51 protein-coding genes and 2 pseudogenes (1 of these 53 only partly in view) are annotated in these 57,252 nt (G+C 58.3%); 33 read left to right on the top strand and 20 right to left on the bottom strand.

Annotated elements, in window-relative coordinates; all coding sequences use genetic code 11:
* The 3 genes and pseudogenes from NHU87_RS16705 to NHU87_RS16695 form a co-directional block, all read left to right on the top strand.
* Positions 1-89 carry the 3' end of an ABC transporter ATP-binding protein gene (locus tag NHU87_RS16705; RefSeq protein ID WP_123719264.1) on the top strand. It extends 1,072 nt beyond the left edge of the window, so 89 of the gene's 1,161 nt are visible here — the last part of the coding sequence; its start codon lies beyond the left edge, outside the window; its stop codon occupies positions 87-89.
* Between the two features lie 219 nt (positions 90-308).
* Positions 309-1,655 carry a carbohydrate porin gene (locus tag NHU87_RS16700; protein ID WP_253550836.1) on the top strand — a complete coding sequence of 449 codons (1,347 nt, stop codon included), beginning with the start codon at positions 309-311 and terminating at the stop codon, positions 1,653-1,655.
* Between the two features lie 216 nt (positions 1,656-1,871).
* Positions 1,872-2,725, top strand: a pseudogene (locus NHU87_RS16695) (D-hexose-6-phosphate mutarotase).
* 117 nt (positions 2,726-2,842) lie between these two features.
* Here the strand turns inward: NHU87_RS16695 and NHU87_RS16690 are convergent.
* Complete coding sequence (locus NHU87_RS16690; RefSeq protein WP_173667542.1) at positions 2,843-3,703, bottom strand: MurR/RpiR family transcriptional regulator; 861 nt, start codon at positions 3,701-3,703, stop codon at positions 2,843-2,845.
* A gap of 228 nt (positions 3,704-3,931) precedes the next feature.
* On the opposite strand from NHU87_RS16690, the gene zwf reads away from it, so the two are divergent.
* From zwf to NHU87_RS16670, 4 genes are all read left to right on the top strand, one after another.
* Positions 3,932-5,401 carry a glucose-6-phosphate dehydrogenase gene (gene zwf / locus NHU87_RS16685; protein WP_253550834.1) on the top strand — a complete coding sequence of 490 codons (1,470 nt, stop codon included), beginning with the start codon at positions 3,932-3,934 and terminating at the stop codon, positions 5,399-5,401.
* Positions 5,388-6,101, top strand: coding sequence for a 6-phosphogluconolactonase (gene pgl / locus NHU87_RS16680; RefSeq protein WP_253550832.1), 714 nt, complete (start codon positions 5,388-5,390; stop codon positions 6,099-6,101). The genes zwf and pgl overlap by 14 nt, the downstream gene beginning before the upstream one ends.
* Before the next feature lie 17 nt (positions 6,102-6,118).
* Positions 6,119-6,784, top strand: coding sequence for a bifunctional 4-hydroxy-2-oxoglutarate aldolase/2-dehydro-3-deoxy-phosphogluconate aldolase (locus NHU87_RS16675; protein WP_008072964.1), 666 nt, complete (start codon positions 6,119-6,121; stop codon positions 6,782-6,784).
* Between the two features lie 313 nt (positions 6,785-7,097).
* Positions 7,098-7,823, top strand: a complete 726-nt coding sequence (locus tag NHU87_RS16670) for an intradiol ring-cleavage dioxygenase (RefSeq protein WP_253550817.1) — start codon at positions 7,098-7,100, stop codon at positions 7,821-7,823.
* 2 nt (positions 7,824-7,825) lie between these two features.
* Here the strand turns inward: NHU87_RS16670 and NHU87_RS16665 are convergent, their stop codons facing one another.
* Positions 7,826-9,007, bottom strand: a complete 1,182-nt coding sequence (locus NHU87_RS16665) for an aminotransferase class V-fold PLP-dependent enzyme (protein WP_253550814.1) — start codon at positions 9,005-9,007, stop codon at positions 7,826-7,828.
* Between the two features lie 25 nt (positions 9,008-9,032).
* A complete protein-coding gene (locus tag NHU87_RS16660; protein ID WP_007949456.1) occupies positions 9,033-9,269 on the bottom strand; it encodes a DUF3820 family protein in 237 nt (78 codons plus the stop codon).
* Between the two features lie 204 nt (positions 9,270-9,473).
* On the opposite strand from NHU87_RS16660, the gene NHU87_RS16655 reads away from it, so the two are divergent.
* The 4 genes from NHU87_RS16655 to NHU87_RS16640 all read left to right on the top strand — a co-directional run bounded on the left by NHU87_RS16655 (position 9,474) and on the right by NHU87_RS16640 (position 13,155).
* Positions 9,474-9,941: a ferritin-like domain-containing protein gene (locus NHU87_RS16655; protein WP_253550811.1), complete on the top strand. Its 468-nt coding sequence runs from the start codon at positions 9,474-9,476 to the stop codon at positions 9,939-9,941.
* A 157-nt stretch (positions 9,942-10,098) separates the two neighbouring features.
* Positions 10,099-12,087 carry an FUSC family protein gene (locus NHU87_RS16650; protein ID WP_253550798.1) on the top strand — a complete coding sequence of 663 codons (1,989 nt, stop codon included), beginning with the start codon at positions 10,099-10,101 and terminating at the stop codon, positions 12,085-12,087.
* Positions 12,074-12,280 (top strand): DUF1656 domain-containing protein, encoded by a 207-nt coding sequence (locus tag NHU87_RS16645; RefSeq protein WP_253550795.1) that lies wholly within the window; start codon positions 12,074-12,076, stop codon positions 12,278-12,280. The genes NHU87_RS16650 and NHU87_RS16645 overlap by 14 nt, the downstream gene beginning before the upstream one ends.
* Before the next feature lie 11 nt (positions 12,281-12,291).
* Positions 12,292-13,155, top strand: a complete 864-nt coding sequence (locus NHU87_RS16640; RefSeq protein WP_253550792.1) for an efflux RND transporter periplasmic adaptor subunit — start codon at positions 12,292-12,294, stop codon at positions 13,153-13,155.
* Positions 13,156-13,277: 122 nt separating this feature from the next.
* On the opposite strand, the gene NHU87_RS16635 is transcribed toward NHU87_RS16640, so the two are convergent.
* Together NHU87_RS16635 and NHU87_RS16630 are read right to left on the bottom strand one after the other, a co-directional pair.
* On the bottom strand, positions 13,278-13,748 hold the full coding sequence (locus NHU87_RS16635; RefSeq protein ID WP_007934748.1) for a MaoC family dehydratase: 471 nt from the start codon (positions 13,746-13,748) through the stop codon (positions 13,278-13,280).
* A gap of 43 nt (positions 13,749-13,791) precedes the next feature.
* Positions 13,792-14,736 (bottom strand): alpha/beta hydrolase, encoded by a 945-nt coding sequence (locus tag NHU87_RS16630; RefSeq protein WP_253550789.1) that lies wholly within the window; start codon positions 14,734-14,736, stop codon positions 13,792-13,794.
* 255 nt (positions 14,737-14,991) lie between these two features.
* On the opposite strand from NHU87_RS16630, the gene fadD2 reads away from it, so the two are divergent.
* Both fadD2 and fadD1 read left to right on the top strand, forming a co-directional pair.
* A complete protein-coding gene (gene fadD2, locus NHU87_RS16625) occupies positions 14,992-16,680 on the top strand; it encodes a long-chain-fatty-acid--CoA ligase FadD2 (RefSeq protein ID WP_253550786.1) in 1,689 nt (562 codons plus the stop codon).
* A gap of 370 nt (positions 16,681-17,050) precedes the next feature.
* Entirely contained in the window at positions 17,051-18,751 is a 1,701-nt protein-coding gene (fadD1, locus tag NHU87_RS16620) for a long-chain-fatty-acid--CoA ligase FadD1 (RefSeq protein ID WP_253550783.1), read from the top strand.
* A gap of 154 nt (positions 18,752-18,905) precedes the next feature.
* Here fadD1 and NHU87_RS16615 read toward each other — a convergent pair whose 3' ends face one another.
* Positions 18,906-19,283, bottom strand: a complete 378-nt coding sequence (locus NHU87_RS16615) for a hypothetical protein (RefSeq protein ID WP_253550765.1) — start codon at positions 19,281-19,283, stop codon at positions 18,906-18,908.
* Between the two features lie 202 nt (positions 19,284-19,485).
* Between NHU87_RS16615 and NHU87_RS16610 the strand changes: the two genes are divergently transcribed.
* The 3 genes from NHU87_RS16610 to def all read left to right on the top strand — a co-directional run bounded on the left by NHU87_RS16610 (position 19,486) and on the right by def (position 21,347).
* Positions 19,486-19,677: a CsbD family protein gene (locus NHU87_RS16610; RefSeq protein WP_253550762.1), complete on the top strand. Its 192-nt coding sequence runs from the start codon at positions 19,486-19,488 to the stop codon at positions 19,675-19,677.
* Positions 19,678-19,851: 174 nt separating this feature from the next.
* Complete coding sequence (locus tag NHU87_RS16605; RefSeq protein ID WP_253550759.1) at positions 19,852-20,811, top strand: YihY/virulence factor BrkB family protein; 960 nt, start codon at positions 19,852-19,854, stop codon at positions 20,809-20,811.
* The gene (gene def, locus NHU87_RS16600) at positions 20,808-21,347 is read left to right on the top strand and encodes a peptide deformylase (protein WP_253550757.1); all 540 of its coding nucleotides are present in this window, start codon (positions 20,808-20,810) and stop codon (positions 21,345-21,347) included. Before NHU87_RS16605 ends, def begins: the two co-directional genes overlap by 4 nt.
* A 137-nt stretch (positions 21,348-21,484) precedes the next feature.
* Here def and NHU87_RS16595 read toward each other — a convergent pair whose 3' ends face one another.
* Complete coding sequence (locus NHU87_RS16595; RefSeq protein WP_253550754.1) at positions 21,485-21,901, bottom strand: GNAT family N-acetyltransferase; 417 nt, start codon at positions 21,899-21,901, stop codon at positions 21,485-21,487.
* A 299-nt stretch (positions 21,902-22,200) separates the two neighbouring features.
* A complete protein-coding gene (locus NHU87_RS16590) occupies positions 22,201-25,110 on the bottom strand; it encodes a hypothetical protein (RefSeq protein ID WP_253550751.1) in 2,910 nt (969 codons plus the stop codon).
* A 198-nt stretch (positions 25,111-25,308) separates the two neighbouring features.
* Here NHU87_RS16590 and NHU87_RS16585 point away from each other — a divergent pair, with 198 nt between their 5' ends.
* From NHU87_RS16585 to NHU87_RS16570, 4 genes are all read left to right on the top strand, one after another.
* Complete coding sequence (locus NHU87_RS16585; RefSeq protein WP_253550747.1) at positions 25,309-26,250, top strand: fatty acid desaturase; 942 nt, start codon at positions 25,309-25,311, stop codon at positions 26,248-26,250.
* A gap of 117 nt (positions 26,251-26,367) precedes the next feature.
* Positions 26,368-27,159: a phosphate/phosphite/phosphonate ABC transporter substrate-binding protein gene (locus NHU87_RS16580; protein ID WP_253550744.1), complete on the top strand. Its 792-nt coding sequence runs from the start codon at positions 26,368-26,370 to the stop codon at positions 27,157-27,159.
* Between the two features lie 239 nt (positions 27,160-27,398).
* Positions 27,399-27,977 (top strand): sigma-70 family RNA polymerase sigma factor, encoded by a 579-nt coding sequence (locus NHU87_RS16575; RefSeq protein WP_253550741.1) that lies wholly within the window; start codon positions 27,399-27,401, stop codon positions 27,975-27,977.
* Positions 27,974-28,987 (top strand): ABC transporter substrate-binding protein, encoded by a 1,014-nt coding sequence (locus NHU87_RS16570; protein ID WP_253550737.1) that lies wholly within the window; start codon positions 27,974-27,976, stop codon positions 28,985-28,987. Before NHU87_RS16575 ends, NHU87_RS16570 begins: the two co-directional genes overlap by 4 nt.
* Positions 28,988-29,417: 430 nt before the next feature.
* Here NHU87_RS16570 and NHU87_RS16565 read toward each other — a convergent pair whose 3' ends face one another.
* Positions 29,418-29,777 carry a hypothetical protein gene (locus NHU87_RS16565; protein WP_253550734.1) on the bottom strand — a complete coding sequence of 120 codons (360 nt, stop codon included), beginning with the start codon at positions 29,775-29,777 and terminating at the stop codon, positions 29,418-29,420.
* A 599-nt stretch (positions 29,778-30,376) separates the two neighbouring features.
* Between NHU87_RS16565 and NHU87_RS28640 the strand changes: the two are divergent.
* Positions 30,377-31,147 (top strand): annotated as a pseudogene (locus NHU87_RS28640) (PAS domain-containing protein); the annotation flags it as partial.
* A 9-nt stretch (positions 31,148-31,156) separates the two neighbouring features.
* On the top strand, positions 31,157-31,696 hold the full coding sequence (locus tag NHU87_RS28635) for a methyl-accepting chemotaxis protein (protein ID WP_253551030.1): 540 nt from the start codon (positions 31,157-31,159) through the stop codon (positions 31,694-31,696).
* Between the two features lie 93 nt (positions 31,697-31,789).
* Here the strand turns inward: NHU87_RS28635 and NHU87_RS16550 are convergent, their stop codons facing one another.
* The 4 genes from NHU87_RS16550 to NHU87_RS16535 all read right to left on the bottom strand — a co-directional run bounded on the left by NHU87_RS16550 (position 31,790) and on the right by NHU87_RS16535 (position 35,100).
* A complete protein-coding gene (locus NHU87_RS16550) occupies positions 31,790-32,179 on the bottom strand; it encodes a hypothetical protein (protein WP_253550731.1) in 390 nt (129 codons plus the stop codon).
* 403 nt (positions 32,180-32,582) lie between these two features.
* Positions 32,583-33,326 carry an NAD-dependent epimerase/dehydratase family protein gene (locus NHU87_RS16545; RefSeq protein ID WP_253550728.1) on the bottom strand — a complete coding sequence of 248 codons (744 nt, stop codon included), beginning with the start codon at positions 33,324-33,326 and terminating at the stop codon, positions 32,583-32,585.
* A gap of 42 nt (positions 33,327-33,368) precedes the next feature.
* Positions 33,369-34,001 (bottom strand): glutathione S-transferase family protein, encoded by a 633-nt coding sequence (locus NHU87_RS16540; protein WP_253550725.1) that lies wholly within the window; start codon positions 33,999-34,001, stop codon positions 33,369-33,371.
* Between the two features lie 67 nt (positions 34,002-34,068).
* On the bottom strand, positions 34,069-35,100 hold the full coding sequence (locus tag NHU87_RS16535; protein ID WP_253550722.1) for a LacI family DNA-binding transcriptional regulator: 1,032 nt from the start codon (positions 35,098-35,100) through the stop codon (positions 34,069-34,071).
* A 215-nt stretch (positions 35,101-35,315) separates the two neighbouring features.
* On the opposite strand from NHU87_RS16535, the gene NHU87_RS16530 reads away from it, so the two are divergent.
* Positions 35,316-35,849 (top strand): gluconokinase, encoded by a 534-nt coding sequence (locus NHU87_RS16530; RefSeq protein WP_253550719.1) that lies wholly within the window; start codon positions 35,316-35,318, stop codon positions 35,847-35,849.
* An 82-nt stretch (positions 35,850-35,931) separates the two neighbouring features.
* Positions 35,932-37,284, top strand: coding sequence for a GntP family permease (locus NHU87_RS16525; RefSeq protein WP_253550716.1), 1,353 nt, complete (start codon positions 35,932-35,934; stop codon positions 37,282-37,284).
* Between the two features lie 204 nt (positions 37,285-37,488).
* On the opposite strand, the gene alaC is transcribed toward NHU87_RS16525, so the two are convergent.
* Positions 37,489-38,706, bottom strand: a complete 1,218-nt coding sequence (alaC, locus tag NHU87_RS16520; protein ID WP_253550713.1) for an alanine transaminase — start codon at positions 38,704-38,706, stop codon at positions 37,489-37,491.
* 138 nt (positions 38,707-38,844) lie between these two features.
* Between alaC and NHU87_RS16515 the strand changes: the two genes are divergently transcribed.
* The 3 genes from NHU87_RS16515 to NHU87_RS16505 all read left to right on the top strand — a co-directional run bounded on the left by NHU87_RS16515 (position 38,845) and on the right by NHU87_RS16505 (position 40,647).
* Positions 38,845-39,507 (top strand): LysE family translocator, encoded by a 663-nt coding sequence (locus NHU87_RS16515; protein WP_253550710.1) that lies wholly within the window; start codon positions 38,845-38,847, stop codon positions 39,505-39,507.
* 67 nt (positions 39,508-39,574) lie between these two features.
* Entirely contained in the window at positions 39,575-40,060 is a 486-nt protein-coding gene (locus NHU87_RS16510) for a GyrI-like domain-containing protein (RefSeq protein WP_253550707.1), read from the top strand.
* 98 nt (positions 40,061-40,158) lie between these two features.
* On the top strand, positions 40,159-40,647 hold the full coding sequence (locus tag NHU87_RS16505) for a GNAT family N-acetyltransferase (RefSeq protein WP_253550703.1): 489 nt from the start codon (positions 40,159-40,161) through the stop codon (positions 40,645-40,647).
* Between the two features lie 47 nt (positions 40,648-40,694).
* Here the strand turns inward: NHU87_RS16505 and NHU87_RS16500 are convergent, their stop codons facing one another.
* The 4 genes from NHU87_RS16500 to NHU87_RS16485 form a co-directional block, all read right to left on the bottom strand.
* On the bottom strand, positions 40,695-42,527 hold the full coding sequence (locus NHU87_RS16500; RefSeq protein ID WP_253550700.1) for an ABC transporter ATP-binding protein: 1,833 nt from the start codon (positions 42,525-42,527) through the stop codon (positions 40,695-40,697).
* Positions 42,528-42,620: 93 nt separating this feature from the next.
* Complete coding sequence (locus NHU87_RS16495) at positions 42,621-43,178, bottom strand: peptidylprolyl isomerase (protein WP_253550697.1); 558 nt, start codon at positions 43,176-43,178, stop codon at positions 42,621-42,623.
* Positions 43,179-43,181: 3 nt separating this feature from the next.
* On the bottom strand, positions 43,182-43,985 hold the full coding sequence (locus NHU87_RS16490; protein WP_253550693.1) for an alpha/beta fold hydrolase: 804 nt from the start codon (positions 43,983-43,985) through the stop codon (positions 43,182-43,184).
* Positions 43,986-43,999: 14 nt separating this feature from the next.
* Positions 44,000-44,923, bottom strand: coding sequence for a LysR family transcriptional regulator (locus NHU87_RS16485; protein ID WP_030131889.1), 924 nt, complete (start codon positions 44,921-44,923; stop codon positions 44,000-44,002).
* A gap of 49 nt (positions 44,924-44,972) precedes the next feature.
* Between NHU87_RS16485 and NHU87_RS16480 the strand changes: the two genes are divergently transcribed.
* The 3 genes from NHU87_RS16480 (at position 44,973) to NHU87_RS16470 (ending at position 47,260) form a co-directional block, all read left to right on the top strand.
* The gene (locus NHU87_RS16480; protein WP_253550690.1) at positions 44,973-45,302 is read left to right on the top strand and encodes a 3-phosphoglycerate kinase; all 330 of its coding nucleotides are present in this window, start codon (positions 44,973-44,975) and stop codon (positions 45,300-45,302) included.
* Between the two features lie 151 nt (positions 45,303-45,453).
* Positions 45,454-46,053, top strand: a complete 600-nt coding sequence (locus NHU87_RS16475; RefSeq protein ID WP_253550687.1) for an FMN-dependent NADH-azoreductase — start codon at positions 45,454-45,456, stop codon at positions 46,051-46,053.
* Between the two features lie 337 nt (positions 46,054-46,390).
* On the top strand, positions 46,391-47,260 hold the full coding sequence (locus NHU87_RS16470) for a carboxylate/amino acid/amine transporter (protein WP_253550684.1): 870 nt from the start codon (positions 46,391-46,393) through the stop codon (positions 47,258-47,260).
* Between the two features lie 101 nt (positions 47,261-47,361).
* Here NHU87_RS16470 and NHU87_RS16465 read toward each other — a convergent pair whose 3' ends face one another.
* Positions 47,362-48,660 carry a mechanosensitive ion channel family protein gene (locus NHU87_RS16465; RefSeq protein WP_253550681.1) on the bottom strand — a complete coding sequence of 433 codons (1,299 nt, stop codon included), beginning with the start codon at positions 48,658-48,660 and terminating at the stop codon, positions 47,362-47,364.
* Between the two features lie 193 nt (positions 48,661-48,853).
* Between NHU87_RS16465 and NHU87_RS16460 the strand changes: the two genes are divergently transcribed.
* A complete protein-coding gene (locus NHU87_RS16460; RefSeq protein WP_253550680.1) occupies positions 48,854-50,200 on the top strand; it encodes a DEAD/DEAH box helicase in 1,347 nt (448 codons plus the stop codon).
* A gap of 166 nt (positions 50,201-50,366) precedes the next feature.
* Here NHU87_RS16460 and NHU87_RS16455 read toward each other — a convergent pair whose 3' ends face one another.
* Entirely contained in the window at positions 50,367-50,642 is a 276-nt protein-coding gene (locus tag NHU87_RS16455; RefSeq protein WP_253550677.1) for a hypothetical protein, read from the bottom strand.
* Between the two features lie 294 nt (positions 50,643-50,936).
* Here NHU87_RS16455 and NHU87_RS16450 point away from each other — a divergent pair, with 294 nt between their 5' ends.
* The gene (locus NHU87_RS16450) at positions 50,937-52,643 is read left to right on the top strand and encodes a ShlB/FhaC/HecB family hemolysin secretion/activation protein (RefSeq protein WP_253550674.1); all 1,707 of its coding nucleotides are present in this window, start codon (positions 50,937-50,939) and stop codon (positions 52,641-52,643) included.
* 25 nt (positions 52,644-52,668) lie between these two features.
* On the top strand, positions 52,669-57,252 hold a 4,584-nt coding region (locus tag NHU87_RS16445), incomplete at its 3' end, for a two-partner secretion domain-containing protein (protein WP_253550671.1).

The raw sequence follows: 57,252 nt of genomic DNA, 5'->3' as shown, positions 1-57,252 counted from the left end.
ACGCCAAGACTGGTGAACGCCTGGGGGTGGCCGGCCTGCCGAAAGCTGAAGCTCATAGTGCCAACGTCGCCCAATTCAAAGGCCGCTGAAGATCAAAAAATGTGGGAGCTGGCTTGTCGGATCGCCGCACCGCTGCGATGGCATCAACTCGGTTCGACATTAAACCGAGTCGCCTGCATCGCAGGCAAGCCAGCTCCCACACAAGCCGCTTCCACAGGGGGATTCGCGGCAGATGGGGACATCCGCCGCAACCGTTGTAAACCGCGTTAGATAAAAACAGTTAATAACAATAAAACGAGGATGTAGGGATGAAGAAGAACAACAACGCTCAGCTTATCTGCCAGTTGTCAGCGATTGCGGCAATGATGCTGGCCGGTAGCGCACACGCGGCTGACGCGTTCAGTGCCGACTCGCAGTGGATGACCGGGGATTGGGGTGGCGCAAGGACCAGGCTGATCGAACAAGGCATCGACATCAAGGCCGACTACGTCGGTGAAATGGGCGCCAATCTGCATGGCGGCTACAACGACGACAAGACGGCGCGTTACGCCGACCAGTTTGGCCTGGGCGTGGCGCTGGACCTGGAAAAACTGTGGGGCTGGGATAATACCCAGGCCAAGATTCAGCTCACCAACCGTAACGGTGAGAACATCTCCAATGATCGCGTCGGCGACCCGCGTGCCGGCACTTTGAGTTCCTCCCAGGAAGTCTACGGCCGTGGCCATATGGTCCGTCTGACCCAATTGTGGATCCAGCATCAATTCCTCGACAATAAACTGGACATCAAGGCCGGTTACTTTGGTGAAGGTGAAGACTTCAACACCTTCCCTTGCGAGTTCCAGAACCTGGCGTTCTGCGGTTCCCAAGTGGGTAACTGGGCGACCAACATCTGGTACAACTGGCCGGTCATGCAGGCGGCAATTCGCGTGAAGTACAACATCACGCCTGAATTCTATGCGCAGATCGGCGCGTACAACCAGAACCCGTCGCAACTGGAACACGGTAACGGCTTCAAGCTCAGCGGCAGTGGTACCGAGGGTACCGTCTTGCCGGTCGAACTGGTCTGGTCACCGAAGGTCAACAACCTGCCGGGCGAATACCGTGTGGGTTACTACAAGAGTACAGCCAAGGCCGATGACGTTCGTGAAGACGAAGACGGCAATGATGCGGCAACCAGCGGCAACGCCTATCGCAGCCACAGCAGCAAGTCCGGCTACTGGTTCGTGGCGCAGCAACAACTCACCACCCACAACGGGGACGCTTCGCGCGGTCTGAACATCGCGGCCAACGCCACTTTCCACGACAAGGACACCAACATCGTCGACAACTATCAGTCGCTGATGTTTGTGTACAAGGGCCCATTCGACGCACGTCCAAAAGATGACGTCGGGATCGGTTTTGCCCGTATCCATGTCAACGAGGACGTGAAGAAGAACGCCGAGTTGGTCAACGCCGCCAATGGTGTCAGCGACTACAACGATCCGCTGTTCTCGCCGTTGCGGTCCACCGAGTACAACTACGAGATCAACTACGGCTTCCACGTTACCAACTGGCTGACCGTACGTCCTAACCTGCAATACATCACTCACCCGGGCGGTGTGGATGAAGTCGACAATGCTCTGGTGGCTGGTCTGAAAATTCAGTCGGTGTTCTAACGCTGTTGCGATAAGCTCCTCTCTATGTGCGCATTTTTGCGGACGGCCATGGCTGTCCGCTTTTTTTTGGGGGGCCGCATACCCCTTGGACAGATCGTTCCCACGCTCTGCGTGGTAACGCCGCTCATCGTATGTGACGCAGAGCGTCACGGGATGCATTCCCACGCAGAGCGTGGGAACGATCAGGTAGAAAAATGATTTTCAGGACCGTGGCACATGCTTGAGCATCCGCTACAACGCTTCTTCAAATCCTTGCGCGAACGTCCGGTGTTTGCGTGGGAGCGCTATCAGATGCGCGATGTGCTGGTGATCGACCATCCGCTGTGTCAGGCGGTGTTCAGTCGGCAGGGCGCGCAGTTGCTGCACTTTCAGCCCAAGGGTCAGAAACCCTGGTTGTGGTGCGCGGCGAAGTGGCCGCATGTCGGTGCGATTCGCGGCGGTGTGCCGGTGTGCTGGCCGTGGTATGGCCGTCATCCGAGCGAAAACGCCTGGCCGTCCCATGGCTGGGCGCGTTTGCTCGACTGGAAACTGCTCGACAGCAGCAGTGATGACGATGGCGTGCACCTGCACTGGCAGTTACAGCTGTGCGACTGGCAAGTGGACTTGCACGCACACCTGGGCGAACGCATGGATTTGCACCTGAGCACCGAGCATCAGACGACATGCCGTGCCAGTTGAGCCAGGCGTTGCACGCCTATTGGCGTATTGGTGACGTGGGTGAGGTAGCGCTGTCTGGGCTCGACGGCGCGCAAGGTTACGACCAGTTAAGCCGCCAGGTTTGCCAGCAGGAAGGCGAGTTGCGGGTCGACGGCGGTTGTCAGCGAGTGTTCCAGCATGACGGCGAATTGCAGCTCAAGGATCACGCCTGGCAGCGGCAACTGTGCATCGATACCGGTGACCATGCAGACACGGTGGTCTGGCATCCAGGCTCGCGGCCGTTGCTGGGCGTGAGCTGGAACGAGGTTTTAGAGTTCGTCTGTGTGGAAGCGGCTAGCGGCGGCACCGATAGCCTGTGCCTGGCGCCGGGAGAGCGGGCGCATTTGAGTTTGCAGGCGCGGGTTGGGGCGTGAAAAAGATTAAAAGATCAAAAGATCGCAGCCTCGCTTCGCTCGACAGCTCCTACAGGTTTACGCCGATCCCTTGTAGGAGCTGTCGAGCGAAGCGAGGCTGCGATCTTTTAAGGTGGATTAATTAAACTCATCCCCAATCGGATACCGACTGGCATTCAGGCTTTCCTTGATCTTGCGCAAATGCGGCTGGAAATCCACACCCCGGCGCAGGGTCATGCCGGTGGCGAGCACATCGAGCACGGTCAGCTGAATGATCCGTGACGTCATCGGCATATAGATGTCGGTGTCTTCCGGCAGCGGAATGTTCAGGCTCAACGTACTGGCCTTGGCCAGCGGCGAACCCTCGGCCGTCAGGCCCAGCACCGAAGCGCCGTTTTCCCGGGCAATGCGCGCCACTTCCACCAGTTCGCGGGTGCGGCCGGTGTAGGAAATGATCACGAACAACTCGCCGGTGTGGGCCACCGAGGCGATCATGCGTTGCATCAGCACGTCGGCATGGGCGGTGACCGCCAGGTTGAAGCGGAAGAACTTGTGCTGCGCATCCAGCGCCACCGGGGCCGAGGCGCCGAGGCCGAAGAAGTGGATCTGCCGGGCCTGGATCAACAGGTCGACGGCACGGCTGATCAGGTTCGGGTCAAGCGCCTGCAACGCACTGTCCAACGAGGCGATGGCACTGCCGAAAATCTTCTTCGTATACGCTTCCGGATTGTCATCGGCTTCAACCGCGCGGCTGACATACGCCGCGCCACTGGCCAGGCTTTGGGCCAACTGAAGTTTGAGTTCTGGATAACCGCTGACGCCGAACGAGCGGCAGAAACGGTTGACCGTCGGCTCGCTGACCTTTGAGGCCTGGGCGAGGGCGGCGATGCTGAACCGGGTGGCCTGCTCTGGGTTGAGCAGGATCACTTCGGCGACTTTGCGTTCCGCCTTGTTCAGGTCTTCAAGGCGATTCTGGATCTGTTCCAGTAAATTTCGCACGCGGTCCATTACATGTTCCTTAGGTCAGCAGCGCAAATAAGCGTTCGGCTAATGCAAATTGGGCCTTTGATACGGCCCATAACGGTGGCCTATCCTACTGATGGCTCCGACCGACCACCACTCGGAATCTGTATTTTGCGAAAATGTTGTGGTTATTACTACATTTTCCCTTGAGTGATGCCTTGAAAAAAGGTATTTGTAGCTTAACTTGATAAAAGAACAAACATCATGCCTTCGATTACGGTTGAACCTTGCACCTTTGCCTTGTTCGGCGCACTCGGCGATCTGGCCCTGCGCAAGCTGTTTCCTGCCCTTTATCAACTCGATGGTGCTGGCCTGCTTCATGAGGATACGCGCGTTATCGCGCTGGCCCGTGAGCCCGGCAGCGAGCAGCAACACCTGGCATTCATCGCCACTGAGCTGCGCCGCTACGTGGGCGCCAAAGAGCTGGATGAAGCGGTGGTCGAGCGTTTCCTGGCCCGTTTGAGCTACCTGCACGTCGACTTCCTCAAGGCTGACGATTACGTCGCCCTGGCCGAGCAGGCTGGCAGTGCCCAGCGGGTGATTGCCTACTTCGCCACCCCGGCGGCGGTTTATGGCGCTATTTGCGAGAACCTGTCGAAGGTCGGCCTGACCGAAAACACCCGCGTGGTGCTGGAAAAACCCATCGGTTCGGACCTGGAATCCTCGCGCAAGGTCAACGACGCCGTGGCGCAGTTCTTCCCGGAGAACCGCACTTACCGCATCGACCACTACCTGGGCAAAGAGACCGTACAAAACCTGATCGCCCTGCGTTTCGCCAACAGCCTGTTCGAAACCCAGTGGAACCAGAATTACATCTCCCACGTGGAAATCACCGTGGCCGAGAAGGTCGGGATCGAAGGCCGTTGGGGCTATTTCGACAAGGCCGGGCAACTGCGGGACATGATCCAGAATCACCTGCTGCAACTGCTCTGCCTGATCGCCATGGACCCGCCGGCCGACCTGTCCGCCGACAGCATCCGCGACGAGAAAGTCAAAGTCCTCAAGGCGCTGGCACCGATCAGCCCGGAAGGCCTGACCACTCAAGTGGTGCGCGGCCAGTACATCGCCGGCCACAGCGAAGGCAAATCGGTACCCGGGTATCTGGAGGAGCCTAATTCCAACACCCAGAGCGACACCGAAACCTTCGTCGCCCTGCGTGCCGACATTCGCAACTGGCGCTGGGCCGGCGTGCCGTTTTACCTGCGGACCGGCAAGCGCATGCCGCAGAAGCTGTCGCAGATCGTCATCCACTTCAAGGAACCGTCGCACTACATCTTCGCCCCCGAGCAGCGCTTGCAGATCAGCAACAAACTGATCATCCGCCTGCAACCGGACGAAGGCATTTCCTTGCGCGTGATGACCAAGGAACAAGGCCTGGACAAGGGCATGCAGCTGCGCAGCGGTCCGTTGCAGCTGAATTTTTCCGACACCTATCGCAGCGCGCGGATTCCCGACGCCTACGAGCGGTTGTTACTGGAAGTGATGCGCGGCAATCAGAATTTGTTTGTCCGTAAAGATGAAATCGAAGCCGCGTGGAAGTGGTGTGACCAGTTGATCGCCGGGTGGAAAAAATCCGGTGATGCGCCCAAGCCGTACGCGGCCGGGTCGTGGGGGCCGATGAGCTCCATTGCACTGATTACGCGGGACGGGAGGTCGTGGTATGGCGATATCTGAATTGAAACTGCCTCAGGGCGTCAGCGCTCATGAGTTCAAAAGCCCGGTGCTGCTGGCCGAAGGCCTGGCGCTGAATGTGGCCAAGCAACTGAGTGATGCGATCGACGCGCGCGGCACCGCGACCTTGGTGGTTTCCGGTGGACGCAGCCCGGTGGCGTTTTTCCAGCACCTGGCCAAGCAGACGCTGGACTGGTCCAAGGTTGTCGTCACCCTGGCCGACGAGCGCTGGGTGCCGGTGGAACATGCCGACAGCAATGCCGGTCTGCTCAAGCGTTACCTGTTGCAAGGCCCGGCGGCCAAGGCTCAGTTTCTGAGCCTGTACAGCGCCACCGCCAACCTGGAACAGGCCGCCGAGCAGGCTGATCGCTTGCTCGCCGAATTGCCGCCGATCGACGTGCTGGTGCTGGGCATGGGTGACGACGGTCATACCGCGTCACTGTTCCCCAACAGCCCGAACCTGGCCGATGCCTTGAAAGTCGACGGTACCCGTCGCTGCTGGCCGATGCTGGCGCCGACCGTGCCTCATCAACGCCTGACCATGAGTCGCGCTCTGCTGGCGTCGGCGAAGCACACCGTTCTATCGATTTCCGGTCAGTCCAAGCTGACCACCCTGAATGCCGCACTGGCCGGTGACGATGTCGCCGCCATGCCGATTCGGGCGTTTCTGCAACCTACGTTAGAGATTTACTGGTGCCCATGAACCAAGGATCAGCCGCTATGACAAACACATCCCCGACCGTTTCCATGGCGGACAAAGTTGCCCTGATCGACAGCCTCTGCGCCAAGGCGCGGATCCTGCCAGTGATCACCATCGCTCGTGAGCAGGACGTACTGCCGTTGGCCGACGCCCTGGCGGCCGGTGGCCTGACGGCGCTGGAAGTGACCCTGCGTTCGCAGTTCGGCCTCAAGGCGATCCAGATCCTGCGCGAGCAGCGTCCGGAACTGGTGACCGGTGCCGGCACCGTGCTTGATCGCAGCATGCTGGCCGCTGCCGAAGCGGCCGGTTCGCAATTCATCGTCACGCCGGGTATCACCCGTGACCTGCTTGAAGCCAGTGTCGGTAGTCCGATCCCGCTGTTGCCGGGCATCAGCAACGCTTCCGGCATCATGGAAGGCTATAGCCTGGGTTATCGCCGCTTCAAGCTGTTCCCGGCGGAAGTCAGCGGCGGCGTCGCAGCCATCAAGGCCCTGGGCGGCCCGTTCGGCGAAGTAAAATTCTGCCCGACCGGTGGCGTCAGCCCGGCCAACATCAAGAGCTACATGGCGCTGAAAAACGTGATGTGCGTAGGCGGTAGCTGGATGCTTGACCCCGAGTGGATCAAGAACGGCGACTGGGCCCGCATCCAGGAGTGCACCGCCGAGGCGTTGGCGCTGCTGGACTGATTAACCGGATTTACCAAACACTTCGTTGTGTGTTCTACGGCTTTACGGTGCACTTGGTCGGTGCACCGTTTTTTTTGCCTGAAATAAACCCCTTATGACTGCCACTCAGCCAAACGCCGTTTTTTTGCACAAATAGAACCTGTAGGAGCGAGGCTTGCCCGCGAAGGCGGTCTTCCAGCTACATCAATACTGAATGTACCGACGCCTTCGCGAGCAAGCTTCGCTCCTACAGGACATCATGCGATACATAGTTACCGCATCTCGTCGCTCGTCCAGCGTTAACCTGCGTTCATCTTATGGAAGAGAGAACGTCATGGACGACAACACTGCAATTACATTCCCGCGACCGGCTTGCCAACTGTCACCCGAACAGATCGCCGGCCCGTATTTTCGAAACCCGAAACTGATCAGACGAAACATCAGCGAAGGCATGGATGGCATCCCCTTGGTGCTGCGGCTGACGATCGTCGATGCGATGACCGGTCAACCGGTCACCGGGGCGGTGGTCGATATCTGGCATTGCAACGCGCGCGGGGCGTATTCGGGCTGGGGCAAGGTCGACCCGGACAAGGAAGTCGACGTCGGTGATATCGGGTCGATCCCGCGCACCGATGACGATACCTACCTGCGCGGCGGGCAATTTACCGATCACCAGGGCGTGGTGCGATTTACCACCATCTACCCGGGTTTTTATGCCGGCCGCGCCCTGCATATTCATGTGGCGGTACGGATCACGGCCGGCAACAACTACCTGGAAGAGCGCCATGTCGCCTGGGTCGGCCAGCTGTACTTTCCCGAGGTGGCCTCGCGGTCAGTACTTAAAGCCCGCGAGTACCGTGGGCGTGGCATCTGCGCACTGAACAACGAGCAGGATGAGTTCTATCAGGGCATGGGCGGTGCAGCCTCGACCTTGAACGTCCACCCCATCGGTCGAGACTCGAGCGAAGACGGCTTTTTCGGCCACATGACCATCGGTGTCGACACGTTTGCGTTGTCATCGCAAATCAAGCCCGAAGACTTCGACAAATACACCGTGTGACGTCAGCGCAATTCAGTCAGCGCCCGGGCCAGCAAATCCATGTCGGCGGCGGTGGTGGTGAACCCTGGCGTAATGCGGATGCACGGGCCACACGCCGCACCGCTGCGCGCCACGGTAAACAGGTTGTAGTCGTTGAGCAGTCGCTCGACCATCGCCTGCTGATCGGCATGCCGGGTAAAGCGCATCGAGGTGATGCCGCAATACAGGCGCGGGTCATCCGGGGTCATGACTTCGATCCCCGGTAACCCCCGAACGGCATTGACCCAGCGGTTGCGCAGGTAATTGAGCCGCATGCCCTTGGCGACGGAACCGCCCATGGCGCGATGTTCTTCGAACACCAGCGGCAGGGTCAGCAGGGCCGGAATATTGGGCGTGCTGTAGGGCGTGCGGGCGCGAATGTCGGTGCTCGGGAAATGCATCTCGCCCATGTCCGGATCGATATCGGCCAGGCGCTCGGGCGCGATGTAAATGAAGCCCAGAGTCAGCGGCGCACCGATCCATTTGTGCAGGTTGTAGCCGGCAAAGGCGATGCCCAGCTCATCGAGGTTGAACTCGATCTGGCCGAGGGCATGGGCGCCGTCGAGAATCACGTCGATGCCGTGTTCTTTGGCGGCGGCGGCAATTGCCTGCACCGGCATGACCAGCCCGGTGCGGTGGGTGACGTGGGTCAGGGCCATCAACTTCAGACGCGGATAACGCACGAACGCTTCGCGGTAAGTGGTCAGTAAACTGTCGAAACTGGCGGGGTGGCGGTGTTCGATCTCGATCACTTCCACGCCTCGAGCGCACGCCAGCCAACGCATCGCGCCCTTGACCGTGTCGTATTCCAGATCGCCTATCAGCACCTGATCGCCCGGTTCCAGGCGGTTGTAGTTGCGGATCAGCGATTGAAGGCCGTCCGAGGCGTTGCGGGTGAGGGCGACGGCTTCGGCGGGGGCACCGATCAACTCGGCCAGTTGCGCGCGAATGTCGACGCTTTCGCCCTGTTCGAAGCGCTGGCGCACATGCACCGAGTTGCCGCGGTTAATGAGCTCGATGTTGCGCTGATACTCCTCGACCACGGTGCGTGACATGCGCCCGAAGTAACCATTCTCCAGGTTCAGGGGGCCGGGTTCGACCGCATAGCGGTCGGCAAAGGTCAGCCAAAAGGCTTCATCGCGGGAACGGCGGGTGTTATCGGGCATGAGCAACTCGATGAGATAGGGCGGGTCAGTGGCGAGGGGCGGGTTTGCCGTGTTTGGCGCGCAGCGGTTCGAGCAGCTCCGACAAACCGTTGTGGTCAATTTCCTGCATCAAGGCCAGCAAGCCGCCCAGTTCACCGTGGGGGAAACCTTCGCGAGCGAACCAGTTCAGGTACTGGCCGGGCAGGTCAGCGATGATGCGGCCCTTGTATTTGCCGAAGGGCATTTCGCGGGTAATCAGCAGTTCGAGCTTTTCGGGATTCATCATCAGTCGTCTTCATTCAAAGCAGTCTGGAAAATACAGGCATTCTGCATGCAGGCCAAATGACAGATCATGCAAAAAAGCGGATACCGATTTTCGCGTTAAAAGCCAACTAATTGAAATATAAGTAAAAAACCGTCAATTCAAAGCTGGCATGCAGGGTGCAACTACTTATTGCATCTTTCATCAACCGCAAGGAATTGAAAAATGACTGACATCAATAAAGAAGCGATCTCTGTACTCAACGACCTGATTGAAACCTGTAAAGACGGTCAGGAAGGGTTCAAGACTTGCGCTGAAGACCTCAAAAATCCAGAAATCAAAACCCTGTTCATTCAGCGGTCCGCCGACTGCGCCTCTGCCGCTGCCGAGCTGCAGGCCACCGTGCGGTCTTTGGGCGGTGATCCGGAAACCTCCACCAGCGTCAGTGGCGATCTGCATCGTCGCTGGGTCGACGTGAAGTCGATGTTCACCGGCAAGGATGACGAGGCGGTACTGAACGAAGCCGAACGCGGTGAAGACCACGCGAAGAAGGCTTACAAGGACGCACTGGAAAAAATTAACAAGAACAACCTGGTGAGCATTCGTGACATCGTTGAACGCCAGTATCACGGCGTGCAACGCAACCACGATCAGGTTAAAGCCCTGCGTAACCAGGCTCGCGCACGCTCATAAGCGTTCGTTATCCGTCAAAAACGCCAGCCAGTCTGGCGTTTTTTTGTATTCGGGATTTAACGCTGGACGGGATATAGATAGCTAGCTAATAATTTGTTCTTCAAATCATTTCGCCCGACCCGGCTATCGTTAAACCGTCCTTTCAAGAGTGCCTTACGTGCCCATTATTTTGCAGGCCTTGTTCGCGCCTGACCGCCGCGCCTTACAGTTCGCGATCAAGACTTTGATCGGCGGCGGCCTGGCGCTGTGGCTGGCGTTGCGCTGGGGGCTGGAGCAACCGTCGTGGGCGTTGATGACGGCGTTTATCGTCGCCCAACCGTTGTCCGGGATGGTGGTGCAGAAGGGTTTGGCACGGCTGTTGGGTACGTTGGTCGGGACGATCATGTCGGTGGTGTTCATGGGCCTGTTCGCTCAGACGCCCTGGCTGTTTTTGCTGGCATTGGCGTTGTGGCTCGGGCTGTGTACGGCGAGCTCGACCTTACTGCGCAGTACCTGGTCCTATTCCTTTGTGTTGGCCGGTTACACGGTGGCGATCATCGCATTGCCGGCCATTACCCATCCGCTGACGGTGTTCGATCAAGCTGTGGCTCGCTGCACGGAAATCTGCCTGGGCATTCTCTGCGCCACCGCCGCCAGTGCGTTGCTCTGGCCGTTGCGGGTTGAAAGACAACTGGCGGATCAAGCCCGGGCAGCCTGGCAAAGCGGCATGAATGCCGCGCGTGCGACCCTGGCTGGTGATGGTCAGGCGCGTAAAGGTTTGCTGGAAATCCTCGGGAAAATCGTCGCGGTCGATGCCCAGCGCGAACATGCCTGGTTTGAAGGCAGTCTCGGTCGGCAGCGGGCGCGTGCCATCAGCGGTTTGAGTCAGAAGCTGTTGATGCTGTTGCGCATCGCCCGTTCGGTGCGCCGCCAATGGAATCAGTTGGAGCAGCAGGAAGCCGAGCAACTGATGCCATGGATGACCGAGGTTCAAGAAGCGCTTGGCGCTTGTGATACCGCCCAATTGCAAGCATTGCGCCCGAGGTTGCTCGACGCCTCTCACGATGCACACATCAGTTCGGCGCAAAGTTACTGCCTGGCCCGTTTCACCTTGTTGCTCGATACCGCCATGGCGGCCTGTGCCGCATTGAAAGCGGTGCAGGAGGGGCGTGAAACGGTCGATCCGCCGAGAACCCTGACGCCGCATCGCGACCTGTCATTGGCGCTGGTCTTTGGCGCGCGCAGTGCGCTGGCGTTTCTGGTGGTATCGGGTTTCTGGCTAGCGACGGCATGGCCTGCGGCGTCGGGCGCTCTGGTGCTGACGTGTGTGGTGTGCAGTCTGTTTGCCAGCCGCGAGAATGGGGCGCAAATCGGCATGAGTTTTCTGCGCGGCATACTGCTGGCGATTCCGTCGGCGTTTATTGTCGGGCAGATTCTGCTGCCGCAATGGAGCGGGTTTGCGCTGCTGTGCATGGGCATGGGCGTGCCGCTGTTTCTCGGGGCGCTGGGCATGGCCAAACCGCAGATCGGCGCGACGGCTACTTCGTTTTGTCTGCACTTTATTGTGCTGGTTTCGCCGCTGAACATGATGAAGTTCGATGTCGCGAATTTCTTCAACAGCGCTCAGGCCATGCTGATCGGTGTCGGCGCCGCCGTGCTGGCGTTTCACTTGCTGATTCTGCGTAACCCGACGTGGCATGGCCGCCGGTTGCTGGCGGCGACCCTTGCCGATCTGGTGCGCCTGACCCGACGCAATCTGCGCGGCGCCGAAAGCTGGTTCGGTGGGCGTATGGCCGACCGTTTGCTGCAATTGGCGCGGCATTATCCCGAGTTGCCGGAGCCGGCGCGCAGCCGCTGGGATGATGGCTTGCTCGGCCTGGACATCGGCGATGAGCTGCTGCATTTACGCTTGAGCCTGGCGGTGGCGCAGGTGCCGGTCAAAGAGCCCCAGCGACGTTATCTCGAACAACTGGAAAAAGTCCTCGAGCAAGGCCCGGCCGGCCATCGCGCCGAGGCGCTGGCGCAACCGAGTGAGGCGTTATTGAAAACCTTGTACGCATTGCCGCCCAGCGATGCGGTGAAACTCGCCCAAGGCGCGGTGCTGCAATTGCAAAGCAGTTGGCGTGCCTGGTGTCACCAACAGGAGCAAAGCCATGGGCTTGCGTGAGTGGTCGATGGGTGGCGTGCTGCTCAGCCCGTTTCTGATTGATGTGCTGCTGGCGTTGCTGGTCACCGGAGCGTTGCGCATGGTATTGCGCCTGACCCCGGTTGGTCGCTGGATCTGGCACGAAGCATTGTTTGATTGCGCCTTGTACGTCTGTGTATTGACCCTGATCACCGTCGTCCTTGGGCCTTTATAAAGGAGTTGAATATGCGTACACCCGTACGTGTCGCGATAACCCTGAGCCTGACGGCGCTGGCGATTTTTGCCGGTTTCCATCTATGGCAGTACTACATGTTGACGCCCTGGACTCGCGACGCTCGGATCCGCGCCGACGTGGTGGTCATCGCCCCGGACGTTTCTGGCTGGGTGCGTGAGCTCAAGGCTTTCGATAACCAACAGGTCAAGGCTGGCGATGTGTTGCTGAGCATCGACCGTGATCGTTTCGAAGCCGCGCTGGAGAAAGCTCAAGCGGTGGTGCAGACCCGTCAGCAGCAACTCAGTTTGCGTGAACACGAAGCCAGCCGCCGCGCCAGTCTCGGGCCGCAGGCGATCAGCGCCGAACTGCGCGAGAACGCGCAAATCAATGCCGGCATCGCCCGGGGCGAACTGCGCGAAGCTCAGGCTGAAGCCAAGGTCGCGCAACTCAACCTGACCCGCAGCGAGGTGCATGCGCCGCGCAGCGGCCACGTCACCAACTTGCGTTTGGCCCAGGGTAATTACGTGAATGCCGGGCAACCGGTGATGGCGTTGATCGACGATTCGACCTTTTACGTGCAGGCGTACTTCGAGGAAACCAAACTGCCGCGAATTCGCGTCGGCGATCCGGTCAAGGTCTGGCTCATGAGCGCCGGGGAGGCGTTGCAGGGGCACGTCGAAAGCATCAGCCGCGGGATTACCGACCGCAATACCACGCCCGATGGGCAATTGCTGGCCGAGGTGGAACCGACGTTTAACTGGGTGCGCCTGGCGCAGCGGATTCCGGTGCGGATCAAGCTCGACAAGTTGCCTGAAGGGATCAGTTTGAGCGCGGGGATGACGGCGAGTGTGCAGGTGCAGGAGGGAGGTCATTGATCGTTCCCACGCTCCGCGTGGGAATGCCGCCCAGGACGCTCTGCGTCTTGCCGTTGGTGACGCGGAGCGTCACTGGATGCATTCCCACGCGGAGCGTGGGAACGATCGTGCGGGCTTGCAAATCAGCCGATGCTGATAGCCGGCAATGTCGGCAGCGTCACGGTCTGTTGCTTGCGCGGTGCCAGAATTTCCGCCTCGCCATCCACCACCAGCTCATCGCGCTGGTTGAACACCCGAGTGGCGATGCGCACACGAAACTTTGGCAGTTTCTCGAGAATCTCCAGGCGCACGGTCAGCGTGTCGCCAATCTTCACCGGCTTCTGAAAGCTCATCGTCTGACCGATATAAATAGTCCCCGGCCCAGGCAACTCGCAAGCCACCGCCGCGCTGATCAACGCGCCGCTGAACATGCCGTGGGCGATACGCTCCTTGAACATGCTGGCGGCGGCGAATTCGGCGTCCAGATGCACCGGGTTGTGGTCACCGGACATCGCGGCGAACAGCTGGATGTCGCGTTCTTCGACAGTTTTGCTGTAGCTGGCGGTCTGGCCGATTTCGAGGGCTTCGTAAGGGGTATTGGTAACCTGGGTCATCTGTCTCGATTCCTGTGACGAATTAGAAAAATCCACAAAAAAACTATTCGGTTCTGGGTGGCCGGCGAGCGCTCAAGGCTTGGGCGATCCAGTTCAGCACGTCGGCCGTCACTTCGTCGCGGTTGCTCTCATTGAACAGTTCATGCCGGGCCTGCGGGTAAATAGTCAGCTGCAGGCTCTGGCAGCCAGCGTCGCGCAACGCGTGGGCCAGATCTTTCAGACGTTTGCCTTCGCTCACCGGATCACATTCGCCGCCAATCACCAGCAGCGGCAGGCCCGGATCGATCTGGGCGAGATTGGACGCTTTGCTGATTTGCTGCAAGCCGCCGAGCAAATCGATCCACAGTTGATTGGTGCAGCGAAAGCCGCAGAGCGGGTCATTGGCGTATTTGTCGACTTCGGCCGGGTCGCGGCTCAGCCAGTCGAACGGCGTGCGTACCGGTTTGAATTTCTTGTTGAATGAACCGAACGACAGCCATTCGATCAGCGCACTGCGCCCCTTGGGCCCTTGGCGCAGGCGTTCGAGGCGAGCAATCTGTCGCGCTGCGCGATAGAGGGCTATAGGCTGGAAGTTAGAGCCGCTGAGAATCGCCCCGTGCAGGCTGGCGCTGTGGTGCAGCAAATAAGCCTGGGCGATGTAGCTGCCCATGCTGTGGCCGAGCAACACGATTGGTACGCCGGGATGCTGTTGGCCGATCTGTTGGTTGAGGCTGGCCAGGTCGCCGACGACTTTGCACCAGCCATCGTCATCGGCGAAATGGCCCAACGTACCGTTTTCGGCAGTTTTGCCATGTCCACGCAGGTCCGGCGCATAAACACCATAATCCTGATCACAGCAGGCTTGCGCCAGACGGACATAGCGACCGCTGTGTTCCGCCATGCCGTGGGCCAGCAGGATCACCGCCTTGAGCGGCGCGGCCGGCAACCACTGGTTGACGAAGAGGCGGCTGCGGTCACTCGCGGTCAGCCAGAAAGTGTCGTGGATCATGGCGATTCCTTTGCATTGGGCTGCGATGGGGAAACAGCCCCGCTGCATTGTATAGCGCATCCAACGCATGCCGTCTGATCAGGCCACGCCGGGGCAGCAAGATTCACGCGATCAATGACGACCGTGCGCATATTTGCCTGATTCACCATAGCTGCTAGTGTCCGGGAAGCACCGTTTTTCGCTTTCCGCTTTTTGAGAAGAGAGAAAAGACAGAAAAGCGGCCCCGGATAGGTTCAGGTAAAGAGGACAAGAATAATGCAACCTGATTTCTGGAATGACAAACGCCCGGCCGGCGTGCCCCTGGATATTGACCTTGGGGCCTATAAGTCGGTGATCGAGGTGTTCGAGCGTTCCTGCAAGAAATTTGCTGACCGCCCGGCGTTCAGCAACATGGGCGTGACCCTGACCTACGCCGAACTGGAACGCTACAGCGCAGCGTTCGCCGGTTATCTGCAAGCCCACACCGACCTGGTGCCGGGAGATCGCATCGCGGTGCAGATGCCCAACATCCTGCATTACCCGATTGCCGTGTTCGGTGCCTTGCGCGCCGGGCTGATCGTGGTCAACACCAACCCGCTGTACACCGCGCGGGAAATGCGTCATCAGTTCAAGGACTCCGGTGCCCGGGCGCTGGTCTACCTGAACGTATTCGGACAGAAGGTCCAGGAAGTGCTGCCCGACACCGACATCCAGTACCTGATCGAAGCGAAGATGGGCGACCTGATGCCTGCCGCCAAGGGCTGGCTGGTCAATACCATGGTCGCCAAGGTCAAGAAAATGGTCCCGGACTATTCATTGCCGCAGGCCATTCCCTTCAAGAGCGCGTTGCGTCTGGGCCGAGGTTTGGGCATCAAACCGCTGAACGTCGGCCTTGATGACATCGCTGTGTTGCAATACACCGGCGGCACCACCGGGCTGGCCAAGGGCGCGATGCTGACCCACGGCAACCTGGTGGCGAACATGCAGCAGGCGCGCGCGTGTCTGGGGCAATTCGGCGCTGACGGTCAGCCGCTGCTGCGCGAAGGCCAGGAAGTGATGATCGCGCCGCTGCCGCTGTACCACATCTATGCCTTCACGGCGAACTGCATGTGCATGATGGTGACCGGCAACCACAACGTGCTGATCACCAATCCACGGGACATTGGCGCCTTCATCAAGGAACTGAAGAACTGGCGGTTTTCGGCGCTGCTGGGGCTCAACACGCTGTTCGTCGCACTGATGGACCATCCCGACTTCAAGACCCTGGATTTCTCCAGCCTCAAACTCACCAACTCCGGCGGCACCGCGCTGGTCAAGGCTACGGCCGAGCGTTGGAATCAGCTCACCGGCTGCCGGATCACCGAGGGTTATGGCCTGACCGAAACCTCGCCGGTGGCTTGCACCAACCCCTACGGCGACAAGTCGCGCATCGGCACGGTCGGCCTGCCGGTGCCGGGCACGACGCTCAAGATCATCAACGATGAGGGCGTCGAGCTGCCGCTGGGCGAGCGTGGCGAACTGTGCATCAAAGGCCCGCAGATCATGAAGGGCTACTGGCAGAATCCCGAAGCCACCGCCGAAGTACTGGACGCCGACGGCTGGTTCAAGTCGGGTGACATCGCGGTGATCGACCCGGACGGTTTCGTGCGCATCGTCGATCGCAAGAAAGACATGATCATTGTTTCGGGTTTCAACGTGTACCCGAACGAGATCGAAGACGTGGTGATGGCTCACCCGAAAGTCGCCAACTGCGCGGTGATCGGCGTGCCGGACGAGCGTTCGGGAGAGGCGGTGAAGTTGTTTGTGGTGGCCCGTGAATCCGGGGTCAGCCTTGAAGAGCTGAAGGCCTACTGCAAAGAAAACTTCACGGCGTACAAAGTACCCAAGCACATCGTCTTGCGTGAGTCGTTGCCGATGACGCCGGTGGGCAAGATTCTGCGGCGGGAGTTGCGCGATATCGCCTGATCGTTGGATGGCCGCGCTTCGCGCGATCGCGGGCAAGCCTCGCTCCTACAGGTTCAGTGGTCTGAACGACACGAACCCTGTAGGAGCGAGGCTTGCCCGCGAAGCTTTTAAGAGCTGAAACCCCGGTTTCAGGGGCTTCCAAGGCTCTATAGAATTTTTGCTCTAAAAGTGACTATTGAATATTCAAGAGTCATAAACGTGACCGTTGAGACCAATTTTGGCTCTAGTAGCCCCTTGGCAAAGCTGCTACTCTCGGCGCGCTTTGTGACTTCTCGGCCTTGAAAAAAGCCAGACTCACCAATAATCAAACACCAATAATAATCGCATCAAATGCGGTATTTGAATTCGCGTTGCTGAGGAGTGGGCTTCCATGATCGAAGACTTTTGGAAGGATAAGTACCCAGCTGGAATTGCTGCCGAGATCAATCCAGACGAGTATCCGAATATTCAGGCAGTGTTGAAGCAGTCCTGCCAACGCTTCGCTGACAAACCGGCATTCAGCAACCTGGGCAAGACAATCACCTACGGTGAGCTGTACGAATTGTCCGGTGCCTTTGCTGCTTACCTGCAACAGCATACCGATTTGCAACCCGGCGATCGAATCGCCGTGCAACTGCCCAACGTGTTGCAGTACCCGGTCGCCGTCTTCGGCGCCATCCGCGCCGGGCTGATCGTGGTCAATACCAACCCGTTGTACACCGCGCGGGAAATGGAACACCAATTCAACGACTCCGGTGCCAAAGCCTTGGTCTGCCTGGCCAACATGGCGCATCTGGCCGAAACCGTCGTGCCGAAAACCGGCGTCAAGCACGTGATCGTCACCGAAGTGGCCGACCTGCTGCCGCCGCTCAAGCGCCTGCTGATCAACAGCGTCATCAAGTACGTGAAGAAAATGGTCCCGGCGTATCACTTGCCCAAGGCCATCAAATTCAATGACGTGCTGAGCAAGGGCCATGGCCAGCCAGTGGTTGAAGCCAACCCGGCCAGCAGCGACGTTGCCGTGCTGCAATACACCGGCGGCACCACCGGCGTGGCCAAGGGCGCGATGCTGACCCACCGCAATCTGGTGGCGAACATGCTGCAATGCAAGGCGCTGATGGGCTCCAACCTCAACGAAGGTTGCGAGATCCTGATCACCCCGCTGCCGCTGTACCACATCTATGCGTTCACCTTTCATTGCATGGCGATGATGCTGATCGGCAACCACAACATCCTGATCAGCAACCCGCGCGACCTGCCGGCGATGGTCAAGGAACTGTCGAAGTGGAAGTTCAGCGGTTTCGTCGGCCTGAACACGCTGTTCGTCGCGTTGTGCAACAACGAAGCGTTCCGCAAGCTGGATTTCTCCAGCCTGAAAATCACCCTGTCCGGCGGCATGGCCTTGCAACTGGCCGCGGCCGAGCGCTGGAAAGCGGTCACCGGTTGCCCGATCTGTGAAGGTTACGGCATGACCGAAACCAGCCCGGTGGCCACGGTGAACCCGAGCCAGAACATCCAGATTGGCACCATCGGTATTCCGGTGCCATCGACCTTGTGCAAAATCATCGACGATGCCGGCGTTGAACAGCCGTTGGGCGCCATCGGTGAACTGTGTGTGAAAGGTCCGCAAGTCATGAAGGGCTACTGGCAGCGTCAGGACGCCACCGATGAAATACTCGACAGCGAAGGCTGGTTGAAGACCGGTGACGTCGCGCTGATCCAGCCTGATGGTTACATGCGTATTGTCGATCGCAAGAAAGACATGATTCTGGTCTCCGGTTTCAACGTGTACCCCAACGAGCTGGAAGATGTGCTGGCGACTCTGCCGGGCGTGCTGCAATGCGCGGCCATCGGTGTACCGGACGAGAAGTCGGGGGAGGCGATCAAGATCTTCATCGTCGCCAAACCGGGCGTGACCCTGACCAAGGAACAGGTGATGGAGCACATGCGCGCCAACGTCACCGGCTACAAGGTACCCAAAGCCGTGGAGTTCCGCGACGCACTGCCGACCACCAACGTCGGCAAGATCCTGCGCCGCGAACTGCGCGACGAAGAGCTGAAGAAACTGGGCGTGAAGAAAGTCAGCGCCTAGTCAAACAAAAGCCCCGCAGTGCGGGGCTTTTTGTTGCCTGACTGATCGTTCCCACGCTCTGCGTGGGAATGCCGCCACGGACGCTCCGCGTCCGATGCTGGGACGCAGAGCGTCCGCGGGCTGCGTTACCACGCAGAGCGTGGGAACGATCAACTTACAGGCGGAACTGCGCGAAATCGACGTTGGTCCCCGCCGGGCGCATGTCCTGCAGGTAGGAGTCCTTGTCGGCGCTAAGTTCCAGGCTCAATGCTGCCTTGCGCTTGCCCTGGTTGCGCACCACCAGGCCTTCGAGTTTCTCGCGCAGGAACACCGTCGGCACTTTCAAGTGCAGCAATTCGTCGGTATCCGGGGTGTGCATCAGCAAGTGAATCCATTCGTACTGACCAATGGCCAGGCGTGCGACCGGGATATCGAACCAGAAAATGTTGCGGTTGCGGTTCAATTCGGTGAAATGGCAGTTGTTGACGCCAAGCACAGCACCGCCAAGTTCCTGGTTTCTGCGGGCAATGGCCTGCTTTTTATCGAGTTTCATAACATTCCTACGGGATTGGATCTTCAGCGCCATGAGCCTGAATACGTTGCGCATTCTCCGGGCAAAGCCTGAAAACATAAAGCCTAACCTGCCTGGAACGATGAAATGTTCTGCAGCAAAATAAATGAAACTCCGCGCGAAAGCCCCCGGTCAATCCTTGTGTAACCACTTTCCCCGTTGAAATGTTCACAGGAGAAATACCATGGGCAGCACTGGCGATAAAGTTAAAGGCATGGCAAACGAAGCGGCCGGCAACGTCAAGCAAGGCGTCGGCAAGGCCACCGATAATGACAGACTGCGCGCTGAAGGCGTGGTGCAGGAGAAGAAAGGCGAAGCCCAGCAGAAGGTTGGCAAAGCCAAGGACGCCATTAAAAAAGGTGTCGACAAGGCTTGATTGAGCCTTTGACGAGTGCAAGAAGACGGCCATCCCACGGATGGCCGTTTTTATATCGGGTAGATGGGATATACCCTTAGATTGTTTCAAAGTCGCCAAGTAGGCTACTTTGTTGTAGAAAACGGCCCCTGAGTCGCCATGACTTCAACCTTTTTGCGGCGAAAGGAGACGCTAATGTTTTTTCCAACCATGAAAGGTTTGCCCCTGCATCGGGTGATGATGCGTACGGTCACCGAGTTTGTCGACGACGAGATGTCGACCTATGCCTCGGCGCTGGCCTATCAAATGCTGTTCTCGTTGTTCCCTTTCATCCTGTTCCTGATCGCCCTGATCGGTTTTCTGCATTTGCCGGACTTCTTCTCCTGGTTGCGCCTGCAATCAGAACTGGTTCTGCCGCCGCAGGCGCTGGAGCAAGTGAACCCGGTGATCGACCAGCTTCAGCAGTCCAAGGGGGGATTGCTCTCGGTAGGTATCGTGATTGCCCTGTGGACCGCGTCCGCCGGCGTGCGGTTGATGATGAGCGCGATGAACGCCGCATACGACGTGGTCGAAGGCCGTCCGGCCTGGAAACGTTTTCCGCTGTCGATTTTCTACACCATCGGCATCGCCGGCATGTTGCTAATCGCCGCCGCGCTAATGGTGCTCGGGCCTCAGGTGATGGGATGGATTGCCTCGCAAGTGGGCCTCGAAGATTTTATCGTGACCGTCTGGACCATCATCCGCTGGCCGGTGATCGTGATTTTGCTGATGATGGCGGTGGCGCTGATTTACTACGTCATGCCCGACGTCAAACAAGAGTTTCGCTTCATCACTCCGGGTGCGGTGATGTCCGTGGTGGTCTGGATCATCGCTTCGCTGGGCTTTGCTTATTACGTTAAAACCTTCGCCAACTACAACGCCATGTATGGCAGTATCGGCGCGATCATCGTGTTACTGCTGTACTTCTATATTTCCGCTGCGGTGATGTTGCTCGGCGCAGAAATGAACGCGGTGATCGAGCACATGTCGCGCGAAGGCAAAGACCCTGGCGAGAAGGTCCCTGGCGAGCATGGCCCCGGCCATGAAGAAAAACAGCACGTTTCGGGACTGGGGCGCGACCACTCAAAGCCGACCACTGACGAAGCCATAAAATGATCCGTGAAATTCTGAAAATGGGCGACGAGCGCCTGCTGCGCATTGCCCCACCGGTGCCGGCAGAAATGTTCGACAGCCCTGAGTTGTGGCAACTGATCGACGACATGTTCCAGACCATGGAAAGCGTCGGCGGAGTTGGCCTGGCCGCGCCGCAGATCGGTGTCGACCTGCAATTGGTGATCTTTGGTTTCGAACACAGCGAACGCTATCCGGACGCCGAAGCGGTGCCGCAGACCATTCTGATCAATCCGTTGATCACGGCATTAAGCCCGACCCTCGAAGAAGGTTTCGAAGGCTGCCTGTCAGTGCCGGGCCTGCGTGGTGCGGTGGATCGTTATCAGCAGATTCGTTATGAAGGCTTCGATCCCAAAGGCGAGCCGATCGTGCGCATTGCGTCGGGATTTCATGCGCGGGTAGTGCAGCATGAATGCGATCACCTGATCGGCCGGCTATACCCGTCGCGCATCAGTAATTTCAGCAAATTCGGGTTTACCGAAGTGATGTTCCCGGACCTCGATCCGAATGCAGACGACTGATTCGAAAACACCACAAAACCCTGTGGGAGCGAGCTTGCTCGCGATGAGGCCCTGACAGTCAAATTATTGGTGACTGACACGCCGCCATCGCGGGCAAGCCGGCTCCCACATTTTGATCTTCATAAGGCTTTAGAGCGTTATCTGGCCGGTTCCAGCCCCATCGCAATCATCGGTTTGCTGCGCGCATAACGGCTCAACCGCTCAGCCATGGCGTAGGGCAGCACCGGGTCGAACGTAAAACCCCGGCGCTCATAAAAACCGCGCAAATCCGGATGGCAGAACAACCAGACCGGCTCTTCGAGGTGCTTGACGGCGTGGTCGATCAACGTCGCGGCGATTCCCTGCTCACGACAGCTCGGGGCGACGAACAGCCCGGTCAGCCAATGCCCGCCGGCCACTGGCCGCAAACTTAACGCCGCAATGATCTCATCGCGTTTTGCGACCCACAGCCGAGCGTCGCGGACGGCTTTCATCGACGATTGGTGGGCGCGGTAAAACTTGTTCATCAACGGCCATAACGGCTCGTTGAGCAAGGTGTACTGGGTGTTGGGCATGGGCCTGGACTGTCAGTGCGCAAAGCGGGTGATTATAAAAGAACGCGGGCGCCGCGATAGGTGTATACCTGATCTCACGTCCCGTATGAGTGGAGTATGTATCATGGCCAAAGGCATGGATTCAAAGAAAGCGGCAAAGAAGAAACCGGCTAAAACCGCCGATGAAAAACGTGCGGACAAGAAGGCCAAGAAGGTGGGTGTGTTCGGGCATTGATCCTACGCACTAGTGAAGTGGAGTAGATCATTCCGGTTGACAGCCGGAATGATCTGGTCAAAGCATTTTGATTACTATGTGTTGTTTAAGGGACGTATCTTAGGCGAACATTGTCTATTTTTGAACTGCCTATCGGGTATCCTTGTGCAGGACCAAATTGGAAATACAGTTTCATAGGGGAGGCGGGGGAAGTGTTTTTTGAAGGGAAGGTTACGGCGTAAGTTCCCCATGTGCTTGACGCTGGAATATTTGCATTATGAATGAGAACGCCATCTCGTGTTATGTACAGCAAAGATGCAACACGGCATTGATACTTGAAGCTTAGCTCGTAAACTTCACCAATTTCTATGTCGTCGTAACTTTTATCGAATATCAGATAGTTATACCCATTTGTCGATTGTACAAAGTACTCTCCCTCTTCCAGTACGATTTGTGACGGATAAGAAGGGTGCGGAGTCCAGCCATCCCAATTGAATCTATCGAAAGTTGTTAGTTTGTCCAACCCCGCCCTGACCGTATAAATCCTGGCCTGACACTCCACCGCATCACTCACCGTAGCCTCTTTAAACAACCCCACCTTCAAAATAATCGCCAGTTTCGAATCCGCCTTGCATTCACGCAGCCATTGCACCTCGGTGGTATAACTCAGCCCCGCCCCCTGATCATGTGGCGTGCCCACGAACTGATCTCTGGAGCGCGTAGTCCCGTCGGTTCTGCTTTCCAAATAACTTAACCAAATCGGAAGGCCGGAGCGCTGGAACGGCCACTTGTCGCTCAGCACCTTGGTGGTGTCCTTGATTGAACCGATTTCCAGAAGTTCTCCGACGAACCCCTCGATCAACGGTCTCGGCATGCTCTGCTGCAACAACGCGCCAATGCTCAGTTCAAGGGTTTTGGACGGCGTTTCTTGTCCCAACCGAATCACTTTGTAGCTGATACTCACCACAGTTTTCAGATTGGCGCCGGTAATGACGGCAAGAATATTGAAATCCACATTCGCCTGACCGTTGACCATCTTGCGTTCCGGAATCGTCGAGCCATCTCCCGGGCGACCATTAACAGTCAGCTCGATGGCGTCATCCGGTTCGAATGTCGAGGTGGTCACACGAACGGTGAATCCGTCCTGATAGCTGTTCGGGTCGAGAATACGATCCGGCGCCTCTATCACGGTTGGCTCCAGCAGCGTCGGCAGCGGAGTGCCGATACGCACTTCGCGGTATTGCGAGTAATGCTCTTTACCTTCACGCGTAAAGTTATAAAACATCCTCACCGTGTGTCCCGCATTGAGGTCGATGAACTTGCGTGCCAGCGGAATACGAATGGGCCTGGCCTCCGACCCGGGCGTCAGCTCGAAATTGCCCTGGATGCTGGCATCGCGGTTGATCCCCTTGAAGTACCACGTGCCGACATCCTTGGTGGTTGTCAGAATCAGCGGTATTTGATAAACGGCTTCGCGATCGGGAACGGGATCGAACACATCGTCCTCTGTAGCACCTTCCAGTACCGGCGGGGGCAAGGCTTTCACCGGTTCGCCGACAGTCAGCTTCAAGGCGTCGGAGGCGTGCACTGTCTGGTTATGCACCTCATACGTCACGGCGATATCGAGGCCGTCAAAACGTTCCAGATCGGCGCCCGCTATTTCCCGGATAATGGGCAGACCGTCCGGTAGCTCACCCACCAGCAGTGGATCTTCATAAAACACCGTACCGACGCCGGGGCGAACGGCAGTGATGAACAGAATCACCAGATCGTTGGCCGAGCGACCCGTGAAATACGGGATGACGGCCGTGGCCTTGGCCAGGTTGGAAGGCAAATAACTCCCGTTCGCCTCCTCGATACCCGGCGCAGCAAAGGGATTGAGTTCGCCGACGATGCTCACGAAGGTTTTTTTCGAGTACAAGCGACCATTCGCGGTCTGCACTTCATAAGAGACAGTGGCCTTGCCTTTTGGAATGGCTTTGACAGTGTGGTAATTGACGAAGGACTCGTAGGTTTTGCCGGGCACATCGACGGTAAACTCCATGAGTTCGTTTACCGGCCTGCCATCGACCGTTGTGCCTGCCCAAGTCAGATAAACTCTATTGCCCTGTTGATAGTGTTGACGGCTGGTCTGCACTTCAATTTTCAAATTTTGACCATTCAAGCCCTTGAGATCGATTTCTCCCGTGACGTAGTCGGCTTTTTCAATATAGGGTTCGACCAGCTTCGAATCATCCAGATCGACATCCACATAAACCGGCGTTGACCACGGGCCATTCTCATCGGGCAGGTTGTTCGCCTCGTCGATGGGTTTGAACATGACGGGCAATCGGTTCGAACTGCCAGCATTTTCGATAACGGTCCGGCTGATGAAAATCCTGATCGGATAATTGTCCGGATCCTCGGCCTCTTCCTTGGTGACAAGGTGATGAACCGATTCGGTACCCCATTTCAATTCGATTTTGTCGCGCACCCGACAATAGGTGTAGGGCACCACCGTAACCCACGTACCGGCCTTGGCCCGCTCGGCATCTATGCCGCGCTCAGCCACATCCGGCTCAAGGGTCTGGTGCAATTCCGAGTGGCTGACGGGATCCGAGTTTTGATCGACGCCGCCCGGCCGGGTCAGCAAGACCAAAAATTTAAGTGGTGGGGAACTTTCCTCGCTGCCTGAGAAGCGCGTGACGCGGTAGTGAACGTGTTCATAAATCTTCGAAAGAAAATAACTGCGAGGAATGGTCAGGTAGATCCGTTTTTCCGGGTCATCAAGGTCAGGTTTGCGGATGAACTTGTAATCATCAGCCCGGTTCGGGGATGTAAAAAACAGCTCGATAATGTCGCCTTCCGCAATATTCAGGTAATGGTCAATTGCGCATAAAGCGCCGCTCTTGAGTTGATCAATGCCCAAGGCGAAATCGGCATCGACGATGCCGTCGATCATGCCTCCGACCTTGAGCGGGGCGAGCGCCGCCGAATCGTTAGCCAGTGAGGCGGAGCGGGGGATATAGAGGCTCATGGCCTGTCTCCTTTCGAGTCATGAAGGGCTACGTCAATGAAGGCTGACGACTGCCCCATCAGGCGCCTCAAGTAAGTAGCGTTGCCACTGTCAAAAATTACAGTCCCGACGAACGGTCGAAATTGCATCGCAACAAAAGCTGCAAGATTCTGCGGTCTCGTAACACAGAGGGAGAGATTCCCTGTTGCGAGCAACGCCATGCCCCATTACTTCGACGCCGCCCATCGCCAGCAGATCGAAACCCTGCGCCAACGCTTCACCGCCCGCACCGAATGGCCGACCTGGCTGTTGCTGATCGGCGTGTATGGCGGTTGGTTCGCCATCGTGCTCAATAGCGATTGGCTCGGTCTTGGCGGGAGCAGCCTGTTACTGATTCCACTGCTGGTGTTGTGGTTGTCGGTGCAGCACGAATTGCTGCACGGCCATCCCACCCGTTGGCAAACGCTGAACAAAGTCCTCGGTTATGCGCCGTTCGCGGTCTGGTATCCCTACACCCTGTACCGCGACAGTCATTTGCTGCATCACCGCGATGAAGACCTGACCCTCCCCGGTCTCGATCCGGAAAGCCGTTACTTGAGCGCTGAACAGTGGCAGCGCAGTTCGCTGTTCGAACAAGGCCTGCACTGGCTGAACAAAACCGTGCTCGGTCGCTTCGTCCTCGGTGCGCCACTGGCCTTGCTGGCGCTGGCTCGGGAAGAGCTGCAACGGCTAAAAAAAGGCGAGCGCCAAGCCTGGTTGATGTGGCTGACCCACGGTGCGCTGACGCTGCTGATGCTGATGTTCATCACGCGCTACAGTGGGTTGCCGGTCTGGCATTACCTGTTATTGATCAGCGTGCCGGCGCTGTCGATTGCGATGATCCGCTCCTACTATGAACACCGTCCTCACGTGCAACCCGAGCAACGCACCGTCATCAACGAAGCGGCATGGCCGTGGCGTTGGCTGTTCCTGAACCTCAATCTGCACCTGGTGCATCACGATTTGCCGGGCCTGCCCTGGTACGACCTGCCACGGGTCTATCGAGCGCGTCGCGAGGAATGGCTGGCGCGCAGTGGCGGTTTTTTGGTGCAGGGTTATGCACAGTTGGCGCGTCAGCATGGGGTGAGGGCGATTGACAGTCCACGGCATCCGTTTCATTGATTGGCCTAAATCGCCAAAAGATCGCAGCCTTCGGCAGCTCCTACTTTGAATCGCTGTACATCTGTAGGAGCTGCCGAAGGCTGCGATCTTTTGACTTTACTGGTGAAGATATTTTCGATGACACAACACCTCGCTGAATTACTGATGTACGTCGCCCCCGAGCCAATCCGTCAGGCCAACGAGCGTTGGCTGGCGCAGATTCTCGAGCGGCTCGGCAGCACTCGCCTTGAGGCCGAAGGGCTGTCGCTGATGGACCTTTGGCTGTCCCCGCACCTGCTGCTGACCCAGACCTGCGGCTATCCCTTGATGACGGCCTTGCGTGGTCGCGTCCGGGTCATCGGTCGTCCTCGTTACGAACTTCCAGACAGCAACAGCGGTAACCATTGCAGCCTGTTATTGACTCGCGCCGATGATCCTCGAAGGACCTTGTCGGCCTTTCGGGGCAGTCGCGGTGTGATCAACGGCGAAGACTCCAACAGTGGCATGAACCTGTTGCGCCACCGATTGGCACCGTTGCAGCGCGATGGAGAATTTTTTGCCACTGTTTCCATCAGCGGCAGCCACCGCGAAAGCCTGCGTTGGCTGCGTGATGACCTGGCGGACCTGGCCGCCATCGACAGCGTGACCTTCGCTTATCTCGCGCAGCATGCCCAGGCAGAGGTCGAAGGCCTGCGCGTGTTGGCGCGCACGGCGTTCAGTCCGACGCTGCCGTACATCGCGGCTGCTGGCACCACTGATGAGCAGGCTGAGCAGCTTCGACAGGTGATGAACACGTCATTGCATGAGTTGCCCGATGTCGCGGAAATCCTCGGCTTGCAAGAAGTGCTGCCGGCCACCGAAAGCGACTATCAGGTCATTCTCGATTATCAGCAGGAAGCAGAAGCGCTGGGGTACGGGCGGTTGCGATGAGGATTGATGTTTGTGCCGACAGTTCCATCAATCGCGGGCAAGCCACGCTCCCACAGGATATCGGTGGACTTGTGGGAGCGTGGCTTGCCCGCGATAGCGATGTATCAGGCGCTGCTTATTTAAATTCATTTATGGAATATAAAAATTCGTTTTAAGTATTATTAATGAATAAGGCTCCTTGCTAGGATCGCGCCACCGGATCACCGGACATCCAGCGACCCCTAACCCATGGAGCCTCTATGTCCGGCGCCGACCTTTCCCATCGCAACCACGTGGGCGGATTGTTTCGCGCCCACTACGCCTGGCTGTGCGCACGCCTGCGCCGATATCTGGGGGCCAGCCCTAGCGTCGAAGACATCGCTGCCGAAACCTTCGCGCAATTGCTCGAATCGCCTGGCCTGACGCCAATTCGCGAACCTCGCGCCTTGCTCACCACCATTGCCCAGCGGCTGATTTATCAGCTGTGGCGCCGTCGTGATCTGGAACGCCAGCACCTCGATCAGCTATCGCCAATTGACCTGCTCGGTGGACCTTCGCCTGAAGATCTGGCGCAGTTTTCCCAGGCCCTGATACGCCTTGATCGAGTCCTCGACCGCTTGCCGGGCAAGGTCAGGGCAACCTTCCTGTTGTCGCGAATCGACGGTCTGACCTACCCACAAATCGCCGCCGAACTGGGCATTTCCCAACGCTCGGTCAGCGTCTACATGACCCGCTCCCGGGCACTGTGCGCCCAGCACAGCGCCAATGAACCCTTGAACCGAACACCCCTGAGCCGATTCCCACATAGCCGATTCCCACTGAACTCGAGGTCCGCATGAGATCGATCAAAACCCTGCTCGGCAGTTCGCTGCTGGCCCTGAGCCTGGTGGCTGGGCACGTTCCAGCCGCAGAAAAAACCACGCCCATCCACTTCGGTGACATCACCTGGGAAAGCGGCAGCCTGATCACCGAGATCCTGCGGTTGATCGTCGAGAAAGGTTACGGCTACCCGACCGACACCTTGCCGGGCAGCACCGTCAGCCTCGAAGCAGCATTAGCGAAAAACGATATTCAAGTGATCGGCGAAGAGTGGGCGGGGCGCAATCCGGCCTGGGTGAAGGCGGAATCGGAGGGCAAAGTGTTTGGTTTGGGCGACACGGTCAAAGGCGCAACCGAAGGCTGGTGGGTGCCGGAATACGTGATCAAGGGTGACCCGGAACGCGGCATTAAACCGCTGGCGCCGGAGCTGAAATCCGTCGCCGACCTGGCGCGCTACAAGGACGTGTTCCGCGACCCGGAAGACCCAAGCCGCGGACGCTTCCTCAACAGCCCGACCGGCTGGACCTCGGAGATCGTCAACAGCCAGAAACTCAAGGCCTATGACCTGACCGCCAGCTACGTCAACTTCCGCACCGGTTCCGGCGCGGCGCTGGATGCCGAGGTCGCTTCATCGATCCGCCGTGGTAAACCGGTGCTGTTTTACTATTGGTCGCCGACGCCATTACTGGGCCGCTTCAAACTGGTGAAACTCGAAGAACCGCCGTTCGATGCTGAAGCCTGGAAGACCCTGGCCGATGCCAACAACCCGAGCCCCAAAGGCACGCGCTCGATGCCGGCCAGCCTGGCCATCGGTGTGTCGGCACCCTTCAAGGCGCAGTACCCGGACCTGGTGGCGTTCTTCGAAAAGGTCGATCTGCCAATCGATCTGCTGAACCAGACCCTCGGGCAAATGAGCGAAAAACGCCAGCCACCGCGTCAGGTCGCCGAAGCATTTTTGCGCGATCAGCCGCAGGTGTGGAAGAGTTGGGTGCCGGGGGAGGTGGCGAGTAAGGTGAGTGAAAGTTTGTAAGTCTTTTCTGACGTTTCTGTAGTGCTGCAACTATTGGTATCGCGAGCAGGGTCACTCCTACATTCGATCGTGTGAACACCGCAGATCATAGGAGTGAGTCTGCTCGCGATGGACATCCCTCGCTTCAGCGCTAACCGTTTCTTGTGCAAAAAGTGCCGGCTGACTAGTGGTCTTGCGCTGGCTATGCTTCGCTGTAACTAACTATGTCGACCGTGCACGGTTAGTGAATTCAGCCTCGTGATGTAGGTCGAACAGGTGTGTATTACCTTCCGCGTGGATTTTTGATTTGATGAAAGTTCGGGTCTTTCACAATCCACCACTACGTTCCATGGAACAAGCACACGCATTCCTCCGTTGCAGTTGATTTGATTTTGTCACGGCAACTGCCTCTCAAACTTGAGGGGCAGTTATTGATCGGTGAACCCAAGACTTATTGATCTGGCCGCAAGTTAAAGGTTCCCCGGACCTTTGCATTTTGGATCTCGTCCCCGGATGTGGCGGTAAACTCGAATTTGCCTTTTGCGGTTTTTTTATCCAAGTCTACTTCTTCAATTTCTACCCATCCGCCCTCAACGCGTGAACCCCAGGAACTGTTCTCAAATTTTTTCGGATTATAATTACCACCGACAACCCGAGATTCGAAGAGGTATTTTGTTTTGGCCTCGATCTTTTTATTAATATAGATATCTATTCCCTGCGATCTGAGGTCTGCACCAGCCCGCCCAGCTATGTATGCCTGATCAGAATCTAATGACAGCGTGAGGTGGGAGGTTGGAATCGTCTCCTCCATTTCGCCATTCTCTCGCACATATAACGCAAAAAGTCCGGTGGCTTTGACAGTTTTATCTTCAGGTCTTCGCTCATGATCTTCTTCCTTGCTGATAGTGGGAGAACACGTCCATATCGGACACGCACGAACCCATATTTGAGTAAGTAAATGGCACCGTCTACTGTCAGAAATTACAGGTACGGCCCTTAATGCGACGAACGGTCTGAGCCTCCCAAACGAAAAAGGTGGGAGCGAGCTCGCGATGGCGATCAATCAGTCAGCATTTCTCGCTGAACCGTTTCATGTTCAAAAAGTCCTCAATACTGGCATAATAGTGGCCTTGCGCACGGCGTTGCGCCGTCTATGCTCAGTCGTTGCAAGGAGCGATTGTTAAATGGAAGTTCTTCGATACGTTGGGGCTGGCCCGCCTGCGGGCTATCAAGAGAAGGATGTCTTGATTAGAGCGTCGCTGCATGGACTCTCCGATTAATCATCATTTATCACCTGACAACTTCCTCCCGTGGAGGAATGCGTGTGCCTGTTCTGTGGAACGTAGTGGTGGATCTTGAAAGACCTGAACTTTCATCAAATCAAACGACCGCGCGGAAGGTGATACAACCATGTTCAACCTACATCACAAGGCTGACCTGCAGGAAATCGAACGTTTCAGCTGTGCCCTGAGCGAAGCCAACGCCAAGTTGGCCGGCGTCAGCCGTTCGATGGCGATGATCGAATTCAGCCCTGACGGCATCGTTCTGGATGCCAATGAAAACTTCTGCAAGACCATGGGCTACAGCGCTGATGAAGTGCGCGGCAAACATCACCGGGTATTCTGCGAAGAAGCGTTTTATCGCAGTGAGGAATACGCCAGATTGTGGCGCGACCTGGCCCGTGGCGAGCCGATCAGCGGGACGTTTTTGCGTTTGAACAAGAGCGGCAAGGAAGTCTGGCTCGAAGCCAGTTACATGCCGGTATATGGCGCGGACAAGCAAGTCAAAAGCGTGATCAAAGTGGCGGCAGACATCACCGCGCGAATCAACAAGGAACACGAAGAGGAAGCCATGCTGGCGGCGATCGGTCGCTCGATGGCGGTGATCGAGTTCACCCCGGAAGGCAATGTGATCAGCGCTAACGAAAACTTTCTGAAGACTATGCAGTACTCGCTCAACGAAATCGTCGGGCATCACCACAGCATGTTCTGTCATCGCAGCGAAGCGGAGTCGTCGCAATACAAGGCATTCTGGGCCTCGCTCAATCGCGGTGAATATCACTCCCACCGTTTCGAGCGCAAGAACAAGTCCGGGCACATGGTCTACCTGGAAGCCTCGTATAACCCACTGTTCGACGCCAAGGGTCGGCTTTACAAAGTGGTGAAGTTCGCCAGCGATATCACCCATCAAATGACCACGTTGCAAACCGCCGCGGAATCGGCCCATAGCACCTCGGTACAAAACGACGCCTGCGCGCAAAAAGGCTCACAAGTCGTGCAGCAAACGGTGCAGATCATTCAGGACATTTCCCGCGACCTCAACGAGGCGGCGGTAAGTATCGATGCGGTCAGCAAACAGTCCGACATCATCGGCACCATCGTCCAGACCATTCGCGGGATTGCCGATCAGACCAACTTGTTGGCGCTCAACGCCGCGATTGAAGCGGCGAGGGCGGGTGAGCATGGACGGGGCTTTGCAGTGGTGGCGGATGAAGTTCGCAGTCTGGCGGCGAGGACGAGTCAGGCGACGCTGGAGATCGTCGATGTGGTGCGCAAGAACCACGACTTGTCGTTAAGTGCGGTGTCGAGCATGCAATCGAGTCTGAGTCGCACCGGGCTTGGGGTGGAGTTGGCGAACGAGGCGGGGGAGGTGATTCTGGAGATTCAACAGGGATCGCGGCATGTGGTGGATGCGATCAGCCAGTTCAATGAGACGTTGCAGTTGAACTGAGCCATCTGGAAAAAGCGCTCATTCCTGGCAGTAGAACAGCAAGGATGAGCGTATTTGGTTGATGGCAAGATCGAAAAGCGTGCTACCGGACATTCAAGCTTTTTTTTGCGGTACAACTTTAACATTGATAGTGCCTTCGACTTTCCAGATCCTCTGAAAACTATCCTTCCAATCTGCAGTGAAATTACCTTCATAGGTGCCGTCTAGAAGGCTTATTTTAATGGATCCCGACAAACCTTCGAGAAGGTAGTGAGATTTGTCAACATACACGACAGATGTATTGATCTTATTAAGTTCGTGATCGCCATCACCGAACCCGTTTATGAATTCAAACGTTAGACTTCTGTTCTCATCGTCATTGGAACGGATAACTTTGGCGGGAAGAGGTGGGGCGTTCGGGCCGACGTCAATTCTTGTGGCAACGTAGTCTGACTTTGGTGGGGCGCCATCCAGCGTAAATTTAGCGTCAAGGGTGTTCGCCATGGATATCTCCTTATATCTAAAGTGAAAGCGGGAATCTCATTGTTCCCTCACGGATCATTGGCCTCGCTTCACTTGACATCTACTGTCAGAAATTACAGGTAGGCTCGCGATTGGAAGGGATTCAGACGAGCGGTCATATAGAAAGTCTGCACAATTGTTTTTCGCTCGCTGCCTCAACTTGTCTGCCATCTGCCAATTACTACAGGGATTGGGTGAACCTTGAACTTGTGAGCACCACAAAAGCCTGTGGGAGCGAGCTTGCTCGCGAAGACGGCGTCACAATCTACATCGATGTCGTCTGATACACCGCTTTCGTTGGAACGCCGCCGAGCGACAGCGGTCGATCGCATACCCTCGGGCTAGAGTGCAAGAACCACGTTGCCCCAATTCTGGACAAGCACCGTCAAGGAAACCCAATGGGAATGTCGAACTCCTGAAACGCATCATCCACCGGCATATAACCCAACACCCGGGTAGTTTCACTGAGGTCCAGGCGTTTGAAACGGTTATTGGAAATACCGTGGGCGATCAGGTGTTGCACACCTTTGACCTCCACCGAGAGTTGCAGCAATTGCACTGCATCACGAGGGCTGAGCCATGCGCTCAGGTCGCGAGCGTTGGTCAATTCGTGACGGTCCGCAAACTCGAAAGCGCCGATGCGTATGGCGATGCTCGAGAGGTTGTGTTTGGCAGCATAGAACGCACACAAGGCTTCGCCATAACATTTGCTGACGCCATACAGATTGGCCGGCATCACCTGCATGCCCGGTGTGATCTGCCGGTCCACCGGATAGCCCTCGATGGTCTGCGCGCTACTGGCGAATACCAACCGTTTACAGCCTGCAGCCACGGCGGCTTCGAACAGGTAAGTGGTGGCCAGAATATTGTTGGGCAGTAACTCATCGAAAGAGGCGGTGGCGTGAGGGATGCCAGCCAGATGCACGATGACGTCGATGCCTTTCAGCACTTCGCTTACGGCGGTGAGGTCGGACAGGTCCTGGCGTACAAAGCGATGCGGCGCATCGACATTGAAGTCGGGCTCGATGCGATCCGTCAGCACGAAGGTGTAGCGGTCCTGCGAAGCTTCGAAAAAGGTTTTGCCGATTCTGCCACAGGCGCCGGTCAGCAGTACGTTGAGTCCGTTCATGGGTTTCTCTTTTTATGGAAGGCTGAGGGGGCGGGTTTGGCGTTATGGCACGCCGTTGCAAGCGTGTTCCATGAACCCCGGTCGCAGCGCCAGTCGTTGGCAATAGGCGTCGACGGCGGGGTAGTCCGGGCGCTCCATCGGTGTCATCCGCCAGCGGTTGACCGACAGCCCGATGAGGATATCGGCCAGTGTGAAGCGTGGTCCGGCTACATACGCATCGGTTGTCGCGAGTTGCTGTTCGAGGATGCCCATTTTCGCGTTCCAGCCGCGAACGCCATCAGCAATCCGTTGCGCGTCCTGAAAGTCTGGCAATTGCCGAACCAGTGCAAAAAATGCGTAACCCCACGACGGATTGAGTTCGGTGGCTTGCCAGTCCATCCACTGCTCTACGCGAGCGCGAGCCGCCGGTTCGATGGGCAACAGGTCAGTGTTTTGGTGTTTGCCGGCCAGGTACCGGCAAATGGTATTGGACTCCCACAGCACGCCGGCTTCATCGATGAGAACCGGCACTTGTGCGTTGGGGTTAAGCTGGAGAAACTCCGGGCTCTGGGTCGATGCGAAGCCGCTGCCCCAGTCTTCGCGTTCGAAGGAAACACCCAGTTCGTCACAGGTCCACAGGACTTTTCTGACGTTGATTGACGAGGCCCGACCCAAAATCTTCAGCGTATGTCCCATTGAGCTTCTCCGTTTGCTGTTCCAGGTATCGGGAATCTAGCACGCGGAGCATGGGAATGATCGCCCGTCAGGTACTCTCGCGCACCTTCAACTCAAACCCCATATCCTGCACTGGTTTAGTCACTGAATTGCCAGCCAGCAAGGTCAACATCAGCTCCGCCGAGCGACGGCCAATGGCTTCTCGTGGGGTTCTGATGCTGCTCAAGCGCGGGACCATGTGCTCCGACATCGGCAAGTCGTTGAACCCGAGGATCGCCACTTGTTCGGGGATTTTGATGCCATTGCGCAACGCTTCGAGCAACGCGCCCTGGGCGAGGTCGTCGTTGCCGAAGAAGATCGCATCAACGTCTGGATGGGCAGCGAGCAGTTGCAGGAACAATTCGCCGCCCAGACCCACCGAGGAGGCTCGCGGGGTCAGCACTTCCAGGGCTGGATCGTACAAACCGGCCTTTTGCAGCGCGCGACGGAAGCCTTCGCCGCGCAGTAGCGTGCGCTGGTCCAGTTGCGCGCCGATGTAGGCCAGGCGTTTGCGACCGCGGGAGAGCAAATGCTCGGCTGCCGTTTCGCCGGCAGCGACTTGCGAAAAGCCGACACAATTGAGCCCGGCCGCGCTGTCCAGTTCCATCATATAGACGCAGGGAACATTGCTGGTCTCGATCATCCGCCGCGAACTTTCGGTGCGGTCGAAACCGGTCAGCAACAAGCCGCGAGGCTGATAAGCCATGTAATTGCGCAGCAGGTTTTCTTCTTCATCACGCGAGTAATGGAAGTTGCCGATCAGCACTTCGAAGCCCTTTGGTCGTAAAACCTGATGAATGGCTTCCAGCGTGTCGATGAACAACAGGTTGGACAGCGACGGCACCAAAACCACCACGGAATGGCTCTGGGCCGAGGCTAATGCGCGGGCGGCGGGGTTGACCACGTAGTTCAGGTCGAGGGCGGCCTTCTGGACTTTTTCCACCAGCTCCGCGGCCACCGTGCTAACGCCGCGCAGGGCGCGGGACGCTGTAATCGGACTGACACCGGCCAGGCGCGCGACTTCGTTGAGGGTAGGGCGGCCAGTGGTGCGAGTATTTTTATCGTTTTTAGGGGTATTCATCGGACGGCTTGCCAAACAAAATTCAAGGCACTAAGGTAGCGCTGTCTCGATGCAGCTGCAAATGCGTGAACGAGGTTTGCCTGATCCTCGCTTTTTGGCATCGAGAACGAACATGCTGCAACCCACAAAAATGACAAGAAGGCGTCGGCAACTTCTGCTTTTGCACGTGAGTCTTACGTAGCAAAGGTAGCGCTGTCTGCGTGCTGAGGTGTTACATGAATCATCCCATCACCGCCCTGGTCATCATGGGCGTTGCCGGTTGCGGCAAGACTTGCGTCAGCCAGTCCCTGTGCCAGCTTAGCGGCGCGACCGCCATTGAAGGCGACACTTTCCACCCTGCCGCCAATATCGAAAAGATGAGCGCGGGTATCCCCCTGAATGATGAAGACCGTGCCGGCTGGCTTGACAGCCTGTGCGATGAACTGCGCCGCATCGATGCCAAGGGCGAACGCCCGGTGCTGACGTGCTCGGCCCTCAAACACAGTTACCGCGAACGCTTGCGCAGTGCCTTGCCGGGCCTGGGCTTCGTTTTTCTTGAGCTGACTCCCGAAGTCGCCGCCGATCGTGTGTCTCATCGGCCGGGCCACTTCATGCCGTCGACCTTGATCGACAGCCAGTTCGCCACCCTTGAATCGCCCGTTGGTGAGCCCCTGACCCTGGCTCTGGATGCTTCAAGTCACAGTGTCGATGAATTGGCCGCTCTGGCCCACCGTTGGTGGCTCGATCATGGCTTGAAACTCGCCAGTTGAGTTTTGCTGCAAAAGATAGCGCTGTCCTGACGGCTTTTGAATAACCGCTTTAATAACAACAACAAACAGGAGACACCCCCTTATGTTTGGCATGTCCCACGAGACCTTTCTGCTGCTCGATGCAGTGGTCACGGTGATCGGACTTATCGTCCTGATCACCAAGTTCAAGTTTCACCCCTTCATCGCCCTGATCATCGCCGCAGCTTTTCTCGGGCTGACCTCCGGCATGCCGATCGGCACCATCATCAAGGCGTTCCAGGACGGCTTCGGTGGCGTTCTCGGTTTCGTCGGGATCATCCTGGCGCTGGGCACGATGCTCGGCAAAATGATGGCCGAGTCGGGCGGGGCGGATCAGATCGCTCAGACCCTGATTCGCGCCTTTGGCAAGGACAAGGTGCAGTGGGCGATGATGTTCGCGGCCTTCCTGGTCGGCATCCCGCTGTTCTTCGAAATCGGTTTCGTGCTGCTGATCCCGCTTGTGTTTATCGTGGCCCGTCGTACTGGCGTGTCGATCATCAAGATCGGTATCCCATTGCTGGCCGGTCTGTCCGCCGTGCACGGTCTGGTTCCGCCGCACCCGGGTCCGTTGCTGGCGATCGGCGTGTTCGGTGCCGACATTGGTAAAACCATTCTTTACGGGCTGATCGTTGCGCTGCCAACGGCCATCATTGCCGGTCCGATCTTCGGTACGTTCATTGCCAAGCACATTCCTGGTCATCCGAATCAGGAACTGGTGGATCAACTGGTGCGCGATGAGGATGCGGGCGATCTGCCTAGCTTCGCCATCACCTTGATCACCGTGCTGTCGCCGGTGTTCCTGATGCTGCTCAAGACCTTTGCCGATGTGGCACTGCCGGACGGCAACTTCTTCCGCACCTTCATGGACCTGATCGGTCACCCGATCTCGGCGCTGCTGCTGGCCTTGCTGCTGTCGCTGTACACCTTCGGTTACAAGCAGGGCATTAGCTCCAACCAGATGCTCAAATGGCTGGATGCCAGCCTTGCGCCAACCGCCGCCATCATCCTGATCATCGGTGCCGGTGGCGGCTTCAAACAGATGCTGGTGACCAGCGGTGTGGGTAATGTCATCGGCAACATGGCGGTGGAAGCGCAGATCTCGCCGATCCTGCTGGCGTGGCTGGTGGCGGCGGTGATTCGCATCGCGACCGGTTCGGCAACCGTGGCAACCATTACCGGCGCGGGCATCGTGGTGCCGGTGGTGGGGATGATTCCGGGTGTGAACCGTGAGCTGCTGGTGCTGGCCACCGGTGCCGGTTCGTTGATCCTGTCCCACGTCAACGACGCCGGTTTCTGGCTGGTGAAGCAGTACTTCAACATGACCGTGGCGGAAACCTTCAAAACCTGGACCGCGATGGAAACCATCCTGTCCGTGGTGGGCCTGGGCTTCATCCTGCTGTTGTCGTTGTTCGTCTGACACGATCGGCAAACACAAAAAAACCGCAGCGATGCGGTTTTTTTGTGGGTGGCTCTAAATCTCCGTAGGCCCGTAGGAGCTGTCGAGTGAAACGAGGCTGCGATCTTTTGATCTTGTTTTTTCAGATCAAGATCAAAAGATCGCAGCCTCGTTTCACCCGACAGCTCCTACAAGTACAAGGTGTCGGGTGTCGGGTATCGGGTGTCAGGCGTTGGTTTTGGTGACCAGCCCATCCGCCCGGAACATCCCGCGAATCCCGCGTACGGCCTGACGGATTCGGTCCTGGTTTTCGATCAGCGCGAAGCGCACATGATCATCCCCATACTCGCCAAATCCCACACCCGGCGAGACACAGACCTTGGCCTCGGCCAGCAGTTTCTTGGCGAACTCCAGTGAGCCCATGTGTGCATAAGCCTCGGGAATCTTGGCCCAGACGTACATCGACGCTTTCGGGTTTTCGACCATCCAGCCCAGTTCATGCAGGCCTTTGACCAGCACGTTACGACGCTGCCGATATTGCTCGGCAATGTCTTTGACGCATTGCTGATCGCCTTCCAGTGCCGCGATGGCCGCGACTTGCAGCGGGGTGAATGTGCCGTAGTCGTGGTAACTCTTGATTCGCGCCAAGGCGTTGACCAGCTCCGGGTTGCCGACCATGAAACCGATGCGCCAGCCCGCCATGTTGTAGCTCTTGGACAGGGTGAAAAACTCCACCGCGATGTCCTTGGCGCCGGGCACTTGCATGATCGACGGGGCTTTCCAGCCGTCGTAGACGATGTCGGCGTAGGCCAGGTCGTGCACCACCAAAACGTCGTATTGCTTGGCGAGGGCGATCACCCGCTCGAAGAAGTCCAGCTCCACGCACTGGGCGGTGGGGTTGGACGGGAAGCCGAGAATCATCATTTTCGGTTTCGGGATCGAGCCGCGAATCGCCCGTTCCAGCTCGGCGAAAAAATCCACGCCTGGGATCAGCGGCACCGACCGCACCTGGGCGCCGGCAATCACCGCACCGTAGATGTGAATCGGGTAGCTTGGGTTTGGCACCAGCACGGTGTCGCCCTGGTCGAGGGTCGCCAGCATCAAATGCGCCAGGCCTTCCTTGGAACCGATGGTGACGATGGCTTCGGTTTCCGGGTCGATGTCGACTTCGTAGCGATCCTTGTACCAGTTGGAAATCGCCCGACGCAGGCGCGGAATCCCTTTGGACGTGGAGTAGCCATGGGTGTCTTCGCGCTGGGCGACAGTGACAAGTTTTTCGACAATGTGCGGCGGCGTGGCGCCGTCGGGATTGCCCATGCTCAAGTCGATGATGTCTTCGCCACGACGACGGGCGGCCATCTTCAGCTCGGCAGTGATGTTGAAAACGTAAGGGGGGAGTCGATCTATGCGCGCAAAGCGGCGCGGCGAACCTTGTTCGGCCATTGTTGCCTCGGATAACGTAAGCGCCCGGAACCGTCCGAGCGACGCTGGCCACTGCGGTGGCCTGTGGCGGAATGTAAGGGCAGTCATGGCAAACTGTCTAGCCTGCGCATTAATAAATTTTTCCCAAGGAAATGCTCGATGGAATTTACCAGTGGCTTCTTGTTGAGCCTTTCGCTGTGCCTGGATATCGGCGTGGCCAATATCGCGATGATCACGCTGGCGATGCAGCGCGGCTATTTTCAAGGCTTTGCGTTGGGGTTGGGGACGTGTGTCGGCGATCTGATTTACGCCGTGCTGGCCTTGGCTGGCATGACCGTATTGCTGCAGTACGAAACCGTGCGTTGGGTGTTGTGGATCGGCGGGTCGGCGCTGCTGCTGTATTTCGCGGCGAAGATGATTTACTCGGCGATCCACCATGAAGCGTTGTTGGCGCAGACCGCTGAAGTCGGCCACAACTCCCACCGGAAGGAGTTCTTTCGCGGCATTTTCCTGGCCATGTCATCACCCAGCGCCATCCTCTGGTTTGCCGCGGTGGGCGGGACGCTGATCGCCCGTTCCGGTGGCGGTGACGCGCTCAGCTCAGCGCTGTTTCTCGGCGGCTTCTTGTGCGCCGGAGTGCTCTGGTGTGTCGGTTTGTGCTTCGCTGCGAGCCATGGCGGCAAATTGCTCGGTGACAAACTGCTGCGTTATTCCTACATGGCATCGGCCGCGATCTTCTGCTATTTCGCGGTCTACGTGATCCTGTCGGGTTACAACGAGTTCATCGGTCCAGGCGCCATCGAACAGTTGCACGCACTGTAACTGGGCGAAACGGGTTTGGCTTCTATACTCCCAGCCGAACCCACCTTTTTGTACCAGGAGTTGAGTCATGGATGAGCAAACAGGCGCCGATAAGGCCGAGCCACGCTTTGAAAACGGGCACTTCATGCTCATAGCGGGGCTTGGCGGCCGATTTACGGCGGATACCACCAAAGCGATCCCCGACCTCTGGGAGAAATTCATACCCGAGATCGGCAAAATTCCCGGTCAGAAAAGCGAAGTAACCTACGGCATCTGCTGTAATCCGGATGGCAAGGGTGGTTTCGAATACATCGCCGGTGTCGAAATCAGCAAGCTCGACGACCTGCCGGATAAATACCGCTGGATCGAAGTTCAGCCTCAGAAGTATGCAGTCTTCGAACACAAGGGCTCTCTGGATGCCTTGCCCCAGACCTTTCAATACATCTGGAAAACCTGGTTGCCGAAGTCCGGTCATGAAGCGGCGGACGCTCCGGAGTTCGAACGCTACAGCGACGATTTCAACCCGAAGCTCAATACCGGCGTGCTGGAAATCTGGCTGCCGCTCAAGGCGTGATGGTCTGGATCGAGAGGCGGATCGGCGATTCGCCTCTCGATGTCGTGTTAATGCTGATTTATGATCCCCAACCTTTACCACGCCGATTCCGAGCTGCCATGAACACCGTCATCCGCCACGTCACTCCCGCTGACCTGGACCGCTGCTACGCCATCGAAACCGTTGCCTACGAAGGCGATGAAGCCGCCACCCGCGAGAAAATCGCCACCCGCATCGCCACTTGGCCCGAGGGCTTCATCGTTGCTGAAGTGGATGGGGTTGTAGCCGGCTTCATCAATTCCGGCGCGGCGTTTGAGGTGGAGATGTCGGACGAGGCGTTCAAGGAGTTGATCGGCCATGACTCGGCCGGCCCGCACGTGGTGATCATGTCGGTGGTGGTGCATCCGGACTACCAGGGGCAGGGCTTGGCGAAACGCTTGCTGGATGAGTTTATCCAGCGCATGCGCGCACTGAACAAGGCCAGCATCCATCTGATGTGCAAAGAGCGGCACATTCCACTCTATGCCGGGTTTGGTTTTGCCTACATCAAGCCTTCGGCGTCGGACCATGGCGGGATGGCGTGGCATGAGATGGTGTTGACGCTGTAACCAGCGGCCGGCCCAGATCCAGTGTGGGCCGGCCTTGATCGCAAGCCTCAATCGATCCCGACAAATCCCCCGGTCTGATGCTGCCATAACCGCGCATACAAACCGCCATGGGCCAGCAGTTCGGCGTGGCTGCCGGCTTCGGCGATCTTGCCTTTTTCCAGCACCACCAAGCGGTCCATCCGCGCGATGGTCGAGAGGCGGTGGGCGATGGCAATCACGGTTTTGCCCTGCATCAGGGTTTCGAGGCTCTCCTGAATCGCCGCTTCGACTTCCGAGTCCAGTGCCGAGGTCGCTTCGTCCATGATCAGGATCGGCGCGTCCTTGAGCAGCACCCGGGCGATGGCAATCCGCTGACGCTGACCACCGGAGAGTTTCACCCCGCGTTCACCAACATGAGCATCGAAACCGGTGCGGCCTTCAGAGTCCGACAGCAACGGGATGAATTCGTCGGCACGGGCCTTGTGCACCGCCTCCCAGAGTTCGGCATCGGTGGCATCGGGTTTGCCGTACAGCAAATTGTCGCGGATCGAACGGTGCAGCAGCGAGGTGTCCTGGGTGATCATGCCGATGCGTTCGCGCAGGCTTTCCTGGCCGACTTCGGCGATGTTCTGGCCGTCGATGAGAATCCGCCCGCCCTGCACGTCATAGAGGCGCAGCAGCAGATTGACCAGCGTCGATTTGCCGGCACCGGATGGGCCGATCAGGCCGATTTTCTCGCCGGGTTTGATGGTCAGGTTGAGGTCGCCGATGATCCCGCTTTTCTTGCCGTAGTGGAAATCGACGTGATCGAAACGCACCTCGCCACGCGCCACATTCAAAGGTTTGGCCTGCTCGCGGTCGGTGATGCTGACTGGCTGGGAAATGGTCTGTAAACCGTCCTGAACCATGCCGATGTTTTCGAAAATGCCAGTGACCACCCACATGATCCAGCCAGACATGTTGACGATGCGGATCACCAGCCCAGTGGCGAGGGCGATGGCGCCCACCGTGATCAGCGATTGCGTCCACAGCCACAGCGCGAGGCCCGTGGTGCTGACGATCAGCAGGCCGTTCATGCTGGTGATGGCCACGTCCATGCTGGTGACCACCCGGCCGGCCAGCTGGGCTTTTTCGGTTTGTTCCTTGATCGCTTCGCGGGCGTATTGCTGCTCGAAGTTGGTGTGGGCGAACAGCTTCAGGGTGGTGATGTTGGTGTAGCCATCGACGATCCGCCCCATGAGCTTGGAGCGCGCATCGGACGACACCACCGAGCGTTCCTTGACCCGTGGCACGAAGTAGTAGAGGGCGCCGATGAAGGCGGCAATCCAGGTCAGCAGCGGGATCATCAGACGCCAGTCGGCTTCGGCGAACAGCACCAGCGAACTGATCGCGTAGATCAACACATGCCATAATGCGTCCACCGCTTGCACAGCCGAATCGCGCAACGAGTTGCCGGTCTGCATGATGCGTTGGGCGATGCGCCCGGCGAAGTCGTTCTGGAAGAAATTGAGGCTCTGTTTGAGCACGTAACTGTGGTTTTGCCAGCGGATCAGGCTGGTCAGGCTGGGGCTCAAGGTCTGGTGCACCAGCAAGTCATGCAAGGCGAGGAACAGCGGTCGCAGGATCAGCGCGACCACCGCCATCCAGGCCAATTCCACGCCGTGGACCTTGAAGAAGTCGACGTTGGGTGTGCCCTGGGTCAGGTCGATGATGCGACTCAGGTAGCTGAACAGTGCCACTTCGATCAGCGCGCCGAACAGGCCGACGATCAGCAGGACGGCGAAACTCGGCCAGACCTGTTTCAGGTAGTAGGTGTAGAAGGGGAGGACCCGATCCGGCGGAGCCGCCGTCGGTGCATCGCGGAAAATGTCGATCAGTTTTTCAAAACGGCGATAAAGCATCAGTTCTTCGCCCGCGCACGGGCTCTCCTTTAAACGATATGAGCGGCGCCGGAAGAACCGGCGGCCGCTCAAAACTCCCTGTTCAGCTTAGTCTCAGTCGATGCGCTTGGCCGACTTGATGAACACGGGATCGGCAGGCACGTCTTTCATGCCGCTTTTGGTGGTGGTCTGGGAGTTGACGATGACATCGACGACGTCCATGCCTTTGACGACTTTACCGAACACGGCATAGCCGTCGCCCTGGTCCAGGAAGTCGTTGTCTTTGACGTTGATGAAGAACTGGCTGGTGGCCGAATCCGGGGCGGACGTACGGGCCATGGACAGCGTGCCACGCACGTTATGCAGGCCGTTTTTGGATTCGTTCTTGATCGGCGCCTTGGTTTCTTTTTGCTGCATCTGTTGAGTGAAACCGCCGCCCTGGACCATAAAGCCAGGAATCACACGGTGAAAAATCGTGTTGTTGTAGAAGCCGCTGTCGACGTACTCAAGGAAGTTCTTGGTACTGATCGGCGCCTTGACCGGGTCCAGTTCGATTTCGATCTGGCCGTTGGTGGTTTCCAGCAGCACGTGCGGCGCCTTGGCGGGCGTAGCGGCCATCAGGTTGGCGGCGAACAGAACGGAGCCGGCGACGAGGGCGATTTTTTTCAGCATAAGTCAGTGATCCTGAGTGGTGGTGTCGACTGCGGTGAGAAATTCGAGCAGCGTTTGGTTGAAACGTTCCGGTTGATCCAGCGGGGTGGCGTGGCGCGAGTCGGCGATCACCACCAGCCGCGCATCGGGCAGCAGTTTTACATAGGTTTCTTTCAACGCGACCGGGGTGTAGTCACGGTCGGCGCTGACGATGAGGGTTGGACAGGAGACCTTGGAAAGTCGTTCCTGAACCCCCCAGCCAACGATGGCATCGAAGCTGGCGAGATAAGCACGTTTGTCGTTTTTTGCCCAGCGCGCCGCTATTTTTTGTCGTAGCGAAGCTTGTTCGGGCTTGGGAAACAGTTTGGCGCCCAGAGCCTTGCCGATGGTGCCCATGCTCAGCGCGCGCATCAGGCTCCAGCGCTTGAACCACTGCCAGTAATCGTTACGACTGCGCAGTTTGACCTCGGGTGCGCTGTTAACGATGCACAGGCTCTTGAGCAGTTGCGGCTGATCGACGGCCAACTGAAAACCGATCATCCCGCCCATGGACAAGCCCACGTAATGAACAGGGCCGAGTTTCAAGTGTTCGATCAGCTCTATCAGGTCGGCGCTGAACCCGGCGATGCTGTAGCGCTCGCGGGGTTTGTCGGAGCGCCCGTGGCCGCGCATATCCGCCACGATCACCCGATGATGGGCTGCGAGCGCCGGAATCTGCATTTCCCAATCCAGGGTGCTGGAACCCAACCCGTGAACCAGCAGCAACGGCGTGCCTTGGCCATATTCCTCATAGTGCAGGTTGCAACCTTCATGTTCGAAATAAGCCATGGGTTCACTCCGTGTCAGGCTTGCTCAGGGGCGGCGAAGGGCGCATCCAGCGGCGCGGTATCGAAGGTGCGCAGCAGTTCGATGAGAATCTGCGTGGCCGGGCCCAACGGTTTGTCCTTGTTCGAATACAGATAGAAGCTCGGGTTGCGGCTGCCACCCTGATCCAACGGTAGCACTTTGAGCGTACCTTCCTTGAGTTCGCGCTCGATCATGTGCCGGGGCAGCCAGGCGAAGCCCAGGCCGCTGCTGACGAAAGTCGCCGCAGTGGCCAGGCTGCCGACGGTCCAGCGCTGTTCGGCGCCGAGCCAGCCGACATCTCGCGGTTGCTGACGGCCGGAATCGCGGATCACCACTTGCATCTGGCTTTCCAGGTCCTGGAAGTTCAGTTCGCGGTTCAGGCGATGCAAGGGATGCTCGGGGTGGGCGACCGCGATGAACTCGACATCGCTCAATTCCGCGCCCAGATACCCGGGAATACTGAACCCGGTGATGGCCAGATCCGCCACGCCTTCGAGCAACACTTCTTCCACGCCCGACAATACTTCTTCGCGCAGACGCACCCGACAGCCACGGCTTTGCGGCATGAACGCGGTCAGTGCGCGAACGAGGCGGGCGCTGGGGTAGGCGGCGTCGACCACCAACCGCACTTCCGCTTCCCAGCCTTGCTCCATGTGATGGGCCAGGTCTTCCAGTTGGCTGGCCTGTTTCACCAGTTGCCGGGAGCGGCGCAGCAACACGCCGCCAGCCTCGGTGAGTACCGCTTTGCGGCCGTCGATGCGCAGCAGCGGCACGCCGAGCTGGTCCTGCATGCGCGCTACGGTGTAGCTGACCGACGATTGCGAGCGGTGCAGCGCTTCGGCGGCCTGGGCGAAACCGCCGTGATCGACCACGGCCTGCAATGTTCGCCATTGATCAAGGGTCACGCGGGGCGCTTTCATGTTGAGCTCCTCTTGTCCTAAGCTGGCAGTCCTTATTGGAGGCTGCTGAATGAAAAAACTGTGTTGTGTTATGGCGGGTTGTGCAGTGTTGGCGATGTTGCCGTTGACTGCGTTTTCTTATCCGATCGACGTTAAAAAGCAATTGAACGGCTTGAGCATCGACTACAACGCCTTTGATACAGATGCCGATATCGCCTCCATTCAGGTGAACAACTACGGCAGCACCGATGCGATCTGCAAGGTGGTTTTCAACAATGGTCCGGAAGCGCCGCGTAACCGCACAATCGAAGTGCCCGCCGGAAAACACAAAAACGCCACCGCCAAGTTCACCCGGACCATCATCAAGATGCGTATCAACCTGACCTGCACCCCGAAATGACATCGAGCGGAGCAGCCCAGTTGGGGCATGCTCCGCTTATAAACGAATTAATCGATGCTTTATAGCAGTTATTTGCGCTTTTTCATCGATATGACTCTGTTTAACCTTCACTCCATCGACCTACAGCATTCTCAGATGGAGGCTACATCCCATGTCCCGCGTTCTGATCATCGAAAGCAGCGCCCGTCAGCAAGACTCGGTTTCCCGCCAGCTGACCCAGACCTTCATCAGCCAATGGAAATCCGCACACCCGGCCGACCAGATCACCGTCCGTGACCTGGCCGTCAATCCGGTGCCGCACCTGGATATCAACTTGTTGGGCGGCTGGATGAAACCTGCCGAACAACGCAACGACATCGAGCAGGCTTCGCTGGAACGCTCCAACCTGCTGACTGATGAACTGTTGGCCGCCGATGTATTGGTGATGGCCGCGCCGATGTACAACTTCGCCATTCCGAGCACCCTTAAAGCCTGGCTCGACCACGTGCTGCGTGCCGGCGTGACGTTCAAGTACACCGAAACGGGCCCGCAAGGTTTGCTCAGTGGCAAACGCGCTTATGTGCTGACCGCTCGCGGCGGGATCTACGCCGGCAGCACCGCGGATCACCAGGAACCCTACCTGCGCCAGGTCATGGGCTTCATCGGCATCCACGACGTAACGTTCATTCACGCCGAAGGCATGAACCTGGGCGGTGACTTCCAGGAGAAAGGCTTGAACCAGGCCAACGCCAAGCTTTCCCAGGTCGCCTGACACGTTAATCGCCAGATAATCGCTGGATGGTCTAGTGACCTGGCGCAACCCTTCAAGCCTGTACGCGCATCGAACCTCCCTTTGCACTTGTTGCTCCTGAGTGCTCTAGCCCGATTGAACGCATTAGCGAGATCGGGCTTTTTTTTGCCTGCGATTTGATGGGCTTGGCACGAACTTGTAGGAGCGAAGCTTGCTCGCGAAGACGGTTTCACAATCAACGTAGATATCGACTGACCCACCGTCTTCGCGAGCAAGCTCTGCTCCTACAGGGATCTACGTGTTCTCGCGATCGCCGGCAAAACCCGCTATCGTCGCCGCCATTCGAAATGAGGCGACCATGGGCTATCTACTTTTTGTCACGCTGATCCAGGCGTTTTCCTTCAGCTTGATTGGCGAATACCTGGCCGGGCATGTCGACAGTTACTTCGCGGTGCTGGTGCGGGTGCTGCTGGCGGGGCTGGTGTTCATTCCGCTGACGCGCTGGCGTCAGGTCGAACCGGCGTTCATGCGCGGGATGTTGCTGATCGGCGCGTTGCAGTTCGGCGTGACTTACGTTTGTTTGTATTTGAGCTTCCGGGTACTGACGGTGCCGGAAGTGTTACTGTTCACCATTCTCACGCCGCTGCACGTGACCCTGATCGAAGATGCGCTGAACCGGCGCTTCAATCCATGGGCGTTGATCGCGGCATTGGTGGCGGTACTCGGGGCGGCAGTGATTCGCTTTGACCGGATCAACCCGGATTTCTTCATGGGTTTCCTGCTGCTGCAACTGGCCAACTTCACCTACGCCGCCGGGCAGGTGCTCTACAAACATCTGGTGGCCCGACATCCGAGCGATCTGCCGCATTACCGGCGCTTCGGCTACTTCTACCTGGGTGCGTTGGCGGTGGCGTTGCCGGCGTTTCTGTTGTTCGGCAAACAGAACTTCCTGCCCGAAGCACCGCTGCAATGGGGCGTGCTGCTGTTCCTCGGCCTGGTCTCGACCGCGCTGGGTTTGTATTGGTGGAACAAGGGCGCGTGCCTGGTGAACGGCGGGACGCTGGCGGTGATGAACAACCTGCATGTGCCGGTGGGGTTGCTGATCAATTTGCTGATCTGGAATCAGCATGAAGAGCTGGGGCGGTTGTTGTTTGGCGGGTCGGTGATTCTGATGGCGGTGTGGATTAGTCGGTTGGGTATCAGGCCGACCGCAATCCGCTCTTCGTAGGAGCGAGGCTTGCCCGCGAAGGCGGTGTGTCAGGCAAAATTGATGTCGGCTGATACACCGTCTTCGCGGGCAAGCCTCGCTCCTACAATGAGGAGGTGGTGCTACATGATGTGTTTTTCCGGTTCGGGAATGTGGCTGGCGCCCAACACCGCCGGGAGTAACCCCGACCGCAAATCCCCACCGCTCGGCTGCTGATAAAGGCTCAAGCCAAACTCCGGCAACACCGCCAGCAGGTAATCGAAAATATCCCCTTGAATCCGCTCGTAATCAGCCCAAACGGTGGTTCGGGTGAAACAGTAGATTTCCAGCGGAATACCTTGAGCGGTGGTCTGCATCTGACGAACCATGCAGGTCATGTTCGGCTGAATCTCCGGGTGACTCTTCAGGTACGCCAGCGCATAGGCGCGAAAGGTGCCGATATTGGTCATCCGCCGGCGGTTGGCCGACATCGCCGCGACGTTGCCCTGGGCTTCGTTCCACGCCTTGAGTTCGGCTTTCTTGCGGCTCATGTAGTCGGTCAGCAGGTGTACCTGGGACAGCTTTTGCTCTTCGTCGTCGCGGATGAAACGCACACCGCTGGCATCGATAAACAGGCTGCGCTTGATTCGGCGCCCGCCGGACTGCTGCATGCCGCGCCAGTTCTTGAATGACTCGGACATCAGGCGCCAGGTCGGGATCGACACAATCGTTTTGTCGAAATTCTGCACCTTGACCGTGTGCAAGGTGATGTCCACCACGTCACCGTCGGCACCGACTTGCGGCATCTCGATCCAGTCGCCGACCCGCAGCATGTCGTTGCTGGTCAGTTGCACACTGGCGACGAACGACAGCAGGGTGTCCTTATAGACCAACAGAATCACCGCCGACATGGCGCCCAGACCCGACAGCAGCAACAGCGGCGAACGGTCGATCAGCGTGGCGACGATGATGATCGCGCCAAACACGAACAGCACCATTTTCGCCAGCTGCACGTAGCCTTTGATCGAGCGGGTGCGAGCGTGTTCGGTACGGGCATAGATGTCCAGCAGAGCATTGAGTAATGCGCTGACGGCCAGCACCAGGAACAGAATAGTGAACGACAGCGCTACGTTGCCGAGGAAGTTCAGGCTGGTCTTGCCCAACTCCGGCACCAGATGCAGGCCGAACTGGATCACCAGCGAGGGCGTCATCTGTGCCAGGCGATGAAACACTTTGTTATGGCGAAAATCGGTGATCCAGTGCAGCGACGGCTGGCGACCGAGCATTTTGGTCGCGTGAAGAATGAGGTAACGCGCCACTCGTCCGAGCACCAGCGCCACTACTAGCAGCAACATCAGCGCGAGCGTGGAATGCAGGAGCGGGTGCTGTTCGAGAGCACCCCAGAGGTCTTGGGCGTTGAGCCAGAGCTGTTTGATATCCATGGGCGAAAACGGTTCTTCTGTAGGACGCGACGGGGCGATTAGAGCATTTAAGACGTTCCGGATGACGTTTTGAGACAAAACAGGCAACAAAAAAACCACTGTTTGCAGCCGTTTGTATAAAGAAACTCGGCCTTCGCGCTCGAAACCGTTACCCTATGCAGCTGTTTTTTTGTATTTCTTCGAGGTAGCACCCGTGTTTTCCCAATTCGCCCTGCACGAACGCCTGCTCAAAGCCGTGGCCGAGCTTAAATTTGTCGAGCCAACGCCTGTGCAAGCAGCGGCTATCCCGCTCGCGCTCCAGGGGCGTGACCTGCGGGTGACAGCGCAAACCGGTAGCGGCAAAACCGCTGCATTCGTTTTGCCGATCCTCCACCGTTTGATCGGCCCGGCTAAAGTCCGCGTCAGCATCAAGACCCTGATCCTGCTGCCGACCCGTGAGCTGGCCCAGCAGACCATCAAGGAAGTCGAGCGCTTCGCTCAGTTCACCTTCATCAAGTCCGGCCTGATCACCGGCGGCGAAGACTTCAAGGTCCAGGCCGCCATGCTGCGCAAGGTGCCGGACATCCTGATCGGTACGCCGGGCCGGATGATCGAGCAACTGAACGCCGGCAACCTCGACCTCAAGGAAGTCGAAGTGCTGGTGCTCGACGAAGCCGACCGCATGCTCGACATGGGCTTCGCCGAAGACGTGCAGCGTCTGGTCGACGAGTGCACTAACCGTCAGCAGACCATGCTGTTCTCCGCCACCACCGGCGGTTCGGGCCTGCGCGAGATGGTCGCCAAGGTTCTGAACAACCCTGAACACTTGCAGTTGAACAACGTCAGCGATCTGAACGCCACCACTCGTCAGCAGATCATCACCGCCGACCACAACCAGCACAAAGAACAGATCGTGAACTGGCTGCTGGCCAACGAGACCTATCAGAAGGCCATCGTGTTCACCAACACCCGGGCCATGGCCGACCGTATTTACGGCCGTCTGGTGGCGCAGGAATACAAAGCGTTCGTGCTGCACGGTGACAAAGACCAGAAAGACCGCAAACTGGCCATCGACCGTCTGAAGCAGGGCGGCGTGAAGATCCTCGTGGCCACCGACGTCGCGGCCCGTGGCCTGGACGTGGAAGGCCTGGACCTGGTGATCAACTTCGACATGCCGCGCAGCGGCGACGAATACGTTCACCGCATCGGTCGCACCGGCCGCGCCGGCAACGATGGCCTGGCCATCTCGCTGATCTGCCATGGCGACTGGAACCTGATGTCGAGCGTCGAGCGCTACCTCAAGCAGAGCTTCGAGCGCCGCACCATCAAGGAAGTCAAAGGCACCTACGGCGGACCGAAAAAGGTCAAGGCCTCGGGCAAAGCCGTTGGCGTGAAGAAGAAAAAAGTCGACGCCAAGGGCGACAAGAAGAAAACCGGCGCCAAGGCCCCGACCAAGCGCAAAATCGCCAACCGCCCGAAGACCGACGCCCTGTCGCTGGTCAGCAAGGACGGCATGGCCCCGCTCAAGCGCCGCAAGCCCGAAGCACCGGCTGCTGAGTAAAGCGATCTGGCGATCCAATAAAAACCCGGACAGTGTCCGGGTTTTTTTACGTCAAAAGATCGCAGCCTTCGGCAGCTCCTACGGGAAGCGGGGACACCCGTTAACGTGCGGATGCATGCGATCGGCGTAGGAGCTGCCGAAGGCTGCGATCTTTTGATCTTGCCGTTTAACCCCCGGCTTTCTTCTCCGCCGACTGCAACTCCTTGAGACGCTGATCGATCAACTGGCACTTGTCCGGTAAATCCGCGCTGGCCGTCTTCAGATCCATCCTCTTCAACTCATCATTGATCTCCTTGGCCTTGGCCGGGTTCTGCTCAGTGATCTTGGCGACTTCCCTGGCCAATTGTTCGCGCTTGGCGGTGGCTTCGTCGGGCGGGCAAGCCCAAACGGGGAGGGCGCAGGCGAGGGTGGCGGCGAGGGTCAGTTTCAGCAGGGTTTTCATCGGTCAGGCCTCGGGTTCCGTATCGAGCGGTTACTCGGTTGAGGCTGCGTCGTGCTGAAAGTTCATACGTCATCAGTCCAACGTCCTGTAGGCATTTAGCAATGACCTGGCTCTTGCGGGTTTTTTTCGACCTCAGCTTAAGAAATGTCCTGAACGCCTCCCGGAACTGGCTGATATAGCCGTTATCAGTCGTCAAATACACTTCTCACGTGGATCCATTATTTGACGCCAGAATAATGGCCATCTAATATCGCGCCACTATTCTGCTGTCACTCTCCATTCGAGGGATCGAACATGTACCCACCCGCCCTCGTGGCGAGGTTGTGCCTGGCTTTGCTGTGCCTTTCTCCGCCGAATCTTGCTCACGCTGCCCCCACCCCCGGTGAAACCGATCTGATCCGCGAACGTCAGGATCGCTTGCTCGAAGAGCAGCGTCGACGTCTCGAAGAGCTCAAGGAATTACCCGGCAAGGAAGTCAAACCCACGCCACCGACGGCCCCGGCCGACGCCCGTTGTTTCCCCATCAAGGACATTGAGCTCAAAGGCGCCGACAGTCTCTCGGACAGCGATAAAAATCGTCTGCTCAAGCCTTACATCGGTCAGTGCCTGGGTGTCACGCAGCTCAACGAGCTGCTGAAAGTCATCACCGATCACTACATCGAGAAAGGCCTGGTCACTAGCCGTGCTTATTTGCCGCAGCAGGATTTGTCCGGCGGGCATTTGAAGGTGCTGGTGGTCGAGGGCCGGCTGGAAGGGTTGAAGGGCGCGGAGGGCAGCAAGCTGTCGGAGCGCGAGCTGGGGATGGCTTTCCCCGGCAAGAGTGGTGAGCTGGTCAATCTGCGGGAAATCGAGCAGATGGTCGATCAGCTTAACCGCTTGCCGTCGAATCAGGCGCAGATGGAATTGTCGCCGGGCAAGAACGTCGGCGGCAGTGAAGTGTTGGTCAAGAACACGCCGCAGAAGCCTTGGCGAGCCGGATTGTCCCGCAGTAATGACGGCCAGCGCAGCACCGGCGAACAACAGTGGGGCACGACGTTTGATTGGGACAGCCCGCTCGGCCTGGCCGATCAGTTGATGCTGCGCGGCGGTCACGATGCGATGACCGATCACCAGCACACCTCCAACAACGCGATGCTCAATTACAGCGTGCCGTGGGGCTGGTGGAATTTCAGTTACACCTACAGCCAGAGCGAATACCGCTCGCAAGCGCAGGCCAACGGTTTCAATTTCAAGCAGACCGGCGACAGTGAAAACCATCAGCTACGCGTCGAGCGGGTGATCCATCGCGACGCCGTGAGCAAGACCTCCCTTAGTACCGGCCTCTCTCACCTGCGCACCAACAACTTCATCGAAGACCGCAAACTCAAGCTGAGCAGCAACCGCATCAGCGAAGCACAGTTCGGCATCAACCACGGTCGTCGGGTCGGCAGCGCGTTCGTCAACCTCGACCTGGGCATGCAGGAAGGCATTGGCGCGTTCGACGCTCAGGGCAACGGTGATCCGGGCCCCGGCGAGCCGGACGCGCGTTACCGCAAATACACCGCCACCGCGAGTTATTTGCAACCGTTCAAGCTGTGGGGCGAGTCCTTCAGTTTCAGCAGCCTGATGACCGGCCAGCGCAGCGAAGATGTGCTGTTCAGCCCGCAGCGCACCAGCCTTGGAGGGCAGTCGTCGATCCGTGGCTATAAGGACCAGTCCTTGTCTGGCGACAGCGGCGGCTACTGGCGCAACGACCTGCGCTGGAGTCGCCCGGTGACCCTCGAATGGCTGCGCCCGGTGTTCGCCGAATACGGCACCAGCCTCGGCTACGACCAGGGCGTGATCCGTGGCGATCGCTTCAATGGCGATCAGCACGGGCGCATGTCGAGCAACTCGGTGGAGCTGTTTGCCCGGGGTCAGCACCTGGCCGCGAGCGTGACCTTTGCCCATTCCCTGGAACGCCCGGACACCCTGACCGAGCGCGAAGCGCCGATCTATTTCCGCGTGGATTTCTTCCTCTAAATTCTGCTTTAACGAGATTCAAATCATGAACGTTCGTCAACTGGCCCTTCTGGCTGGTCAGCCTTCTGCTGCCGTCAAAAACCGCGAGCACTTTTGGGGCATGCCCAAGCGCGGGTTGGCATTCCTGTTGGCTAACGTCATGTTCTGGCAACCGCTGTGGGCGCAAGCCGACGGGATTGTGGTGGCTACGCCGGGCACCAGCCTCGGCCAGGCGGGCAACGGGGTGCCGATCGTCCAGATCGCCACGCCCAACGGCAGCGGTCTGTCGCATAACCAGTTTCACGATTACAACGTCGGCGCCCAAGGCGTGATTCTCAACAACGTCGCCCACCAGACCGGCGCGACGCAATTGGGCGGGATCATCGTCGGCAACCCCAACCTGACCAACCGAGTCGCCGCACAAACCATCCTCAACGAAGTGGTCGGTGGCAGTCCCAGCCAGTTGCGCGGTTACACCGAAGTGGCGGGGCAGTCGGCGCGGGTCATCGTCGCCAACCCTTATGGCATCAGCTGCAACGGCTGCGGCTTCATCAATACCCCGCGCGTGACCTTGACCACCGGCAAACCGGTGCTGGACAACGGGCGTCTCGATCGTTTCCAGGTCGATCAGGGCAGCGTTGCCATCGACGGTGCCGGGCTGAACGCCAGCAACGTCGACCGCTTCGAAATCATCACCCGCAGCGCCAAGATCAATGCCGAGATTCAGGCGAAAAACCTGACCATCATCGCCGGCCGCAACGACGTCAATGCCGACAGCCTCAACCCCACCGCCCGCGCCGATGACGGCAGTGGCAAACCGGGGTTGGCCATCGATTCCTCGGCGTTGGGCGGTATGTACGCTGGGGCGATCAAACTGGTGGGCACCGAAGCCGGAGTCGGGGTGAAACTCGATGGCAACCTGGCGGCCAGTGGCGGGGATATCCAGCTCGATGCCAATGGACATCTGAGCCTCGCACAGACGTCGGCCACAGGTGCAGTCAATATCAAAGCCGCCAGCCTCGATGCGCGCGGCCCAGTCTATGCCGGCACGGCGCTGAACGTGCAAACCCAAGGCAACCTGACCAACCAGCAAACCTTCGCCGCCCGGGACAACATCACCCTGAGCGCCGGCGGAGTGCTGACCAACAACGGCATCATCGAAGCCGGACTCAACGCCGACACCAGCCGCAACGCCACGGGCGATGTGAGCCTGAGCGCACAGAACTTCAACAACACCGGCAAGAGCGTTATCGCCAGTCGCAACCTGACGGTCAACACCAGCCAGACTCTGAGCAACCAGACCGGCACGCTGAGCGCCGCGCAAACCGCGAATATCACCGCTGGAACGCTGGACAATCAAAACAACGGCCGGGTGTTGAGCAAGGGCAACCTCAATCTCACGGCCAATCAGGTCCTCAACAGCAACGGCCTGATCACCAGTACCGGCAATCTCAACGCCACCCTTGGCCACCTGAACAACCACACTGGCGAACTCTCGAGCCTGGCCGCCGCGACGCTGCGCATGGCCACTCTGGATAACGTAGCGGGACTGGTGAACGCCGGTCAGGCTTTGACCGTCACCGCCACGGGGGTGGTGAACAACCAGGGCGGCAAACTGACCAGCCTGGACAGCCTGAGCCTCAGCGCCGGCAAGGTCGATAACAGCAACAAGGGCCGGATCGCCAGCAATAAGGCCCTGACGGCCAGCGTCGGCAGCCTCGACCAACACGATGGCGGGCAACTCACCAGTGGCACGTCGCTGACGCTGGATCTGCATCACGGCGAGTTGAACAACCAGAACGGTTTGATCAATGCTCCGCTGCTGGTCCTGAAAAACCTTGCGCGGGTGGACAACCGTAACGGCGAAATTTCCAGTGCCCAGGCGTTCACGCTGACGGCCGACAGCCTCGATAACAGCAACGGCAAACTGCTCGGCAATCAAGCGCTCACATTGCGCGTGCAGCAAGCGCTGACCAACGTCAAAGGCCTGATCGCGGCGGCAAGCGTCGATGTACAGGCCGGTAGCCTGAACAACAACGGCGGCACCTTGACCAGTCGCGCCAACCTTGAGCTTCGGGTTACTGGCCCGCTCGACAATCAGGACCAAGGGCTGATCAACGCCACCGACAAACTGACCATCAACACCGCGAGTTTGAACAACCAGAATGGCGGCTCGTTGCTGGGCAGCGCCATTGCCATCGACTTCAGCGGCGCCATGGGTGACCTGAACAACGCCAACGGTCTGATCACCACCACCGGGCAACTGAGCATCCGCAACCTGCGGGATTTGAACAACCAGAGTGGTGAAATCTCCAGCAGCCAAAGCTACACGCTGATGGGCCGCCATCTGGATAACAGCGATGGCACACTCTTCAGCCGTCAGCAACTGGACCTTACCGCCGCTACCACCACTAACCTCGATGGTCTGATTTCCGGCTGGCAAAGCCTGAGCCTTCTGGGCGGCAGCCTCGACAACCGTAATAGGGGCACCTTGTCGAGCCGCGACGGTGACGTGCTGGTAGACCTTACTGGCGCTGTGCGTAACAGCAATGCCGGTGCGCTGGTCAGTAACGGCACGCTGAAGGTCACAGCAGCCAGCCTCGACAACAGCGACAACGGCATTCTTTCCAGTGCCGGCGCACAAACCGTTGTCATCGCCGGAGCATTGAATAACGCCCAAGGTGGTTTGATCGACAGCGGCGCCACTCTGACTATTCAGGCTCAAACCCTCAACAACACCAACGCCACCATCAACGCGCAACAGGACATCAGCTTCACCGGCACCGACCTGAACAACAGTGCCGGTACCTTGGCCGGCAATGGCGCGATCACCCTCGATCTGCTCGGCACCCTGACCAATACCAACGGCAAAGTGGCGAGCAACGGCCCACTGGTCATTCAGCGCGCGCAGCAGATCAACAACCAGAACGGCAAATTGATCAGCCAGGGTTTGCTGAGCCTGTTGACCGGTGGTCTCGATAACCGCAATGGCGGCATTGTCGGGGCCAACGATCTGTTGACGCTCACGGCCAGTGGTTCCGTGCAGAACAGCGCAGGCGGTCAGATCTTCAGCAGCGTCGCCGGCCTGACACTCAATGCCGCCAGCCTCGACAACGCCAAGGGCTCTCTGCAAAGCGAGGACGACCTGACGGTAAAAACCGGCGGCGCCATCGACAACCAGAGCGGGCGTATCGTCGCCAAGAACGGCACCCTCGACATCACCGCCGCCAGCCTCGACAGTCGTGGCGGTGTGCTCTCCAGTTTGCAAGGCGCCTTCAACAGCCACATCACCGGCGTATTGCGCAACGGCTATGACCTGAACAACAACCGTCAGGGCGGGATCATTCAGGCCCAGAGCCTGGACCTCGAGGCACTGGCCGGCATCGACAACTATGGCGGGCGGATCACCGCCCAAACCGGCGATGCCATTGTCGACACCGGCACCAACGGCAACTTCGACAACCGCAATGGCGGTCTTTACGCCAAGGGTCTGGTCAGCGTCACCGCTAAAGACTTCGACAACAGCGGCGACAATGACGGGCAGATCGGCGGGAAACAGATCGACCTGAGCCTGCGCGGCGCATTGAACAACCGCCAGGGCATCATCGAAAGCGAAAGCACCCTGACCATCTCCGCCGCCAGCCTCGATAACCAGACCGGTCAACTTCGCGCGCTAGGTGGCAATGGTAAAACCACGTTCGCCATCGGCGGCCTGTTCGATAACCGCAATGGCGCCGTGGAATCCGCCAACACCAACCTGACTCTCGCGTCCGGTAGCTTGCAGAACGTCGGCGGCAACGTGCTGCACGTCGGCACCGGCCTCTTCGACATTGCCACCGGGCAACTGGGCAGCGCTGGCGGTAACTTCGTCACCCGTGGCGGCCTGACCCTCACCGCCGACGGCTGGACAAACAGCAGCGTGATCCAGGCCGACCGCCTGACCGTCAACATCAACAGCCTCAACCAGACGGTTAGCGGTCAATTGCTGGCCGTCAGCACATTGACCGGTAACGGCGGCAATTGGAGCAACGAGGGCCTGATTGCCAGTGACGGCAGCCTGAGCCTGAATCTGGGTGGCACCTACTCGGGCAATGGTCGGGTCAGCAGCCTGGGAACGTTTGGCCTCAGCGCTGCACAACTGAACCTCACTGCCGCATCGAGCATCGCCGGTGGTGGCAACACCACCATTTCCGTGGGGGGACTGCTCACTAACGCAGGTCGCCTGACCTCGGCTGCCGACCTGAATCTGACGGCCGGTGGCGTAAACAACACCGGCACCGTGGGCGCCGGCAAGAACCTGACGTTGAGCACAGGTGCGTTACGCAACGACCGCGGATTGATCTTCAGTGGCGCAGACATGCAGCTCCTGAGCCCCAGCTTCACCAACAGCTACGGGCAGGTCTACAGCCTGGGCAGCCTCCTCATCGCCAGGGACAAAAACGGGACCAAGGCTGATCTGCTGGACAACAGGTCCGCAGGGATTGATAGCACCGGCGACCTGACGATCGCCGCCACGACGGTTAACAACGTCATGGATGTGTTGCAGTACACCGAGCATGAAAAAAGTGTCGCGACCATCACTGAGTTGCCGTGCGAACAGATCGCCGGTGGCTGTGACAGCCGTGGTGGT

This window comes from Pseudomonas mandelii (assembly GCF_024138395.1).
Lineage (GTDB): Bacteria > Pseudomonadota > Gammaproteobacteria > Pseudomonadales > Pseudomonadaceae > Aquipseudomonas > Aquipseudomonas mandelii_E.
The sequence above is the reverse complement of the archived record's forward strand: the minus strand, read 5'-3'. Positions and strand labels throughout refer to the sequence as shown.

Bases quoted from the DNA above. Each gene is read 5' to 3' on its own strand.
- NHU87_RS16660 (WP_007949456.1), bottom strand. From the start codon at position 9,269: ATGAATCCCGAAAAGCTCGAACTGCTGATTACCCGCGAAATGCCCTTC.
- NHU87_RS16535 (WP_253550722.1), bottom strand. From the start codon at position 35,100: ATGAATACCCCTAAAAACGATAAAAATACTCGCACCACTGGCCGCCCT.
- NHU87_RS16580 (WP_253550744.1), top strand. From the start codon at position 26,368: ATGACACAACACCTCGCTGAATTACTGATGTACGTCGCCCCCGAGCCA.
- NHU87_RS16635 (WP_007934748.1), bottom strand. From the start codon at position 13,748: ATGACCCAGGTTACCAATACCCCTTACGAAGCCCTCGAAATCGGCCAG.
- NHU87_RS16670 (WP_253550817.1), top strand. From the start codon at position 7,098: ATGGACGACAACACTGCAATTACATTCCCGCGACCGGCTTGCCAACTG.
- alaC (WP_253550713.1), bottom strand. From the start codon at position 38,706: ATGGCCGAACAAGGTTCGCCGCGCCGCTTTGCGCGCATAGATCGACTC.
- fadD2 (WP_253550786.1), top strand. From the start codon at position 14,992: ATGCAACCTGATTTCTGGAATGACAAACGCCCGGCCGGCGTGCCCCTG.
- NHU87_RS16605 (WP_253550759.1), top strand. From the start codon at position 19,852: ATGTTTTTTCCAACCATGAAAGGTTTGCCCCTGCATCGGGTGATGATG.
- NHU87_RS16455 (WP_253550677.1), bottom strand. From the start codon at position 50,642: ATGAAAACCCTGCTGAAACTGACCCTCGCCGCCACCCTCGCCTGCGCC.
- NHU87_RS16665 (WP_253550814.1), bottom strand. From the start codon at position 9,007: ATGCCCGATAACACCCGCCGTTCCCGCGATGAAGCCTTTTGGCTGACC.
- NHU87_RS16675 (WP_008072964.1), top strand. From the start codon at position 6,119: ATGACAAACACATCCCCGACCGTTTCCATGGCGGACAAAGTTGCCCTG.
- fadD1 (WP_253550783.1), top strand. From the start codon at position 17,051: ATGATCGAAGACTTTTGGAAGGATAAGTACCCAGCTGGAATTGCTGCC.
- zwf (WP_253550834.1), top strand. From the start codon at position 3,932: ATGCCTTCGATTACGGTTGAACCTTGCACCTTTGCCTTGTTCGGCGCA.
- def (WP_253550757.1), top strand. From the start codon at position 20,808: ATGATCCGTGAAATTCTGAAAATGGGCGACGAGCGCCTGCTGCGCATT.
- NHU87_RS16540 (WP_253550725.1), bottom strand. From the start codon at position 34,001: ATGGGACATACGCTGAAGATTTTGGGTCGGGCCTCGTCAATCAACGTC.
- NHU87_RS16570 (WP_253550737.1), top strand. From the start codon at position 27,974: ATGAGATCGATCAAAACCCTGCTCGGCAGTTCGCTGCTGGCCCTGAGC.
- NHU87_RS16645 (WP_253550795.1), top strand. From the start codon at position 12,074: ATGGGCTTGCGTGAGTGGTCGATGGGTGGCGTGCTGCTCAGCCCGTTT.
- pgl (WP_253550832.1), top strand. From the start codon at position 5,388: ATGGCGATATCTGAATTGAAACTGCCTCAGGGCGTCAGCGCTCATGAG.
- NHU87_RS16530 (WP_253550719.1), top strand. From the start codon at position 35,316: ATGAATCATCCCATCACCGCCCTGGTCATCATGGGCGTTGCCGGTTGC.
- NHU87_RS16450 (WP_253550674.1), top strand. From the start codon at position 50,937: ATGTACCCACCCGCCCTCGTGGCGAGGTTGTGCCTGGCTTTGCTGTGC.
- NHU87_RS16630 (WP_253550789.1), bottom strand. From the start codon at position 14,736: ATGATCCACGACACTTTCTGGCTGACCGCGAGTGACCGCAGCCGCCTC.
- NHU87_RS16465 (WP_253550681.1), bottom strand. From the start codon at position 48,660: ATGGATATCAAACAGCTCTGGCTCAACGCCCAAGACCTCTGGGGTGCT.
- NHU87_RS16575 (WP_253550741.1), top strand. From the start codon at position 27,399: ATGTCCGGCGCCGACCTTTCCCATCGCAACCACGTGGGCGGATTGTTT.
- NHU87_RS16590 (WP_253550751.1), bottom strand. From the start codon at position 25,110: ATGAGCCTCTATATCCCCCGCTCCGCCTCACTGGCTAACGATTCGGCG.
- NHU87_RS16485 (WP_030131889.1), bottom strand. From the start codon at position 44,923: ATGAAAGCGCCCCGCGTGACCCTTGATCAATGGCGAACATTGCAGGCC.
- NHU87_RS16595 (WP_253550754.1), bottom strand. From the start codon at position 21,901: ATGCCCAACACCCAGTACACCTTGCTCAACGAGCCGTTATGGCCGTTG.
- NHU87_RS16525 (WP_253550716.1), top strand. From the start codon at position 35,932: ATGTTTGGCATGTCCCACGAGACCTTTCTGCTGCTCGATGCAGTGGTC.
- NHU87_RS16480 (WP_253550690.1), top strand. From the start codon at position 44,973: ATGAAAAAACTGTGTTGTGTTATGGCGGGTTGTGCAGTGTTGGCGATG.
- NHU87_RS16505 (WP_253550703.1), top strand. From the start codon at position 40,159: ATGAACACCGTCATCCGCCACGTCACTCCCGCTGACCTGGACCGCTGC.
- NHU87_RS16470 (WP_253550684.1), top strand. From the start codon at position 46,391: ATGGGCTATCTACTTTTTGTCACGCTGATCCAGGCGTTTTCCTTCAGC.
- NHU87_RS16640 (WP_253550792.1), top strand. From the start codon at position 12,292: ATGCGTACACCCGTACGTGTCGCGATAACCCTGAGCCTGACGGCGCTG.
- NHU87_RS16615 (WP_253550765.1), bottom strand. From the start codon at position 19,283: ATGAAACTCGATAAAAAGCAGGCCATTGCCCGCAGAAACCAGGAACTT.
- NHU87_RS16510 (WP_253550707.1), top strand. From the start codon at position 39,575: ATGGATGAGCAAACAGGCGCCGATAAGGCCGAGCCACGCTTTGAAAAC.
- NHU87_RS16550 (WP_253550731.1), bottom strand. From the start codon at position 32,179: ATGGCGAACACCCTTGACGCTAAATTTACGCTGGATGGCGCCCCACCA.
- NHU87_RS16585 (WP_253550747.1), top strand. From the start codon at position 25,309: ATGCCCCATTACTTCGACGCCGCCCATCGCCAGCAGATCGAAACCCTG.
- NHU87_RS16495 (WP_253550697.1), bottom strand. From the start codon at position 43,178: ATGCTGAAAAAAATCGCCCTCGTCGCCGGCTCCGTTCTGTTCGCCGCC.
- NHU87_RS28635 (WP_253551030.1), top strand. From the start codon at position 31,157: ATGACCACGTTGCAAACCGCCGCGGAATCGGCCCATAGCACCTCGGTA.
- NHU87_RS16500 (WP_253550700.1), bottom strand. From the start codon at position 42,527: ATGCTTTATCGCCGTTTTGAAAAACTGATCGACATTTTCCGCGATGCA.
- NHU87_RS16610 (WP_253550762.1), top strand. From the start codon at position 19,486: ATGGGCAGCACTGGCGATAAAGTTAAAGGCATGGCAAACGAAGCGGCC.
- NHU87_RS16655 (WP_253550811.1), top strand. From the start codon at position 9,474: ATGACTGACATCAATAAAGAAGCGATCTCTGTACTCAACGACCTGATT.
- NHU87_RS16490 (WP_253550693.1), bottom strand. From the start codon at position 43,985: ATGGCTTATTTCGAACATGAAGGTTGCAACCTGCACTATGAGGAATAT.
- NHU87_RS16700 (WP_253550836.1), top strand. From the start codon at position 309: ATGAAGAAGAACAACAACGCTCAGCTTATCTGCCAGTTGTCAGCGATT.
- NHU87_RS16515 (WP_253550710.1), top strand. From the start codon at position 38,845: ATGGAATTTACCAGTGGCTTCTTGTTGAGCCTTTCGCTGTGCCTGGAT.
- NHU87_RS16545 (WP_253550728.1), bottom strand. From the start codon at position 33,326: ATGAACGGACTCAACGTACTGCTGACCGGCGCCTGTGGCAGAATCGGC.
- NHU87_RS16475 (WP_253550687.1), top strand. From the start codon at position 45,454: ATGTCCCGCGTTCTGATCATCGAAAGCAGCGCCCGTCAGCAAGACTCG.
- NHU87_RS16565 (WP_253550734.1), bottom strand. From the start codon at position 29,777: ATGGAGGAGACGATTCCAACCTCCCACCTCACGCTGTCATTAGATTCT.